General features: G+C 40.4%; 48 protein-coding genes and 1 pseudogene (1 of these 49 running past the window's edge). 28 read left to right on the forward strand and 21 right to left on the reverse strand.

The window, feature by feature from the left end; genetic code table 11:
- From ACTHN6_RS18610 to ACTHN6_RS18670, 13 genes and pseudogenes are all read left to right on the forward strand, one after another.
- A pseudogene (locus ACTHN6_RS18610) lies at positions 1-275 on the forward strand (hypothetical protein); the annotation flags it as partial.
- Between the two features lie 96 nt (positions 276-371).
- On the forward strand, positions 372-1,526 hold the full coding sequence (locus ACTHN6_RS18615) for a 1-deoxy-D-xylulose-5-phosphate reductoisomerase (protein ID WP_440437280.1): 1,155 nt from the start codon (positions 372-374) through the stop codon (positions 1,524-1,526).
- Between the two features lie 343 nt (positions 1,527-1,869).
- On the forward strand, positions 1,870-3,222 hold the full coding sequence (gene rseP, locus ACTHN6_RS18620) for an RIP metalloprotease RseP (protein ID WP_440437281.1): 1,353 nt from the start codon (positions 1,870-1,872) through the stop codon (positions 3,220-3,222).
- Positions 3,223-3,299: 77 nt separating this feature from the next.
- On the forward strand, positions 3,300-5,027 hold the full coding sequence (locus tag ACTHN6_RS18625; RefSeq protein WP_440437282.1) for a phospho-sugar mutase: 1,728 nt from the start codon (positions 3,300-3,302) through the stop codon (positions 5,025-5,027).
- 60 nt (positions 5,028-5,087) lie between these two features.
- Entirely contained in the window at positions 5,088-5,627 is a 540-nt protein-coding gene (locus ACTHN6_RS18630) for an RNA methyltransferase (protein WP_440437283.1), read from the forward strand.
- A gap of 27 nt (positions 5,628-5,654) precedes the next feature.
- Positions 5,655-6,740, forward strand: a complete 1,086-nt coding sequence (locus ACTHN6_RS18635) for an acyltransferase family protein (RefSeq protein ID WP_440437284.1) — start codon at positions 5,655-5,657, stop codon at positions 6,738-6,740.
- Between the two features lie 303 nt (positions 6,741-7,043).
- Positions 7,044-7,592: a Uma2 family endonuclease gene (locus ACTHN6_RS18640; RefSeq protein WP_440437285.1), complete on the forward strand. Its 549-nt coding sequence runs from the start codon at positions 7,044-7,046 to the stop codon at positions 7,590-7,592.
- A gap of 49 nt (positions 7,593-7,641) precedes the next feature.
- A complete protein-coding gene (locus ACTHN6_RS18645; protein ID WP_440437286.1) occupies positions 7,642-8,565 on the forward strand; it encodes a UbiA-like polyprenyltransferase in 924 nt (307 codons plus the stop codon).
- Between the two features lie 8 nt (positions 8,566-8,573).
- Positions 8,574-8,987 (forward strand): Holliday junction resolvase RuvX, encoded by a 414-nt coding sequence (gene ruvX / locus ACTHN6_RS18650; RefSeq protein WP_440437287.1) that lies wholly within the window; start codon positions 8,574-8,576, stop codon positions 8,985-8,987.
- A gap of 104 nt (positions 8,988-9,091) precedes the next feature.
- Positions 9,092-9,670 carry a peptide deformylase gene (gene def / locus ACTHN6_RS18655; RefSeq protein WP_440437288.1) on the forward strand — a complete coding sequence of 193 codons (579 nt, stop codon included), beginning with the start codon at positions 9,092-9,094 and terminating at the stop codon, positions 9,668-9,670.
- A gap of 81 nt (positions 9,671-9,751) precedes the next feature.
- Entirely contained in the window at positions 9,752-10,720 is a 969-nt protein-coding gene (locus ACTHN6_RS18660; RefSeq protein ID WP_440437289.1) for a hypothetical protein, read from the forward strand.
- A gap of 61 nt (positions 10,721-10,781) precedes the next feature.
- The gene (trpA, locus tag ACTHN6_RS18665; RefSeq protein ID WP_440437290.1) at positions 10,782-11,552 is read left to right on the forward strand and encodes a tryptophan synthase subunit alpha; all 771 of its coding nucleotides are present in this window, start codon (positions 10,782-10,784) and stop codon (positions 11,550-11,552) included.
- A gap of 163 nt (positions 11,553-11,715) precedes the next feature.
- Positions 11,716-12,813, forward strand: coding sequence for a redoxin domain-containing protein (locus ACTHN6_RS18670; RefSeq protein WP_440437291.1), 1,098 nt, complete (start codon positions 11,716-11,718; stop codon positions 12,811-12,813).
- Between the two features lie 61 nt (positions 12,814-12,874).
- Here the strand turns inward: ACTHN6_RS18670 and ACTHN6_RS18675 are convergent, their stop codons facing one another.
- Together ACTHN6_RS18675 and ACTHN6_RS18680 are read right to left on the reverse strand one after the other, a co-directional pair.
- A complete protein-coding gene (locus tag ACTHN6_RS18675) occupies positions 12,875-13,312 on the reverse strand; it encodes an IPExxxVDY family protein (protein ID WP_440437292.1) in 438 nt (145 codons plus the stop codon).
- A gap of 323 nt (positions 13,313-13,635) precedes the next feature.
- On the reverse strand, positions 13,636-15,807 hold the full coding sequence (locus ACTHN6_RS18680; protein ID WP_440437293.1) for a DUF5916 domain-containing protein: 2,172 nt from the start codon (positions 15,805-15,807) through the stop codon (positions 13,636-13,638).
- Positions 15,808-16,072: 265 nt separating this feature from the next.
- Between ACTHN6_RS18680 and ACTHN6_RS18685 the strand changes: the two genes are divergently transcribed.
- The 3 genes from ACTHN6_RS18685 (at position 16,073) to rsmG (ending at position 18,633) form a co-directional block, all read left to right on the forward strand.
- Positions 16,073-16,666, forward strand: coding sequence for a dihydrofolate reductase family protein (locus ACTHN6_RS18685; protein WP_440437294.1), 594 nt, complete (start codon positions 16,073-16,075; stop codon positions 16,664-16,666).
- A 173-nt stretch (positions 16,667-16,839) separates the two neighbouring features.
- Entirely contained in the window at positions 16,840-17,958 is a 1,119-nt protein-coding gene (locus ACTHN6_RS18690; protein ID WP_440437295.1) for a glycosyltransferase, read from the forward strand.
- A gap of 51 nt (positions 17,959-18,009) precedes the next feature.
- Positions 18,010-18,633: a 16S rRNA (guanine(527)-N(7))-methyltransferase RsmG gene (gene rsmG / locus ACTHN6_RS18695; RefSeq protein WP_440437296.1), complete on the forward strand. Its 624-nt coding sequence runs from the start codon at positions 18,010-18,012 to the stop codon at positions 18,631-18,633.
- A gap of 81 nt (positions 18,634-18,714) precedes the next feature.
- Here the strand turns inward: rsmG and ACTHN6_RS18700 are convergent, their stop codons facing one another.
- Complete coding sequence (locus tag ACTHN6_RS18700; RefSeq protein WP_440437297.1) at positions 18,715-19,113, reverse strand: lysozyme inhibitor LprI family protein; 399 nt, start codon at positions 19,111-19,113, stop codon at positions 18,715-18,717.
- Positions 19,114-19,370: 257 nt separating this feature from the next.
- Between ACTHN6_RS18700 and ACTHN6_RS18705 the strand changes: the two genes are divergently transcribed.
- From ACTHN6_RS18705 to ACTHN6_RS18715, 3 genes are all read left to right on the forward strand, one after another.
- On the forward strand, positions 19,371-20,213 hold the full coding sequence (locus ACTHN6_RS18705) for a DUF1835 domain-containing protein (protein WP_440437299.1): 843 nt from the start codon (positions 19,371-19,373) through the stop codon (positions 20,211-20,213).
- A gap of 85 nt (positions 20,214-20,298) precedes the next feature.
- The gene (locus tag ACTHN6_RS18710; RefSeq protein ID WP_440437300.1) at positions 20,299-22,809 is read left to right on the forward strand and encodes a DNA gyrase/topoisomerase IV subunit A; all 2,511 of its coding nucleotides are present in this window, start codon (positions 20,299-20,301) and stop codon (positions 22,807-22,809) included.
- Between the two features lie 94 nt (positions 22,810-22,903).
- Positions 22,904-24,859 (forward strand): ATP-binding cassette domain-containing protein, encoded by a 1,956-nt coding sequence (locus ACTHN6_RS18715; protein ID WP_440437301.1) that lies wholly within the window; start codon positions 22,904-22,906, stop codon positions 24,857-24,859.
- Between the two features lie 14 nt (positions 24,860-24,873).
- Here the strand turns inward: ACTHN6_RS18715 and ctlX are convergent, their stop codons facing one another.
- Together ctlX and ACTHN6_RS18725 are read right to left on the reverse strand one after the other, a co-directional pair.
- Positions 24,874-25,770, reverse strand: coding sequence for a citrulline utilization hydrolase CtlX (ctlX, locus tag ACTHN6_RS18720; protein ID WP_440437302.1), 897 nt, complete (start codon positions 25,768-25,770; stop codon positions 24,874-24,876).
- Between the two features lie 147 nt (positions 25,771-25,917).
- On the reverse strand, positions 25,918-27,522 hold the full coding sequence (locus tag ACTHN6_RS18725; protein WP_440437303.1) for a Na+/H+ antiporter: 1,605 nt from the start codon (positions 27,520-27,522) through the stop codon (positions 25,918-25,920).
- A 181-nt stretch (positions 27,523-27,703) separates the two neighbouring features.
- Between ACTHN6_RS18725 and ACTHN6_RS18730 the strand changes: the two genes are divergently transcribed.
- Together ACTHN6_RS18730 and ACTHN6_RS18735 are read left to right on the forward strand one after the other, a co-directional pair.
- On the forward strand, positions 27,704-28,489 hold the full coding sequence (locus ACTHN6_RS18730) for a zinc-dependent peptidase (RefSeq protein ID WP_440437304.1): 786 nt from the start codon (positions 27,704-27,706) through the stop codon (positions 28,487-28,489).
- 80 nt (positions 28,490-28,569) lie between these two features.
- Entirely contained in the window at positions 28,570-29,523 is a 954-nt protein-coding gene (locus ACTHN6_RS18735) for a methylenetetrahydrofolate reductase (RefSeq protein WP_440437305.1), read from the forward strand.
- A gap of 50 nt (positions 29,524-29,573) precedes the next feature.
- Here the strand turns inward: ACTHN6_RS18735 and ACTHN6_RS18740 are convergent, their stop codons facing one another.
- The 3 genes from ACTHN6_RS18740 to ACTHN6_RS18750 all read right to left on the reverse strand — a co-directional run bounded on the left by ACTHN6_RS18740 (position 29,574) and on the right by ACTHN6_RS18750 (position 36,154).
- Positions 29,574-30,959: a RagB/SusD family nutrient uptake outer membrane protein gene (locus ACTHN6_RS18740; RefSeq protein WP_440437306.1), complete on the reverse strand. Its 1,386-nt coding sequence runs from the start codon at positions 30,957-30,959 to the stop codon at positions 29,574-29,576.
- An 18-nt stretch (positions 30,960-30,977) separates the two neighbouring features.
- Positions 30,978-34,031 (reverse strand): SusC/RagA family TonB-linked outer membrane protein, encoded by a 3,054-nt coding sequence (locus ACTHN6_RS18745; protein ID WP_440437307.1) that lies wholly within the window; start codon positions 34,029-34,031, stop codon positions 30,978-30,980.
- A 293-nt stretch (positions 34,032-34,324) separates the two neighbouring features.
- Positions 34,325-36,154: an ABC transporter ATP-binding protein gene (locus tag ACTHN6_RS18750; protein WP_440437308.1), complete on the reverse strand. Its 1,830-nt coding sequence runs from the start codon at positions 36,152-36,154 to the stop codon at positions 34,325-34,327.
- A 122-nt stretch (positions 36,155-36,276) separates the two neighbouring features.
- Here ACTHN6_RS18750 and rbfA point away from each other — a divergent pair, with 122 nt between their 5' ends.
- Both rbfA and ACTHN6_RS18760 read left to right on the forward strand, forming a co-directional pair.
- Positions 36,277-36,657, forward strand: a complete 381-nt coding sequence (rbfA, locus tag ACTHN6_RS18755) for a 30S ribosome-binding factor RbfA (protein WP_440437309.1) — start codon at positions 36,277-36,279, stop codon at positions 36,655-36,657.
- 54 nt (positions 36,658-36,711) lie between these two features.
- Entirely contained in the window at positions 36,712-37,932 is a 1,221-nt protein-coding gene (locus tag ACTHN6_RS18760) for an FtsX-like permease family protein (RefSeq protein ID WP_440437310.1), read from the forward strand.
- A gap of 192 nt (positions 37,933-38,124) precedes the next feature.
- Here ACTHN6_RS18760 and ACTHN6_RS18765 read toward each other — a convergent pair whose 3' ends face one another.
- From ACTHN6_RS18765 to ACTHN6_RS18775, 3 genes are all read right to left on the reverse strand, one after another.
- On the reverse strand, positions 38,125-39,279 hold the full coding sequence (locus ACTHN6_RS18765; protein WP_440437311.1) for an aminotransferase class V-fold PLP-dependent enzyme: 1,155 nt from the start codon (positions 39,277-39,279) through the stop codon (positions 38,125-38,127).
- A 215-nt stretch (positions 39,280-39,494) separates the two neighbouring features.
- Positions 39,495-40,778 carry a glucose-1-phosphate adenylyltransferase gene (locus ACTHN6_RS18770; RefSeq protein WP_440437312.1) on the reverse strand — a complete coding sequence of 428 codons (1,284 nt, stop codon included), beginning with the start codon at positions 40,776-40,778 and terminating at the stop codon, positions 39,495-39,497.
- A 57-nt stretch (positions 40,779-40,835) separates the two neighbouring features.
- Positions 40,836-42,257: a glycogen synthase gene (locus ACTHN6_RS18775; protein ID WP_440437313.1), complete on the reverse strand. Its 1,422-nt coding sequence runs from the start codon at positions 42,255-42,257 to the stop codon at positions 40,836-40,838.
- Between the two features lie 174 nt (positions 42,258-42,431).
- Between ACTHN6_RS18775 and ACTHN6_RS18780 the strand changes: the two genes are divergently transcribed.
- Positions 42,432-43,883, forward strand: a complete 1,452-nt coding sequence (locus tag ACTHN6_RS18780; RefSeq protein ID WP_440437314.1) for an MFS transporter — start codon at positions 42,432-42,434, stop codon at positions 43,881-43,883.
- A 96-nt stretch (positions 43,884-43,979) separates the two neighbouring features.
- Entirely contained in the window at positions 43,980-44,957 is a 978-nt protein-coding gene (locus ACTHN6_RS18785) for an ROK family protein (protein WP_440437315.1), read from the forward strand.
- 100 nt (positions 44,958-45,057) lie between these two features.
- Here the strand turns inward: ACTHN6_RS18785 and ACTHN6_RS18790 are convergent, their stop codons facing one another.
- The 3 genes from ACTHN6_RS18790 to msrA are packed head-to-tail and all read right to left on the reverse strand — an operon-like array spanning position 45,058 to position 46,531.
- Positions 45,058-45,471 (reverse strand): response regulator, encoded by a 414-nt coding sequence (locus ACTHN6_RS18790; protein WP_440437316.1) that lies wholly within the window; start codon positions 45,469-45,471, stop codon positions 45,058-45,060.
- 48 nt (positions 45,472-45,519) lie between these two features.
- Complete coding sequence (locus tag ACTHN6_RS18795) at positions 45,520-45,801, reverse strand: DUF721 domain-containing protein (RefSeq protein WP_440437317.1); 282 nt, start codon at positions 45,799-45,801, stop codon at positions 45,520-45,522.
- A 28-nt stretch (positions 45,802-45,829) separates the two neighbouring features.
- On the reverse strand, positions 45,830-46,531 hold the full coding sequence (gene msrA, locus ACTHN6_RS18800; RefSeq protein WP_440437318.1) for a peptide-methionine (S)-S-oxide reductase MsrA: 702 nt from the start codon (positions 46,529-46,531) through the stop codon (positions 45,830-45,832).
- 170 nt (positions 46,532-46,701) lie between these two features.
- Between msrA and ACTHN6_RS18805 the strand changes: the two genes are divergently transcribed.
- Positions 46,702-48,366, forward strand: a complete 1,665-nt coding sequence (locus tag ACTHN6_RS18805; protein WP_440437319.1) for a glutamine--tRNA ligase/YqeY domain fusion protein — start codon at positions 46,702-46,704, stop codon at positions 48,364-48,366.
- A gap of 72 nt (positions 48,367-48,438) precedes the next feature.
- Here the strand turns inward: ACTHN6_RS18805 and ACTHN6_RS18810 are convergent, their stop codons facing one another.
- The 3 genes from ACTHN6_RS18810 to ACTHN6_RS18820 all read right to left on the reverse strand — a co-directional run bounded on the left by ACTHN6_RS18810 (position 48,439) and on the right by ACTHN6_RS18820 (position 50,728).
- Positions 48,439-49,944, reverse strand: a complete 1,506-nt coding sequence (locus ACTHN6_RS18810; protein ID WP_440437320.1) for a S26 family signal peptidase — start codon at positions 49,942-49,944, stop codon at positions 48,439-48,441.
- A 162-nt stretch (positions 49,945-50,106) separates the two neighbouring features.
- Positions 50,107-50,301: a DNA-directed RNA polymerase subunit alpha C-terminal domain-containing protein gene (locus ACTHN6_RS18815; RefSeq protein WP_440437321.1), complete on the reverse strand. Its 195-nt coding sequence runs from the start codon at positions 50,299-50,301 to the stop codon at positions 50,107-50,109.
- Entirely contained in the window at positions 50,288-50,728 is a 441-nt protein-coding gene (locus ACTHN6_RS18820; protein WP_440437322.1) for an iron chaperone, read from the reverse strand. Before ACTHN6_RS18820 ends, ACTHN6_RS18815 begins: the two co-directional genes overlap by 14 nt.
- Before the next feature lie 182 nt (positions 50,729-50,910).
- Between ACTHN6_RS18820 and ACTHN6_RS18825 the strand changes: the two genes are divergently transcribed.
- Entirely contained in the window at positions 50,911-51,252 is a 342-nt protein-coding gene (locus ACTHN6_RS18825; protein ID WP_440437323.1) for a hypothetical protein, read from the forward strand.
- 171 nt (positions 51,253-51,423) lie between these two features.
- Here the strand turns inward: ACTHN6_RS18825 and ACTHN6_RS18830 are convergent, their stop codons facing one another.
- From ACTHN6_RS18830 to ACTHN6_RS18845, 4 genes are all read right to left on the reverse strand, one after another.
- Positions 51,424-51,618, reverse strand: coding sequence for a hypothetical protein (locus ACTHN6_RS18830; RefSeq protein ID WP_440437324.1), 195 nt, complete (start codon positions 51,616-51,618; stop codon positions 51,424-51,426).
- Between the two features lie 84 nt (positions 51,619-51,702).
- Positions 51,703-52,644: a hypothetical protein gene (locus tag ACTHN6_RS18835; protein ID WP_440437325.1), complete on the reverse strand. Its 942-nt coding sequence runs from the start codon at positions 52,642-52,644 to the stop codon at positions 51,703-51,705.
- A 561-nt stretch (positions 52,645-53,205) separates the two neighbouring features.
- On the reverse strand, positions 53,206-55,566 hold the full coding sequence (locus ACTHN6_RS18840) for a TonB-dependent receptor (RefSeq protein WP_440437326.1): 2,361 nt from the start codon (positions 55,564-55,566) through the stop codon (positions 53,206-53,208).
- A complete protein-coding gene (locus ACTHN6_RS18845; RefSeq protein WP_440437327.1) occupies positions 55,567-56,169 on the reverse strand; it encodes a DUF3347 domain-containing protein in 603 nt (200 codons plus the stop codon).
- A gap of 691 nt (positions 56,170-56,860) precedes the next feature.
- On the opposite strand from ACTHN6_RS18845, the gene ACTHN6_RS18850 reads away from it, so the two are divergent.
- Positions 56,861-57,671, forward strand: the 5' portion of a protein-coding gene (locus tag ACTHN6_RS18850) for an aminotransferase class I/II-fold pyridoxal phosphate-dependent enzyme (RefSeq protein ID WP_440437328.1). It continues 449 nt past the right edge of the window; only the first 811 of its 1,260 coding nucleotides appear in the window; the start codon lies at positions 56,861-56,863; its stop codon lies off the right edge, out of view.

Here is a 57,671-nt window from a genome sequence, read left to right on the forward strand (position 1 = left end):
GTTACCATGAATGGTTTATCGAATTTGAAGATATACCTGAAAATATTACGGCGCTTGCTGAAGAAATTGATAATACGCTGCGGGAAAAAAATATTTACTACGACGATCTGATAAGTGGCAATATTCTTGAACCTTTAAAAATAGTACCCATAAGAAAAAACGGTTTTATAGATTATATGAAATCAATTGGCAAACTCGGCGGCCAGAATAAACTTCCACGCTTAAGTAACGAAAGGATAATTGCAAACGCCCTATATAATTACAAAGCCAGCTAACGTTGTTGTTCAGCTAATGCATTTTATTTTCAGGTATTGTATTTGCTGAACGGCGTATCTTAATTCTTTTATCTTTACAAAATTCAAGCAGCAGCTATGGTTAAACGTATTGCAATTTTTGGTTCAACAGGTTCAATAGGCACACAGGCTCTGGAAGTGATAGAGGCGAACGCTGATAAATTCTCCGTAGAAATTCTTACCGCTTATACCAACGACAAATTATTGATTGAACAGGCAATAAAGTTTAACCCCAATATTGTTGTAATTGCAGATGAAAAAAAATACGAAATAGTAAAAGATGCTTTATCCAATACGCCGATTAAGGTGTTTGCCGGCGAAAAGGCATTGAATGAAGTGGCTTTGATGGATTCATACGATTTAATGCTCGCGGCTATAGTGGGCTACGCCGGTTTTCAGCCAACCTTTAATGCTATTGAAGCAGGCAAGCCTGTGGCATTGGCCAACAAAGAAACGCTGGTAGTGGCAGGCGATATTGTAATGCAGAAAGCTTTTGAAAAAAGGGTTCCTGTTATTCCTGTTGACAGCGAACACTCAGCTATTTTTCAATGTTTGGTTGGTGAAGGCAGGAATAAAATTGAAAAGATAATTCTCACGGCAAGCGGTGGCCCGTTTCTTGGTAAAAAGCCGAACTTTTTAGTGAATGTAAAACGCGATCATGCATTGCAGCATCCCAACTGGGCGATGGGCGCCAAAATAACCATTGACTCTGCCACCCTTATGAACAAAGGGCTGGAAATGATAGAAGCGAAATGGTTGTTTAGTTTGCACCCCGACCAGATACAGGTGATGATCCATCCGCAAAGCATTATACATAGTATGGTTCAATTTGAAGATGGCAGCATAAAAGCACAAATGGGTTTGCCTGATATGAAGCTGCCCATTCAATATGCGTTGGCATTTCCGCAAAGATTACCTAATCAGTTCCCACGATACGATTTTAAGAAACCTTCTACCTTAAATTTTGAAGAACCCGACTTACGCACCTTCCGCAACCTTGTGCTTGCAACAGAGGCTTTATATAAAGGCGGTAATATGCCCTGTATTTTAAATGCGGCCAATGAAATTGCCGTATATGCTTTTTTACGTAATAAAATAGGCTTCCTCGATATTACGGCCGTTATTGAAAAAACCATGGAGAAAATTACGTTTATAGAAAAGCCTGTTCTTACTGATTATTTTGAAAGTGATGCAGAAGCCCGTCAATACGCCGCATCATTAATACAGTTATAGAAAACCGCATGCCCTGCCCTAGGGAATAATTCATAGTTGCGCCTTTTATCCGGCTTATATTATTTGATTAACAAATGAATTGCTATCATTGCAAAATTTTTAAAGTTGTTTGAATGCATTCAGTATTATAAGCTCTAATACTGAAGCTGAATGATGAATCAACAGTTGAAGTCTGCCCGGCTGGCGCTGGTAAGACGGGATGCGGCGCAACAGGCGATACCATGAAAACAAAAGCTGGTATCATAAAATAAATGCGCGGCAATCTTAAAACAGCGGTTCAAAAAAAGTAATCGGGCTTAACATTTACAAACTTAAAAAGTCCGCCGTGGCGGATTAGGCTATTATGACATTATTAGCAATTGACTGGACGAGTGTTGGCGTTAAAATACTTCAGTTTATTTTATCCTTTTCTATATTGGTTACCCTGCACGAATTGGGCCATTATGCCACTGCAAAATGGTTTAAATGCCGTGTTGAAAAATTCTATTTGTTTTTTGATCCCTGGTTCAGCATCTGGAAAAAGAAGATAGGCGAAACCATCTATGGAATTGGCTGGGTGCCTTTTGGCGGCTACGTGAAAATTTCGGGCATGGTGGATGAAAGCATGGATAAAGAGCAAATGAAACAACCTCCCAAACCTTATGAGTTCAGGAGCAAACCCGCATGGCAACGTTTAATAATAATGGTGGCCGGTGTATTTATGAATGTGGTGCTGGCGATTGTAATTTTTATAACAATCACATGGGTTTGGGGCGATCGTTATATTCCTGTTGAAAATTTAAAATATGGCGTATATGCCGACAGCCTTGGTACAAAAATAGGTTTGAAAGATGGTGATAACATTGTGCTTGTAGATACAACACGAATTGAAAAAGTGGGCACAGTTGGTTCTACCATTATAATTAATGAAGCTAAATCTATTACGATTGACAGAAACGGCGAGTTAATTAAACTGCCGCTGCCGGCGGGTTTTATCAGCCAGTTAAACAAAAACAGGCTGGGTGGTTTTTCGTATGTGCGTTTACCGCTTATTGTTGACTCCGTTTTGGAAAAAGCAAAAATTAAATCAGGCAATTTGCAAAAAGGTGATTCTGTTATTGCCTTTAATAATTCGCCTGTGCATTATAATGCCGATTATGTAAGGCTTGCAAAAGAATATAAAAACAAAGACGGTGTTATAACTGTTTTGCGCAATGGCAGAGACACCGTTAATGCAACTGTTACTTTCGATGATAACGGTAATAGTTATATTGGCTTTAGAGGCGCTGATAAAATTTTAGGCATCAAACAAATTAATTATACTTTTCCTGAGGCCATTCCTGCAGGCATGAGCAAATGCTGGGAAACACTTGATAAATATATACGCAACTTAAAATTGCTTTTCACTTCATCTGAAGTTAAAGTAAGCGATTCCCTTGGCAGCGTAATCAGTATCGGTGATGCCTTCTCCGGCGTGTGGGACTGGCAAAGTTTCTGGACGCTAACTGCTATCTTTTCTATTCTTCTTGCATTCATGAACATATTGCCTATACCGGCATTGGACGGCGGCCATGCATTATTCTGCATTTATGAAATTATCACGGGCCGCAAGCCAACGGATAAGTTTATGGAATACGCGCAAATGTTTGGTATGATATTGCTGCTTGGCTTAATGGCATATGCATTGGGGCTGGATATTTTCAGGTTGTTTAGGTAAAGCATCATCACCTCTTAAAATAAGTTTTCTATAAAATCCATAGTTTATTACTTTGCGTTCACACAAAATATTAAACTATGGATGCTGCCTTAAAACAAAAAATAGACACCTGGCTCAATGGCAATTATGATGAAGAAACCAAGAATGAAATAAAAAAGCTGCAAAGCACCAACGAAGCAGAACTTATAGAATCTTTTTATCAAAATCTTGAATTTGGGACCGGCGGTTTGCGTGGTTTAATGGGCGTTGGCACCAACCGCATGAATAAATATACAATTGGCATGGCTACACAGGGTTTTGCCAATTATTTGAAGAAAACATTAGGCGATGTTGAAATAAAAGTGGCCATTGCACACGACAGCCGCAACAACAGCCGCTTTTTTGCCGAAACAACTGCCAACGTTTTTGCAGCTAATGGCATAAAGGTTTTTTTGTTTGAAGCCTTGCGCCCCACACCTGAATTAAGTTTCACTATCCGTTATTTAAAACTGAACGGCGGCGTTGTAATTACAGCATCTCACAATCCCAAAGAATATAACGGCTACAAAGCTTACTGGAACGATGGCGGGCAACTAGTGCCGCCGCATGATAAGAATGTAATTAAAGAAGTGGAAGCCATTAAAAGTGTTGACGATGTTAAGTTCAGCGGTGGTGAATCAAACATTACTATCATCGGCAAAGACATAGATGAAGCTTATATTAAAATGGTGAAAAGCCTCAGCGTTTATCCCGATGTTATTGCCAAACAACACGATCTTAAAATTGTTTACACACCTATACACGGCACTGGTATTACACTCGTGCCAAAAGTTTTAAAGGAATTTGGTTTTGACAATGTAACCATTGTTGAAGAACAGGAAATGCCGGATGGCAATTTTCCAACTGTGGTTTATCCCAATCCCGAAGAAAGTGAAACCATGAGCATCGGGTTAAAAAAAGCGGCCGAACTTAATGCTGATATTTTATTGGGTACCGATCCTGATGCAGACCGTGTTGGCATCGGTATAAAAAACCATAAAGGTGAATGGGTATTGATGAATGGCAATCAAACAGCAGTACTTGCTATTTCCTATATGCTTGAAGCCCGCAGGGCAAAAGGCGTTGCACAGCCAAACGACATGGTTATAAAAACCATTGTAACCTCTTATATGATTGACGCCATTGCAGAAAAAAATAATGTTGCGTGTTATAATGTGCTTACCGGTTTTAAATGGATAGCCGAATTAATAAAAGAAAAAGAAGGCAAAGAAAATTATATTATTGGTGGTGAAGAAAGTTTTGGTTTGATGGTGGGCGATAAACTGCGCGATAAAGACGCGGTTTCTGCTGTGGCATTCTTATGCGAAATGGCGGCTTATGAAAAGAATAAAGGCGTAAGCTTATATGATAAGCTTATTGACCTCTATATCCAATACGGGTTTTTTTATGAAGAACTGATCAGCATTACCAAAAAAGGCATGCGCGGGCAGGAAGAAATTGCAGAAATGATGAAAACTTATCGGGATAATCCGCCAACAGTTATCAGTAACTCCCCCGTAATTGAATTACTCGATTATCAAACACAGGAAGGAAAAAATTTAAAAACCGGCGAAACCTGGAAGATCAATTTACCAAAAAGCAATGTATTGCAGTTTAAGCTGGAAGACCGATCAAAAATTTCTGCAAGGCCAAGTGGCACAGAACCCAAAATTAAATTCTACTTTAGCGTGCACACAAACCTGGAAAATAAAGAAGGTTTTGATGACGCCTTAGCTTCGCAAAAACAAAAGATACAGGATATTATTGTTGATATGAAGCTGAAATAAATTTAAGCCAATTGCTATGCTTGCTGCCCCGCAATACGCGGGGCAGTTTATTTTTGCGCCATGCGTAAACTAAGCATGGATGAACTGAACCGTAAAACGGTTGAAGAATTTAAGCAGGCGGAAAAACATAAAATAATTGTGGTGCTCGATAATATCCGCAGCGCTTATAATGTGGGCAGTATATTCAGAACCTCGGACGCATTTTTAATTGAATGCATTTTTGTTTGTGGTTATACGCCGCCGCCAACGCACAGGCAGGTTGATAAAACAGCGCTTGGCGCATCTGAAACCGTTGACTGGATGCAGTTTGATAATATTATGGACGCCATCCTTCAGCTTCAACAAAACGATTATAAAATTTATGCCATTGAACAGGCTGAACAAAGTATTTCACTTGAAAATTTTTCTATCCCGCCAAACCAAAAAACAGCCGTTGTTTTTGGCAACGAAGTTACCGGCGTGCAGGACCTGGTAATGCAGCAATGCGATGGCTGCATCGAAATTCCGCAACAGGGTATGAAACATTCTTTGAATGTAAGTGTTGCTGCCGGTGTTGTGTTATGGCAATTAGTAAAAAGTATATCACACCCTGGTCTTTGAAACTAAAATAAACTTCTCTTCTACAGCATGGCAATTAAAAGCACGGGGGCTTCCGTTTTAAAAACAAAACCACATTTTAATATCCTTGATGGCTTAAGAGGCATAGCAGCGTTGGCTGTAGTTATATTTCATTTTATGGAATGGGTTTTCCCGGATTACAACCAAAACTTTATCGGTCATGGTTTTCTGGCGGTCGATTTTTTCTTCTGTCTTTCCGGTTTTGTTATGGGTTATGCTTACGATAACCGCATGCAGCAAATGGGCTTAAAGAACTTCTTCACTTTGCGTTTAATACGGTTGCACCCGCTCGTTGTATTGGGCAGCGTGCTTGGCCTTGCAGGTTTTCTGCTCGACCCATTTTCTAACGCTTATACCAATTACAATGCAGGCAGTATTTTATTGCTCTTTATTAGTTCAATCATGCTTATTCCAATGCCCGCAATGGAAGAACGCGCTTTTAATTTATTTGGCCTGAATGCGCCATCCTGGTCGCTGTTCTGGGAATATATTGCCAACATTATGTATGCATTTATTTTATGCAGGATAAAGCGAAGCGTTCTTGTTATAATAACAATATTAGCGGCAATGCTTTTATGTTATGTAAGTTATCGTTCCGGTAATTTATTAGGCGGCTGGTCAGGAGAAACTTTCTGGGATGGCGGCGCAAGATTGGCCTATTCATTTGCTGCAGGCTTACTAATCTACCGCAGCAACTGGATCATTAAAAACGACCTCGGTTTTATGAGCCTTACCGTGTTGTTAAGTTTAGCCTTTATTATGCCGGGCACCAGTTTTAACTGGTTAACAGAATTGCTTGTGGTGCTGTTTTATTTTCCTTTAATCGTCTCGCTTGGGGCAGGCTCAACACTTAGCCCGAAAACGAAAAACATTTACATGTTTTCGGGCAACATTTCTTATCCGTTGTATATGACGCATTATGCCGCAATATGGATATTCGGCAATTATTACACCTCTTCCAAACCAACGATGGATCAACTTCCTTTCATAATCGTTCCCGGCGTGATCTTGTTGGTTGTGTTTGCCTGGCTGGTAATGAAATTTTATGATATACCGGTTAGAAAATATTTTAAGAAGAAGTTTGCGAGTTCGTGATAAAGTTTACTTTGGCTTGCAGCCAAAATTTGAAGCATATTTGGGTTACCGGCTAAGATATCGCATGGCAGCTTCGTTGCGTCGCAACACTTCGGCTGAAGCGCAGGTAGCATCGCAGGCTCCTGTTCATGCAGCTTTATAAATAATAATGCGCTCAAGTTTAAGCGCTATTGAGTGACTGGTATGACGTTGCCCTGCATCTTCAAAAAAAACATCAAGTAACCGAAGAACTTTTCTAAATACTGCAATAGATATAAGGATGGTTTACTCAAAACTGTAATGAAAAAAAAGTAACTTTAAGCTATGGAAACACAAGCTATTCCAAGAACTATAAAGCAGGTGTTTGATATGTTGCCGCAGGGCACATTGGCTCAACTCATAAACAATAACATTATTATGTCACCCGCACCCACCGAAGCGCACCAGCGCATGTCAATGTTTTTATCTATTGAAATAGGCAGCTATATTAAAAAAAATAAACTAGGCAGGTTATATGCTTCTCCTATCGATGTTGAAATCAATAATCATAATGTATATCAACCCGACTTATTATTTATCAGCAACGAAAATGCCGGCATCATTCATCAAAAACGTATTTACGGCATCCCTGATTTGATAATAGAAATTTTATCAGCAGGAACCGATGAATATGATTTAGGAAAAAAGCTGGAGGAGTATGAAAAATCCGGCTTGCGGGAATACATAGTTATCGATCTTATGCAGAAAAAGCCAACAGCAAGAGCTTTTCTTTCAGATATATCTGGAATCCGGTTTAACCTTGAGTATGAAAATTCACCAGTTTTAACAATCCGCACTTTAAATAACCTGCAAATAAACCTGGAAGAGTATTAACCCTCTTTTCTTAAAGAAGCGTATAAAAACTTCAACCTATTTTTGCAGAATGACCACGGTTAAGAATTATTTGTCACTTGTAAAGTTTTCGCATACCATTTTTGCATTACCCTTTGCTTTGATTGGCTTTTTTTTAGGAATCTTTAATTTCCCTTTCAATACACTAAATCAATGGAATATAAATAAGAGTGTTGGTTGGAATAATCATTTTAATGATTGGAGTTTCTTTATTATAAAATTCCTCCTCGTGCTCATTTGCATGGTCTCCGCCCGCAGTGCCGCCATGGCTTTCAACCGGTATCTCGACAGGAGCTTTGATGCTAAAAACCCGCGTACGGCTATCCGCGAAATTCCCAAAGGCATTATATCACCGCAAAGTGCATTGCGTTTTGTAATATTGAATTGCATCATCTTTATAACAGCCACATTTTTTATCAATAAAATTTGTTTCTTCCTCTCTCCCATTGCATTGTTCGTGGTATTGTTTTACAGTTATACCAAACGCTTTACGCCGCTTTGCCATTTGGTATTAGGATTGGGATTATCGCTGGCGCCCATTGGCGCTTACCTTGCCGTAACAGGAAGATTTGACGTTCTGCCTATATTATTTTCCTTCGCTGTAATATTCTGGGTGAGCGGGTTTGATATCATTTATGCCTTGCAGGATGTGGAGTTCGATCAATCCCAAAACCTTTATTCAATCCCGGCTGTTATAGGCAAATCCAAAGCGCTGCATGTTTCGGAATCTTTACACCTGCTGAGTGCAACCTGCGTAATCGCTGCCGGTTTTTACGGCCATTTTCATTTTGTTTACTGGATAGGCATTGCCGTGTTTTGTGGCATGTTATTATACCAGCATTCTATTGTTAAACCAAATGATTTAAAAAGAGTAAACCTCGCTTTCATGACAGCTAACGGCATTGCCAGCGTTGTATTTGGCATGCTCGTAATAGCCGACCTCTTCATTCATTAATTTTCACTATGCCCCGCATTCTTTGTATAGATTATGGCAAAAAACGCACCGGCCTGGCCGTAACCGATCCTTTAAAAATTATTGCTTCCGCACTAACAACCGTTGAAACCAAAAACCTGTTTCCTTTTCTTAAAAACTATTTTCAGCAGGAAGAGGTAGAACTGGTTTTAATAGGCGAGCCGAAAAACTGGGATGAAAGCGATACGCATGCCACGCCATTGGTGCACCAGTTTATACAAAAATTTAAGAAAGATTTTCCACTGATGAAGATAGAAACGGTGGATGAACGCTACACTTCCAAACTGGCTTCGCGGGCAATGGTTGAAATGGGCATGAAGAAAAAAGATCGTCAAAAAAAAGAAAATGTTGACCAGATAGCTGCCGCTATTATGCTGCAGGAATACCTGAAAACGCTGGTATAAAAGCCTTTCAGGACTTTTATTCTCTGTTTAACATCCTAAATTTTATCTTCGCAGCCATTATTTTCGTCACTTAATAGTTATTCCTTAGGGAAATTAGAGGATTTATGATTTTACCTATTGTCGCATACGGAACACCGGTTTTAAGAACCGTTGCAAAAAATATTACACCGGATTATCCCAATCTCGAAAAGCTGATCACGGATATGTGGGAAACCCTTTATGCCAGCAGCGGTGTAGGTTTGGCCGCACCCCAGGTAAATAAAGATATCCGCTTGTTTATTGTGGACAGCCAGCAGCTTTTTGCCAACCAGGAAGATGATGAAAAAGGTAAATATCCCGATGAACCCGGCTTTAAAAAAGTGTTTATTAATGCTAAGATTATTGAGACCGGCGGTTTGCCCTGGGATTATAATGAAGGTTGTTTAAGCATTCCCAAGATAAGGGAAGACATTTCAAGGCCGGAGACCGTAACCATTGAATATGATGATGAAAATTTTGACCATCACATTGATACCTTCAACGGCATTACAGCCCGCATTATTCAGCATGAATACGACCACATTGAAGGCAAACTTTTTATAGATTACCTTAAACCATTCAGGAAAAAATTATTACAGGGTAAATTAACCGACATTACAAAGGGTAAAATAAAAGTGGATTATAAAATGGCATTCCCTAAATAATCACCCATGTAAAAAAAATTTACACAAGAGAGTATTACACCAGGGCGTTTATGAGGCCATTGAAAATTCAAACTTGTACGAATGAAATTGATGTATGCAGTTGTTGTTTTAACCCTGTTGCCCGCTATAATCTTGGCCCAGCAAAGAGATTCTTTTATTGTTGAAGGAAAAGATACCACTATTATTATTGACAAGGGCACTTTCACGCTTAAACCTGTAATTGTTCAAAGCGGCATTGATTATAAAAGCCTCCTGCGCCGCATTCAAAACGATACTACTTTTTATAAAGCATTCCGCAACCTGCATATTGTTGAATTCACTTCTTACAACAACATAACCATGCTGAATAAAAACAACGGCGTGCAGGCAAGTTATTACAGCAAAACAAAGCAGCACCGCGACAAAGGTTGCCGCTATATGGAAACACTCGATCAAAAGACCTCGGGTGATTTTCTTAAACCTAATGGTGATTTCAATTATTTAACCGGCGAAATGTATGCTTCCATATTTCTTACCAAAGGCAAAACCTGCGGTGAAGATAATATTGTGGCCGGCCGCGAATTTTCTACCGCCGGCAAAAGCGGTACAGAAAAACATAAAGAACAATTAAAGATGCTGTTTTTTAACCCGGGCAGAAGAATTCCCGGCATACCGTTTATTGGCAACAAACTCGACCTGTATGACGAGGATGCGCATAAGCTTTATGATTATGCCCTGGACTACGATACTTACAAAGGCAATTCCGTTTATATTTTCAGCATAAAACCTAAAGCTGATCTCGGGTTCTTCAGCCGGAAAAATATTGTAGTAGATGAAATGACCACAAGGTTTGATGCTGCCACCATGGAAGTAGTAAGCCGCAGCTATTCATTAAGCTATAAAGCCGGGCTGTATGATTTTAATGTAACTATGCAAGTTGAAATGACACACGTGGGTAATTTGCTTGTGCCTGAAACCATGCGTTATAAAGGCAACTTCAGCGCCGTAACCAAAAAAAGAGAGCGTGGAGAATTTACAGCAACATTATTTGATTTTAAGCCTGAATTTTGACGGGTTACCAACCCGGGCGGCTTAAAGCTACCAGGGCCAATACTAAACATCTCAATTTCTCATGAACAGGTTAGAAGAATTATTTCAGCGTAAAAAAGAAAATGTTTTAAATGTCTATTGCACGGCTGGCTTTCCCGAATTAAACAGCACACTAACGGTGATGAAAGCCCTGCAGGACAATGGCGCCGACATCATCGAACTCGGCATGCCCTATAGCGACCCGCTGGCAGACGGCCCGGTTATCCAGGCAAGCGGCACAAAGGCCCTGCAAAACGGCATGACGATTGAAAAACTCTTTGCACAACTGCAGGATTGCCGCAAAGAAATTTATGTGCCGGTTATTTTAATGGGCTACATGAACCCCATATTGCAATACGGCTTTGAAAGGTTTTGCCAGCACGCTGCTGCTATTCCAATCGACGGTTTAATTCTTCCCGATTTACCGGAACATGAATTTGAAACAGAGTACGGCCCCATTATCCGTCGCTACGGCCTCGATTTTATTTTTTTGGTTACACCCGAAACATCGGAAGAAAGAATAAAAAGATTAGATGAATTAAGCACGGGCTTTTTATATGCCGTATCATCTTCATCAACAACCGGCAAGCAGCAGGATTTGAATGCGGTTGAAAAATATTTGCAGCGCCTGCAAAGCATGAACTTAAAAAACCCGGTGCTGGTGGGCTTTGGCATAAAAGACAAACAAAGTTTTGATGCTGCCTGCAAACATGCCAGCGGCGCTATTATAGGCACAGCATATATTAAAAGTATTGAGGCTGCGGAAAATATGGAGCAAGCTACAAAAGCATTTTTGCAACCGATTATTGGTTAGTAAACCCCGAGGGTTTTAAAAACCCTCGGGGTTTATTGCCGCCATTTATTATGCAGTACAAGGGAGTGACACAAGGAACGATGCCATGAAATACTGCAGCCGGCAACATAACACAATACAGTAAACCTTGCGAAGCAATGGTTTTAAATTTTGAACAGTAAATATGAATGCTATTATGATGCGGAAATGGATTTTTATTTTGTTGTTATTACCTGTAGTTGCAAACGCACAGGATAAAAAGGATTTTTTAATAACGGGCCACATTACCTCTGTTCCTGAAAATTCACAAGTTATTTTACTTGGCTTTAACGGCACCGACACACTTGCTTCCGCTACCGTGCAAAACGGCGTTTTTAAATTGAGCGGCACGGTAGATAATGTGGATGCACGCATTATTCTCTTCCCCTCTTTGCAGCGCAGGGTTGTAGTATTTATGGGAGGTGATACGGTAAACATTAATGGCAGTAGTGAAAATGATGTTGTAATCACCGGCTCGCCCAGCAATATTGAATATGAAGAGTTTTTATACGATATAAAACCCATTAATGATTATGTAAGTTATTTCCGCAACCAGCTAATGTCGGCCACATCGCAGGGCCTGCATGATTCTGCTTCCATTATGCTGAACACTGCGTATAACATTTATCAAAACGCTATTGACCGCTTTCTTCAGCGTAAAAAAAGCTCGCCCGTGGCAGCTTTATTGCTGGCCTACAGTTATGATACCGACCCTAACCGCGATGTATTATTGCTTGAAAAAAGATATGCGCAGCTTGATGGGCCCGCCTTAAAAAGCCAGTTTGCGGCAAACCTTTCAGAAATAATTAAACGCGATAAAATAGGCGCCGTGGGCACGCAGTCAATTGAATTTTCGCAGCCCGATACCTCTGGTAAAAAAGTTTCTTTATCGCAGTTTAAGGGCAAATATGTGTTGATTGATTTTTGGGCAAGCTGGTGCAAACCCTGCCGCCTGGAAAACCCAAATGTGGTGGCTGCTTATAACAAATACAAAGACAAAAACTTTACTATACTCGGCGTTTCGCTGGATGGAGATAAGGCAAGCTGGCTTAAAGCCATTCATGCCGATAACCTCACCTGGACGCATGTGAGCGATTTAAAACAATTTCAGAATGCCGTGGCAGAAATGTATCATATAGACATGATTCCGCAGAACATACTGATAGATCCTTCCGGTAAAATCATAGGCCGCAACCTGCGCGGCGATGCATTGGAACAAAGGCTGAAGGAAGTATTGAATTGATGTTATTAAAGTTGTGAGCTACAAGCTGCAGGCTTCAGGCTGCAAGCCATTAACCACCCACTTAAAAGATAAGATTGGTTTTGTTCTTTATTTTTTCAGGGGTAAGCTCGGTTACAAGCTGCACGCCGTTTATCTTTTTCAGGTTTTGCTGCAGCAGTAAAAAATCTTCATCATTCAGGTTGGCAGATTTGGCAAGCCATAAGAAATCGAAATGCTTAAACTCGGGTAAAAGGTGTTCTCCTTCAAACTGGTTGTGATAAATATAATGTTCAGTTTCGCAGCCCGGCTCGCAAAACTGATATACTTCAAAAAAATAACTCCTGCCCTTTTTGTTTAACTGGATTTCAGCATCGGCATTCAGCCTGAAATCTACATGCAAATGCGTATTCACCAACCAGCAAAAACGGAAATTCTTGGTTTGCGACATAATACCCAGCATTCTTGCGCCGGTAAAAAAATCATCTTCAATGCCATCAATATTTAAAACCAGTTTTGCCATAAAGAAAGCAAGTAACTAAACATTTTTGTTTCGGGAAAGAGGTTGGACTGTATTTTTCTAATGACTGATGCTTTTATTCCGCCCTATTTATTTGCTGCCATCCCGGTTAATGGCGCCAGCCGGCAGAAAACGCCTGTAATAGCGCAAGATGTGCAAATAGGATTTCAATTGTCGGATGGCATCCCAATTTTTCAGGATAGGGTTTTCCAATTGGAAAATGGTATCCAAATTTTTCAGGATAGGGTTCGCAATGTGTAAAATCACATTCCGGCGATAATTATCTATGTTTCTCTAACAGCATACGCGCAGGCAGCAAACCGTTCTTATAAATTCCACCAATAATTAAACTTTAAAACAAAAGCGCGGTTTCTTACAGAAAACGGCGCCGGGTAATAATTATCGGTATATACCAGGTAAAAATCAGATGCCGGGTTATAGCGCCATTGCAACCGTGTATTAAGGTTGATGTTTTTCAACTGCTCATTATATTGAATAAACGTGGTAAAGTAAAGCTTGTTGGTAAACGTAATATCAAGCCGCGGGCCCACCAGCCAAAACGTGGTATTGCCCCAGGGTTGAGGCAATTTTATATTATTATAACTTCCGGTTAAGGCAATACTTACATAAGGCTGAAAACGATATCCCAATTCTGTTGCAACGTTACGGTAAGCGCCATCTGCATAGTAACCACCGGCTCGGGCAGACAAAGTGTAGGTAAATAACTGCTGAGGCTGCGAAACAAAATCAAAACCTGCCGTATTCCAGTGGTGTTTTGTGCCGGCCAATAAAGAATCTTTACCAAGATTGGTGGGGTCGAAAGGTTGCAGCAACCGCACATAATCATGGCTGGCAAGACCGGTAAAAGTTGCCTTATTCCTGAAGGTTACCAGATAAGACAAAGTGTTTTGATTATCGGTTTGATGGAATTTATCATCAAAAAAATTAATGGAAGTTAACTGCGGCCCATGACTTAAAACAATACCTGATTTGGGAAAAAAATAGCGTGTCACCTGTGGGTTTAGCTTAATAAAATTTTTTCTGGGAACATACCCTGCTTCGGCCCTGTAATTATTGCCAACAAATTCGTGCCGCCATAACAACAACCAATATTTGCTGCTATACTGCAGGCTTGCCGCATGAACAAAATCTTTAGAATTCTTACCGGGGCTGAATGATTTTAAAAACAAAGCCTTGCCTGTCCATATATTATTGGAAGAAGCGAGGTTATATTCAAACCCGATATTCCTGTTATAAGCCTGGTATAAATATTTTACCGAATCCGGATTGGGATGATAATTCAAAGACTCCTTATCAATAAAAAGAAAACGAATATTGGAACGCGAAAACACCCTTCGCTGCAACGCCACAACGGAAAAACTCTGGTCAGGAAGATCAAGGTCGTTCACCTTTCCGGTGCGCATGTACATGGCGCCGATGCGCCAGTCTTTGTTTAGCTTTCCGCTTAACCTGGCACCATATTTTATCGGCACGCCCAAACCAATCCTGCGGGAGAAAAAAGGCCTGATATCGTCATAACCGAAGTTGGCAAAAAGATCGCCGTTCTCTAAAAAGAATTGCCTTCTTTCAGGGAAGAATAATTCATAACGGCTGAGATTGGTAACCTGCTTATCCACTTCCACCTGCGAAAAATCGGGGTGCACAGTAAGGTCTAAATTGAGTGAAGATGTAAGGCCAATTTTTACATCCGCGCCAATATCGCCGCGATAATCAGTTTTGTTGTGCGTGTTAAAATCTTTTTCAGAACCGGCAAGCGCATACGGAATAACGGAAACATTTAAACCCGCTTCAGGTGGTGGCTGGTCCCAAACCAACACACCGGTATAAGCCAATGAAGCCGTGGGAAATTGCCGCGGCACAGGCGTCCAGCTTGATTTCTCTGTTGTTTTAAGATCGTTGCGGCTGAAGTTAATCCCCCATTTGGTTATGCCTTTTTTATACCGAATGGTTTTAAAGGGAATAGCCGCTTCAAATATGTATTTATCAGGATAATTTTTTACGGCAGAATACCATTTGTTATCCCAGCTCAGGTCAACAGAACCGCCTTCATACATAATACCATCCCACTGGGCTCCGGCAGCATTGGCGCCAAAAGAAAAACCGTTTGTCTGGTCATCGAAAGGATCCATGAACAAAAGAAAATTATCGTTTTTACCAAAACTAAAATCGCGCCTTAATGACTCCACCATATACGGCCCCGGAAGCGCAGTATAACATATGGCAATGAGATAAATATTCTGATCATCGTAAGTCATTTTAACATCGGTACGCACCTTTGCTTTGCTGGTATCCATGGGCAATACCATAAAAAAATCTGTTGCCGTTTGTGCCTGCTGCCAGGCTCCCTCATTCATTATACCATCAATAACAACAGGCGATGTTGCCCTGTGAATATAGTATTGATAGGCTTCATTTTTCTTTTGAGCAAACGAATAAAAAAAGCAGGATAAAAAAAACAGCGTGAAAAAATTTTTCAAGTATTGGTTTTGTATTAAAGGCGTCAAAAATACTATTACTTGTTTTAAAACAGATTTTGAATCTTCATCAAGAGCAATCACTGAAAACATTTAAAACAGACAATCTTATGCAACCAGCAGTTTTAATGATACGCTATCAATGGCTTTCGCATTCTGCCATTAAGATTGCCGCATTTACACTGCAGCAACCTGATTGTTATGATTGACATTTGCTTATTGCCTTTCAATTCAGGCAGGCATAAAAAACAATAAAAAGGAGAATAATATGAGAAAGATAACCGTGTTATCAATGATCACATTAGACGGTGTGATGCAGGCGCCTGGCGGTCCTGGAGAAGATACATCAAATGGTTTTAAATATGGCGGATGGGTAGCGCCTTATAATGATGAAGTATCGGGCAAGATTATGCAAAAACTTATGAAACCTTCCGACCTGCTCTTAGGCAGAAAAACATTTGAAATTTGGGAGAATTACTGGCCCGCACATGCAACTGTATGGCCGGGAATTAATGATGTAACAAAATATGTACTATCCACTACCAGGAATAACTCAGATTGGAAAAACTGTGTTTTCCTAAACAGCCTGGCGGGTATTGAAAAACTTAAAGAATCAGATGGTGCCAATATCCAGGTTTGGGGCAGCAGTGAGCTGATTCAATTGCTGCTGAAGCATGACCTCGTGGACGAATTATGGCTCTTCATTCACCCATTAACCCTTGGCGAAGGAAAGAAGTTGTTTGTGCATGGCGCCATTCCCGCAGCATTTACCTTGGTAGAAAGCATTGCTACACCAACCGGTGTTATTATGGTCAACTATAAACGTGCCGGGGAGGTAAAGACGGGGACTGTTGGGGCTTAAGAAACAGCAGAAAAAATTAGTTGCATGCCGCTATTGTAATCAATAGCGGCTTTATCATATTAAAACAAATCCTGTTCAAAAAAGCCAGCTTCTTAACGAATCCCTTTCCCAACTTATCCACAATCGGCATAACTCTTTAATTACAATTACAGCCCGTAATTACTTTTGTTTAAATGGTATTTGATTACACATATATTTTTCCGTTCCTGCTGGCAATTGTGGCGCTTGTGCAAATTTGGTATTACCTGCATTTTTTTTATAAGTTGGTCAAATTTCAGCCAAAGGAAAAAGCGGCATCCCAGCAATATCCTGTTTCTGTTATTATTTGCGCAAAGAATGAAGCGGAAAACCTGGTAAATAATTTACCGGGCATACTGGTGCAGGATTACCGCACCACGCATGAAGTAATTGTAGTGAACGATAATTCAACCGACGAATCAAAATTTATACTGGAGGAATTTCAACGCGGTTTTAAAAACCTTACCATTATACCATTGAAGCAGGAAGCCAAAGGCATTCCCGGTAAAAAATTCCCATTGTCTGTTGGTATAAAATCAGCCAAACATGAAATTGTTTTGCTTACAGATGCAGATTGTATTCCTGCAAGCGAACACTGGCTTGAAAAAATGCAGGATGGTTATGCGCCCGGTATTGAAATAGTGCTGGGTTATGGCGCTTATAAAAAATATCCGGGCTTTTTAAATAAGCTCATTCGTTTTGAAACTTTTCACACAGCGCTGCAATATTTTTCTTATGCGCTGGCAGGTAAGCCTTACATGGGTGTGGGCAGAAACCTTTCTTACAGGAAAAATACTTTTCTTGCCAATAAAGGGTTTTCCACCATCAATCATATACCCAGCGGTGATGATGACCTGTTTATAAATATGGTTGCCACCAAAAACAATACAGCCATTGTTATTGACCAGGAAGCACACACGTTAAGCGAACCGCATAAAACATGGAATAGCTGGATGCAGCAAAAGAACCGTCATTACACCACAGCTAAATTTTATAAGCCCGGCCATAAGCGTTTGCTTTCTGTGTATGCCACCCTGCAAACCATTATTTATCCTTTAACCGTAGCCACCGCCATATTCTTTAACTGGTATATTGCTGTCGGCATATTTGTAATAAGGCTTGCTGTGCAAGCTGTAATATGGCGTAAAACCATGAAGCGCTTAAATGAAGCTGACCTGTTTGCTTACTTTTTTGTATTTGATGCATGGATGTTTATATATAACCTGTTCTTCTTTCCTTCGCTGTTCAGGAAACCTGCCCGCAAATGGGATTGATGGCATTAAACAAAACATTACAGCTTTCTTTGCGGCATTATAATAATTGGAATGGAATACATTACACAATATTTTTCAGATTTTACACCCATACAGCTTAAACAATTTGAGCAACTGCAAAGTTTGTACAGCGACTGGAATGAAAAGATAAATGTAATATCAAGAAAAGATATTGAACATTTATACCTTAAACATGTATTGCATTCATTAAGCATTGCTGCTGCTTTTAATTTTGCAGATGGCACTTCCATTATTGATATTGGCACCGGCGGCGGCTTTCCCGGCATACCATTAGCTATCTATTTTCCTGAAGTAAAATTTCATTTGGTTGACAGCATTGGCAAAAAATTAAAGGTGGTGGAAGCTGTTGCAGAAGCCACCGGGTTACAGAATGTAACAACACAACATGGCCGCGCCGAAGAAATAAAAAACCGAAAATTTGATTTTGCAGTTTCCCGTGCTGTAGCGCCTTTGAAAGAGCTCTGGAAATGGAGTAAACCCTTACTGCAAAAGAATAACAAAAATGATTTTGCCAATGGCCTTATTTGTTTAAAAGGCGGCGATCTTGCACAGGAAATTTCGGAAAGCGGTTTAAAGCCTAACCAAATTTCACTGGAAGAAATTTTTAAGGAAGATTATTTTAAAGAGAAATATATGCTGTATGTAAAGTTATAAATTTTCAGTTCAAATGTTTACACGTTCACTTGTTCACGGGCTTATTTTCCAAACCCCAAATTCCAAATTCCTACTTATCAACTAATCAACTTCCTTCATCCTCACCGAACCTGCGCACACATCTCCTTCTTCAATGCCGGTAATCCACACGTTAAGTTTTTTTGTTCTTTCTTTTGTAAGTTCCGTTAAATACAAATTCCAACACATGGGCACAGCGCTCCTGTAGTTTTTTGTATCAGGGTATTTCATGGCCACTTCTGCATCACGAAACTGCACCCAAAGCCTTTGGGCGTTTTTAAGTTTATCAATGAATACCGTGTCTTCCCTATATTCTTTTAATATGCGCTGGTACACGTCATTCAATTCCTGATCTGCTTTTTGATAAGCGGCTCCTGCATCCTGGTTCATCGTTGCCTGCGATTGCGCAGTACAGGCCATTGCCGTTAAACAAAAAACTATTGAATAAATAATCTTCAGCATAATTATTTTTTTGAACTGTTTAACTTTTATTATTTATTGCATTACCTGCAAACAAAAAAGGAGCCACAGATGTAAAGGTTTTTATCAACAAATGCACATTTACAGGTTTTCTTACCTGCTATGCCATTACTTTAGCACCCTGCGAAAAGCATATCAGCCATTCGGCGCTGTAAGTTTTTTTTAAACCCTCCGCCAGGCTAAAATTATAGCGGTAAAATAAATTATTACATAATAAAATTTCCTTAGGGAACAGGAGTATGATACATATCGTTTTTCAACATGCAGATATTGAAACATTGCAAAAAGCTATTGAACTGGATGCAACATTGCAAGGTGTAATTATTCATATAAAAGATGATTTTGCCGTTGGCCCAATTGCAGATATTTATGAAACAGAAGGCTACCAAACCAGGAGGGACTGGTGGAAAAAAGTATTGGAAAATTCACCTTATACCGAACAATTGGATATAGTTAATGATAAGCTCGCCGTGCACCAGTTGCAGGAAAAATTAAAAGATGAAACAGAACAGGCCTGGATATGGATGGCGCCCAATCAACATGATGTTTGCGGTTATTATTGGTTAATAAACCAGTTAAATGAATTTGAAGGCCGCATTCATATTCTTTCCTTAAACAACCTTCCATTCATAAATGATAAGGGAAGCATTTTCTATCCCATTAATTTATCTGAAATACCGCCAAAAGAATTTATTAAAGCAAAGAAACTGGCAAGGCCTGTTACCGTCAGTGAATTTGAATTAGACGGCGATGAATGGAAAAAATTATGCAGTGAAAATGGTATGGTGAGAACATTGGATGGCGGCAAAAAGATTCTCAGCAAAGAAGTTTTTTATTATGATGATAAGATTATAGCCGCATTAACCAAAGATGCACAGAAACTGAATAAAATATTCCAGACATTATTTACTAAAATGAAGGTGCATACAGGCGATGCGTTTTTAGCCTGGCGCATGAAAGAATTAATTAATGATGGGAAAATAGAATTGAGTGGTAATTGGAATAACGGATGGAAAGATGTTAGTTTGAAATTACCGGGCACTGCGGAAGAAATTAATAAAGAAGCGGATATAAATATGTAAACATATCAATTCTCGCAAAATTCAATATTGACTGCGAGGAAAATATTTATTTGAATTTTACGATTAGATATTAATAAGGGTACAAATGGCAGAACAAAAAAATGTAACTACAAACGAAACAGGCGTGCAGGGCCAATATAAAACATGGTTCCTGGATTATGCATCGTATGTAATTCTTGAACGTGCGGTGCCGGCGGTTGAAGACGGGCTGAAACCCGTGCAGCGCCGCATATTGCATGCAATGAAAGAGATGGATGACGGGCGCTTTAATAAAGTAGCAAATATTATTGGCCAAAGCATGCAATATCATCCGCATGGCGATGCCAGCATTGGCGATGCATTGGTAAACATGGGCCAGAAGGAATTGCTAATTGAAACGCAGGGAAACTGGGGCGATGTAAGAACTGGCGACGATGCGGCTGCACCCAGATATATTGAAGCACGTTTAAGCAAGTTTGCCTTAGAAGTTGCCTTCAATGCAAAAACCACTGAATGGCAATTGAGTTATGATGGAAGAAAGCAGGAACCGGTTACACTGCCTATGAAATTTCCATTGTTGCTGGCACAGGGTGCAGAGGGAATTGCCGTTGGTTTATCTACTAAAATATTGCCGCATAATTTTATTGAAATATGCGAATCTTCTATTAAGTATTTGCGTGGTAAAAAATTTGAATTACTGCCCGATTTTCAAACAGGCGGCATGATGGATGCCAGTAATTACAACGAGGGAAAACGCGGCGGTAAAATTCGTGTGCGTGCAGCCATTGAAGAACGCGATAAGAAAACGCTCATCATTAAGAGTATCCCTTATGGCATTACTACATCAACCCTGATGGATTCGATTGTAAAAGCAAACGACCAGGGGAAAATCAAAATAAAAAAAGTTACAGATGCTACGGCAAAGCATGTGGAAATACTGGTGGAGCTGGCATCAGGCATTTCACCTGATATAACTATTGATGCCTTATATGCTTTTACCGATTGTGAAATAAGCATTTCACCTAATGCTTGTGTAATTGTTGATCAGAAACCAAGGTTTGTTGGTGTTCACGACTTGCTTAAAATATCTGTTGACAGAACAAAGGATCTTTTAAAACGCGAACTGGAAATTAAGCTTGGTGAACTGGAAGATAAATGGCATTATACTTCGCTCGAAAAAATATTCTTTGAAGAAAAAATTTATAAAGAGCTTGAAAAGAAACATGAAACATGGGATAAAGTGATTGCGGCGATTGACAAGGCATTCGATCCGTTTAAAAAGAAATTAAAACGGGCTGTAACAAGAGAAGATATTTTAAAGCTTACCGAAAAACCTGTTCGTAGAATTTACCGCCTTGACATAGATGAATTGAACGAACAGATAAAAGGTATTGAAGCAGAAATTAAACAGGTAAAGCACGACCTGGCTAACCTGGTTGATTTTACAGTGGCTTACTTCGAAAACCTTTTAAAGAAATATGGCAAAGGCCGAGAACGCAAAACAGAAATAAAACCCTTCGATACTATACAGGCAAAACAGGTGGCTATTGCCAATACAAAACTATACATCAACCGCGAAGAGGGTTTTATTGGAACCGGTTTAAAGAAAGATGAATTTTTATGCGACTGTTCTGAGTTTGATGATATCATTGCTTTTACCAAACGCGGTATGATGAAGGTGATAAAAGTGGCCGATAAAACTTTCATTGGCAAAGACATTCTGCATGCTGCAGTTTTCTTAAAGAATGATGACCGTACCACTTATAACATGATTTATACGGATGGCAAAACCGGCACCAGTTATGCAAAGCGTTTTAATGTAACCGCTGTTACCCGCGATAAAGAATATGACCTTACTAAGGGCAGTGATAAAAGCAAGGTGCAGTATTTATCGGTAAACCCAAATGGAGAAGCCGAGGTGGTAAAAATAACGTTGAGCCCTAACTGCGCTGCACGCAATAAAGAATTTGATTTTTATTTTGAAACCCTTGATATAAAAGGGCGTGGCAGTATGGGCAACCAGGTTACAAAGTATCCTGTTCGCACTGTAAAGTTTAAAGAAAAAGGTACGGCCACCTTGGCGGGCAGAAAGCTTTGGTTTGATAATGTTTACGGCAGGTTAAATGGTGATGAAAAAGGCATTTTACTGGGTAGTTTTGAAGCAGAAGATAAGATCCTCATTCTTTATAAAGATGGCAGTTACGAACTCACCGATCTTGAATTAACGCAACGCTTTGATGCAGATAAAATAGCATTGATAGAAAAATTTGAGCCAGAAAAAATCATCACTGCAGTATATGCCGATCTTGATAAGAAACAATATTTTGTTAAGCGGTTTAAAATTGAAACATCAACACTGCATAACAAATTTTTCTTCATAAAAGAAGACAAGCATATTGAACTGGAAACGGTAACAACAATTGATGACCCCGTTTTATATTTTGAAAAAGGCCGCGGCGCACAAACACAAAAAATTAAATATAAGATTGGAAAGAATATAGAAGTTACCGGCTGGAAAGCTGTGGGAACGAGGTTTGAAGACTACAGCAAATCTGTAAAAATGCATTGGGTGGAACCGGCTGACGGAGCTAATGCGCAACAGAGTTTGTTTGAGTAAGCAACTTTAAACAGGCAGTTTTAACGCAATACTTTAATACACTTCTTGAAAAGCTTAGCTATTGCCGTTAGCTTTGCGCATTTAAAAATTAGCAATGCTCGCAGGTTTTAATAATGTAACATTTGAATTTGGTTCAAGGATTATTGTAGAAGATGCCACCTGGCATATACAGCCGGGAGAAAGAATTGGTTTGATAGGCTATAACGGCACCGGCAAATCAACTTTATTAAAATTGCTTGTAGGCGAATACCAGCCTTCCGCCGGAACGGTTGAGCGCAGCCGCAGCACTTCTGTTGGTTACCTGCACCAGGATCTTTTAAGTTTCGATACCAATGATTCTATCCTTGAGGTGGCATTGGGCGCTTTTGAAAAAATAAAGCAGCTTGAAAAGGAAATTGAAGATTTGGGTAACGAGCTTGAAAAAACTTCAGACGAAAAAACATTATTGATTTATTCGGATAAACTGCATGAGCTCGAAATACTTGGTGGTTACAATATTCATCATAAAACAGAAGAAGTTTTACAGGGTTTAGGTTTTTCAAACGACGATTTAAACCGGCCGTACAAAGAGTTCAGCGGTGGCTGGCGTATGCGTGTGCTGCTTGCAAAAATGATATTGCAGCAGCCTGACCTGTTATTACTGGATGAACCTACCAACCACCTGGATCTGCCCTCCATTGAATGGCTTGAAAAATATTTAATGCATTACAAAGGCAGCGTTGTAATAGTAAGCCACGATAAATATTTTCTAAACCGCATGGTTACGAAAATTGTTGAACTGTACCAGCAACAACTGCATATTTATTCAGGCAATTATGATTACTATGAAACAGAAAAAGAACAACGTATAGAAATTCAGCAGCGGGCTTATGAAAACCAGCAGGATTTTATACGCCAGAATGAAAGGCTGATAGAACGCTTCAGGGCCAAGGCCAGCAAGGCATCGATGGCGCAAAGCCTTATCAAAAAATTAGACAGGCTTGACCGTATAGAAAATGTGGAGATTGAAAGGCCGAATCTTAAAATTAATTTCAGGGTTGATAAGCAGCCCGGAAAAATACTGGCATCGCTTAAGCATGCAACCAAACAATTCGGTAATAATCTTATCATAGAAAATACGGGCGCAGAAATTGACCGCGGTGATAAAATTGCACTGATAGGCGCCAACGGAAAGGGTAAATCAACCATTTTAAGAATGATTGCCGGCACAGAGTCTTTTGAAGGTGAAAGAAGCTGGGGCCACAATGTTGATGAAAGTTTTTATGCGCAGCATCAACTGGAAGCCTTGAATTTAAACAATACGATTCTTGAAGAAATGATATTGTGCGGCAGCGGCAAAACAGAACTTGAATTAAGGACCTTGTTAGGCTGTTTTTTATTTAGCGGCGATGATGTAGAAAAAAAGATACGTGTGTTAAGCGGTGGTGAAAAAGCAAGGGTTGCACTGGCAAAAGTTATTGCGGGCAAAGCTAATTTTTTATTACTGGATGAACCCACCAACCACTTAGATATTCATAGCGTTGAATTATTAAGTGAAGCTTTAAATAAATATGAAGGCAGTTATATCCTGGTGAGCCACGATAGGTATTTTGTTTCTAAAACAGCCAATAAAATATGGGAAATTGTTGACCATGAAATAAAAGAGTTTAAAGGCAGTTACGAGGAATATGTGCAGTGGAAAGAAAGAATGAAACAGGCCGCCGTTAGTAATCAGCGGTCAACCGTTAACAGCCAGCAGTCAACAGAAAAGCCGGCAGGGAATAATGAAAAAGTTCTGGATAATAGACCTCCTGCATTAAATAATCAAAACCGCGAACAGCAAAAAGAATTGCAGAAGCTGCAAAAGCAGTTCAGCAAAGCAGAAGCGCATTTGAATGAATTAAATCAGCAAAAAACGAATATCGAAAGCGATTTGGCGAACCCTGAATATTATGCAGACAGAACCAGGTTTGTTGAGCTGGAAGAACGTTATCAATCTATTCAGCAAAAAATAGCCATTGCCAACAAAGAATATGAATTATTATTTGAAAAAATAATGCAGGCAGAATAAAACGGCTGATGGTATTAAAACACTTCCGCAATCATACACCGCGCACTGCCACCGCCATTCATTTCAATTGTATCAAGTTTTGAATAAATAATGCGGTTATATTTTTGAAGGATACTTAATTCCTCGTATGTGAGCGATTTATGCGCCTGCTCCGACATTACCAGTATCTTTTCTCCCTTTTTATTTTCCAGTTGCAGCATATTGCCCGCAAAGCGGTTCATCTGCTCATAAGAAATAGGTAATATGTCTTTGCCTGTTTTTTCTATAGTTGCCACAACATTGGCCCGCTCATCCGCATCTTTAATTGATTCAAGGCATATCACCACATAGTTATCTGCCACGCTCATCATAACATTGGTATGATAAATCGCAACACCACTCGCATCGGTTGCGATAAAGCTGCAGGGCGTGTAACCCATCCTTGCACAAAAATCTTCCAACGCAGCTTTATTCGTTCTTTCAGAAAGGCAGGCATAAGCAATTTTATTTTTACGGTCTAACACCATGCTGCCTGTTCCCTCAAGAAATACATTTTCCTTTTCGTAACCTGACAGGTCAATGGTTTCAGCTATAGGAAATTTATCGTGAATCATATTCAGTATGGCCTGCTTTCTTTCTGCTCTGCGGTTTTCCGCATACATTGGATATAACACAATAGTGCCATTATGGAATGATATCCAGTTGTTAGGAAAAATGGAATCGGGCGTATGCGGTTCGGGTGTATCATTTACCACAATAACTTCAATATCGTTTTCACGCAGCTTGTCAACAAAAGTATCAAACTCTTCCAAAGCTTTTACCTGGGCTGCTTCTGCATTGCCCGCTGCCTGGAATTTATTATTAACCGCCGTTTCTGCATTATAGGCAAATGCGACCGGGCGTATCATTAAAATTGTATTTGTGTTTTGCATACGTCAAATAATTTTTAGGTTCAACTTTTATCAATGATTAACTCAACACCCTCTATATCTATTGTGATAGCAATAAAGAAGCCGTTTTAAATGCTCTATATTAAAAGTCAAAAAACAGCGTTTATTGCAGAATATTAATATAGATAGTTATTCTGCATTTCCGTCGAGGCTTTCTTCCTCCAGGTCAAGCCTGTTTTCAATAAGCCTCAGGATATCGTCGTCAAAATCAGGATGCCTGCGAAAAGAATGCAGCACGGAGCGCTCCTTCTCTGAAATATTCAGCATAACCAATTTAAATTGTGCTATCATTTCTGCAGCCCGCTTCCGTGCACCATCACCTTCATTTGCTTTATGTAAGAGCTCCGCTTTATACTTTAAAAAATCGTACTTCTGTTTCAATAATATATTCTCCGTTACATATTCGTTATAGGTGGTTTGCATATTGGTTACAGCAGTTGTATTTAAGGCAATCTCCAATTCAAACACCTGCTCATCTTCCGTTTTATTTGCAGGGATGGTTTCCGGTTCAACCTTTCTTATTACCCATGGCAAAGCAAGGCCCTGCCCTACCAGTGTAACAATAATAACCGTGAATGTTATAAATAAGATTAAGTTACGGTTTGGAAAAGGCTGCCCGTCAATGGCAAACGGTATGGCAAGTGCAGATGCGAGTGAAACAACGCCCCGCATGCCTACCCAGCTTAAAATAAGCGGGTTTCTCCAGCCCGGTTTATCGTAAGCAACCGTTATGTACCGGCTGATAAACCTTGTAAACATTACAGAAAAAAAACCGGCAATAGTTCTCGCAAAAATTACCACAAGGCAAATGATTAAAGCAATGGATAACGCATTGAAAAACGACAGGCTTTGTATGCCTTCGGCTATATCCGGGAATTGCAGGCCAATAAGAAAGAAAACAATTGAATTCAATATAAATACAATGGCAGACCATAAAGCGCCCGATTTAAGCCTGCTTTTATGCGAAAAAACAAAATGGTTTTGATAAGCGATGTACAGCCCGCCGCTTACTACCGCCAGTACACCGGAAACATGAAATTCTTCAGCCGTAAGGTAGATAGCATACGGTATTACGAGTGTTAAGGCGGTATCTATATTGGGTGTTGTTGGCAGCCATTTATACACCATATAAAATAAAAAACCAAAGGCAAGCCCAATGGCAATACCTGCAACGGATACCCAAATAAAACTGCCTGCTGCTTCATACCACACAAAATGATTGGTGGATATGGCAACGAGTGCAAAACGAAAAAGTGTTAAGCTCGTTGCGTCGTTCAGGAGGCTTTCGCCTTCCAGTATATCTTTAGTGCTTTTAGGCAAGGGCGCAAATTTTAAAATAGCGGTGGCGGCCGCTGCATCGGGCGGGGAAATAATAGCGCCTAATAAAAAGCCCTGTGCTAATGTAAAGCCCGGGATAAGCCAGTAACTTATAAAGGCAACTGCGGTAGCGGTAAATAAAACAAACCCCAATGCCATGGCGGTAATAATGCGCCGCCATTTCCACAAACCTTTCAGCGACATATTTTGCGAAGCATCATATAAAATGGGCGGCAGTATAACAAGAAATACAACCTGTGGGTCAATGTGAACGATGGGCACACCCGGAATGAATCCAATCACAAGACCGGCCAGCACAAGAAAAATAGGATGGGCTATCTTTACTTTTTGAGCTATCAGCACTAAAAAACACACACTTACAATTAATCCGATGCAAAGAAGAATGATATTTTCCATTTATATTTTTAAGTATTAGCAATGGTAAGATATAATAATTTCATTTCTTATTGTACCGCCTGCTAAAAAATCAATACTTTATAAGCAATGCACAAAAAAAAGTTATTTTATATTGGGGCGTGGCATTGGCCCGGGCATGGTTTAACCATGGTTTTATAACCGCAATTTTTTGCAGGCAAATATGACAGGACTCATTATTTTTTTAATTGCAATGCCCATTCTTGGGGTACTTATATGGCGCTCCGGCAAGCGAAAACAAAACGGGTTTATACTGCCCAATGATTTTCGTGCATTGCTTAACGGGCACGTTGCATTTTACAAGCATCTCAATGATGATGACAAAATAAAATTTGAAAACCGCATAAAAGATTTCCTTTCATACACACGCATCACTGCCGTGAACACTGAAATAACTGATCTTGATAAACTGCTTGTTGCATCAAGCGCCATTATACCAACCTTTGGCTTTAACTGGCATTATTATAACCTCACAGATGTATTGTTATATGATGGAACTTTTAGTGAAGATGAATTTGCCGTGAATGCAAAAAGCAGCAATGTATTGGGCATGGTTGGCACCGGTGCCATGCAAAGAATGATGATATTATCAAAGCCTGCATTGCGGCAGGGTTTTGCCAATGAAATTTCGAGAAGCAATACGGGCATTCATGAATTTGTGCACTTACTTGACAAAGCTGATGGTGATACAGATGGCGTTCCCGAAGCGCTTATGAGCCGGCAATATGCTATTCCCTGGTTGAAATATATGAGTGAAGAAATAGAGAAGATGAAGGAAGGAAAATCTGATATTAATATTTATGGCGCTACCAATAAAGCAGAATTTTTTGCCGTGGCTTCAGAATATTTCTTTGGTTCACCGGAACGCTTCAACCAAAACCATCCTGAATTGTTTGAACTGATGACAAAAATTTTTCATCAAAAACCCGAAACAGAAAAACCATTGTAATCATCCTGAATGCCCGTTCGTTTACATACCGTTATTGGCGTTTGCCAATTCACGTGTATATTGCACCACTTTTTTTGAAGATGAAGATAACAGAGCACATAAGCAACGCAAAAGACACCCTTATTTCTTTTGAAATATTGCCGCCGTTAAAAGGCAAAAGCATTAATTCCATTTACGACCATCTTGATCCTTTGATGGAATTTAAGCCTTCATGGATAAACGTTACCTATCACCGCAGTGAAACAGCTTTTAAAAAGAAAGCTGATGGTAATTTTGAAAAAGTGGAAGTGCGTAAAAGGCCGGGCACCGTGGGTATTTGTGCCGCTATCATGAACTATTATAAAATTGATGCTGTGCCGCATATCATCTGCGGCGGTTTTTCCAAAAGGGAAACAGAAGATGCATTGATTGACCTTAACTTTTTAGGCATTGATAATGTGCTGGTGCTTCGCGGCGATGCTGATAAAAACTCTGCATCATTTGAACCGGAACCGGATGGCAACCGTTATGCTATAGACCTGCTGAAACAGGTGGTAAACCTCAACAGCGGCATTTATCTGGACGACGATATCCGCGATGGTGGCAAAACAAAATTCTGCATTGGCGTGGCAGGGTACCCGGAAAAACATTTTGAATCGCCTAACCCACAAATTGATATGCAGCGGCTGAAAGAAAAAGTTTGCAACGGCGCTGAATTCATTATGACGCAAATGTTTTTCGATAACCAGAAGTTTTTTGATTTTGTAAACAAATGCCGTGATAATGATATTAATATCCCGATAATCCCGGGCCTTAAACCCATCACTTCCCGCAAACAGTTATCGGTATTGCCGCGTATTTTTCATGTGGATATTCCTGCCGAATTATCAGAAGAAATTATGCGCTGCAAAACAGATGATGATACTGAAAAAGTTGGTGCTGAATGGTTGGTACAGCAAAGCAAGGAATTAAAAAAATTCGGCGTGCCGGTGCTGCATTATTACACGCTGGGCAAACCAAGGGTTATTCAAAATGTTGTAAAGCAATTGGTGTAAATAAAAAAGCGCCTCATTGCTGAAGCGCTTCTACAATTCAAAATCACCCGTTAATATCCTTCATTCTGCGTAAGGTTACTGTTGGCGTCAATCTCTCTCTGCGGAATGGGCAATACCAATTTCGGGTCATCATAACTATAATCGCCCACATCCAGTTTCAAACGCTTCAACGTCCAGAGCCTGTCGCCTTCAAAAGCCAGTTCGCGAAAACGTTCATCCACAAAATCCTGGCCGTTTACTCCTGCTAAGTCTTCAGCGCCGGCGCGTTCTCTTACCATATTAATATCTTTCAAAGGTGCCACGCCGCCAATAGGCGCTCCACCTTTTCTCAGGTTGGCTTCTCCCCTTGTTAAATACATTTCAGCTAATCTTATTACAGGAATAACACGGTAAAATGTAAGCCATTTTAAAGTGTAAATGCCACCATTGCCGGTAATGCTGTAACCTTCAGAAACAAAGCCGGCCCTGAAGTCGTTTGGATCATCAAAATGATCAAAATAGCTGGCATCCACCTGTGCTTCACCGCGGCCACCGGCGCCATTGCCATTGGCATCATACGCATACCGGTAAAATGTGCTAAGCCCATTGTTGGATGTACCTGCATTACTCTGCGCTGTATTTTGGATACCAAAAATATCTTCCGGTGAATTGCTTGGATTATTAAACGCCTGGTTAAAGGTAGAAGTAAGGTTGAAATATCCTGAACTGATTACATCATCTGCCATAGTTGCTGCTTTAGCATAATCAGCCATGTTTAAATATACCCTTGACAGGAAAGCTTCCGCTGCATATTTGGTGGCCCTGCCATTGTCAGCCGTTTCAGGCAAACCATCGGCTGCGTCTGTAAGATCTTTAATTACCTGCTGGTATACATCTTCCACTGAAGCGCGGGACGGCTTGTTCTTGGAAGCATCATAAATATACGTTGGTTCAAGCACGAGCGGCACACCGGCATTGGAACCTGTGCTGCCAGCAGCATAAGGTTGTGCGAAATAGTTTACCAATTCAAAATAGGCAACACCGCGCATAAACTTAGCTTCCGCTGCTACCGCATCGCGTTCATCTTCATTCACCAAATCCAGCTTATCCAATACCACATTCATATCTTCAATAAGCAGGTAGGAATTCGTCCATATACCGGTGGCAATGCTTGACTCCCTTGTTTGATTTTTGTTTAAAATATCCCTGTAGTTAGAGAATGAGCCCACATAATCCACCATATCTGTATTAGCCAGCAGGTCGGCAATAAAAATATAACGCTCGCCAAAACCTGAAGCGCCCTGCAAAGAAGAATAGCTGCCATATAATAAGGCTTTAACATCATCGCCATCTTCTATGCTTGTAACATTGTTCTGCGGCAACACATCTAATTTTTTATTGCAGGCAAAGCAGCTTATAAAAAATAATGCGGCCAATATATATCTGTAAGTTTTCATTTCGTTCATTTTAATTTTTTAGAATTTAGCATTGATACCGAATGTGAATGTTTTTGCCTGCGGAATGGTATAAAAATCCTGGCCGCCGCCAATATTGCCTGTAGTTTGTGTATTCACTTCCGGATCGCCGGGATATTTGGTGAAGGTTAACAGGTTGAATGCTGATGCATAAAACCTTAAAGAACTTAAATGCAAACGTGTAACAAATGATGAAGGCAAAGTATAACTGAGTGAAACATTCTTTAACCTGATATACGATCCATTATATAAAAAGCGGGAAGAATTATTATATCCAGTTGCATAAAAATATCCTATGCGGGGAACATTGGTTATGTCTCCTGGTTTTTGCCAGGCCTTCAGCATGTCTGTTGTTTCATTATCAAAACCATTATAAAAACCAGAGCTTTGATATGTGCCTCCGGCATTATACACCTTATTACCCTGTACGCCCATAAAGAAGAAGCTTAGGTCAATTCCTTTATACGATAATGTATTGGTTATACCTCCCGTCCAGTCAGGATTGGAATTTCCAAGCGTAACACGTGCAGCGCTGCCAAAATCTGTTGTGGGTTTGCCGTCTTCACCGAGGTATTGAGCATCGCCTGTTTCAGGGTCAACGCCTAAATACTTCTGGCCGTAGAATTCACCAATGGCTTCACCTTCTACAGCACGCTGCGTTAAGCTAAAACCGCTTTCAATTATCTGGCCATCAATGTCAAGTACCTTGTTTTTATTATAAGCCGCATTAACGGCAATATTCCACCTGAAATTTTTTGTGCTGAAAGCTGTTGCATTCAAACCAATTTCAATGCCTTTATTTTCCATATTACCCAGGTTTTTGGTAATAGTGGTATAACCGGTAGTTGCCGGTATATTTACATTCAGCAACAGGTCTGATGTCTTTTTATAATAAACATCCACTTCACCTGACAGGCGGTTATTGAAAAGGCCGAAATCAAGGCCTACATCCGATTGCGCAGTCTTTTCCCATTTCAAATCAGGATTGGGAATTTGCGAAGCAATATAGCCTGGCAACTCAGGATAGTTGCTGATATTATACAAAGAATAATAGGAATTATTACCAATTTCAGCATTACCGGTTAAACCCCAGCTTGCCCTTAATTTTAAGAAACTTAGCGTTTTGCTATCTGCCAGGAAATCTTCTTCGCTCAGCACCCAGCCTGCAGAAAAGGCAGGGAAAATACCGTACCTGTTATTAGGGCCAAACCTTGAGGAACCATCATCCCGCACGCTGGCGGTAAGCATATATTTATCATTGAAAACATAATTAGCCCTCAGGAAATAAGAGAGGAAATTATAACGGTCGTTAGTAGATGTTGCAAATGTGATAGAGGTGGCACCGCTAAGGTTTTGCACTTTGCCGGATGGCGCCTGCTCTGCATTAGTGAGTGATTGCTTTGTATCGTTTTGCAAATAACTCATGCCCAGCACGGCGCTGAGCTTATGCTTATCACCAAGCTTTGGTGTGAAAGTAAAATAGTTATTCGTATTGTAAGATGTAGATAAAGCTATAATATTATTGGCTTTACCAATGCCGGCGCCGTCTGTGGTGCGTTTATCCTGGAAAGCTTCCTGGTAGAGGTTTAATATATCTGCACCAAACTCTGAGCGGAAAGATAAAGATGGCAACAAATTATAGTTTGCATAAACATTGCCTACAGTGCGGTTGGAGACCTGCCTGTCGGAATTATATTTTGCATCAAACAAACTGTTTGGATACAAAGTATTGTTATTCAGCTCACCGGTTTCAGGATCGTATAAAGGCTGAATTGCCGGTAAAGCAACCAACTGTCCCGGCGTTGAAAAAGCATTGTCTGTTGTAACGCGATTAAGCTGGGAACGGTCGATTGCTATATTGATACCAAAAGATAACTTATCTGTCGGGTTATGTTCAAGGTTTATCCTGCCGCCATAGCGGTAAAATTTATTGTTGATAACGATGGCATCCTGCGTATTATAAAAGCCTGATGCAAAGAACCTCGTTTTAGCATCGCCGCCTGTTGCAGAAAGATTAATGGAATTAGAAGGTGCATTACGGTTATATAACAAACCCTGCCAATCTGTATTGATTTTATTATAATCTCCGCCGCCGGCCAGATCGCTTAACGAAATACCATACGTTGCATAGGCGTCTGTATAATCTGCAATAGCTGTTTCAAGGTCTGGGTAACCGGAAATATCATTATCAAGATCGTATTGAGCGTCGCTTTTTATGGCCATATTATAGAGGTCAACATACTGCTTTCCATTTAAAAAATGGCGTAAACGTGCAGGATTGCTGAAACCTGTATTGGCATCTAATTCAAACACTGTTTTCTGATTGTTGCGGCCTTTTTTGGTTGTTATCAATACAACGCCATTCGCTGCGCGTGCTCCATAAATAGCAGCGGCAGATGCATCTTTCAGCACTTCTACCGATTCTATGTCATTGGGATTAATATCAGCCAGCGGGTTGCTCGCATCGTTGGTGGGGTCAGATAAACTTGAAGTGGTTACCGGCAGCCCGTCAATTACATATAAAGGCTGGCTGTTGGCAGAAATGGAAGAAGTGCCGCGTATCCTTACTTTAATACCCTGCCCTAATTTACCACTACCAGATTCCACCACCACACCTGCGGCTTTACCCTGTAAGGCAGATTCAAAACTGGGTGCAGGAAAATCGCGGATGTCTTTTGAGCCCACCTTGACAATGGAACCTGTAATTTCTTTTTTAATGGCCTGGCCATAACCAACCACTACCACTTCATTTAAACTTTTATCAGCAGTGGTTAACTGCACGTTCATTACGTCTTTTACTGAAACCTCCGCATCGGCATAACCCACATACGAAAAGATCAGGGTTTGCGTGGCTTCCGGAATGGTAATGGAAAAACTTCCATCCGTGCCGGATTGTGTTAGTGTATTGGAGTTGCCGGCCTTAATAGTTACGCCCGGTAAGGGGTTATTATTTGCTGCATCTGTAACCGTTCCTTTAACTGTTCTTGTTTGTTGTGCATTAAGCTGTGCTGCAGCCAGCAGCAATAATGCCATCAGTGTAAGCTTAAACTTCATAGATCGAATCATTGATAATTAAAAATTAATTGGCGGCTGAATAAATTATTTCCGCCCGCAGCAAAAAACGTGATCAGGTTGCTTGTTGTTAATCACAATAAAAACCGATTGAATTTTTTGTCCATCTACAAAAGACAAAAAAATGGGTTGTATGCGCATGTTAAAACAGGCAAAAAATTTCTTAAGCTGGAAATTTTACTACTGAAGCAGGATAGGGAAAGGATGAAACGGATAATAAATAAAGATGAATCGTTATTTGTGCTTAATTACAAATCTGATTTGTGTATTTACAATTAACTATTCACCGCAATCAACTGGTTCATTTGTACCAATCTGAAATAAATGCCTTCTGCATTCATCAGCGATTCATGTGTGCCGCGTTCTGCTATTTCGCCTTTCTGCAACACAATAATTTCATCTGCATGACGAATGGTAGATAAACGATGTGCAATAACAACAGAAGTGCGGTTTTGCATCATATTATTAATGGCATCCTGCACCAGTTTTTCGCTTTCTGTATCAAGCGAGGAAGTGGCTTCATCTAAAATTAATATAGGCGGGTTTTTCAGGATGGCCCTTGCAATGGTTAACCGTTGCCTTTCACCACCACTTAATTTGCTTCCGCGATCACCTATGTTCGTATTAAATTTTTCTTCTTTCTGCTGAATAAAATGATAGGCGTTTGCAATTTTAGCAGCGCTTTCAATAGCTTCAGCAGATGCATCATATTCGCCCAAAGCAATGTTGCTCGTAATGGTATCATTAAACAAAATAGGCTCCTGCGTTACAATGCTTATTTGTTCGCGCAGGCTGTGCAGTGAATATTCTTTTATGTTGATGCCATCTACCAGGATTTCGCCATCACTCACATCATGAAAACGCGGAATAAGATCGGCCAGCGTACTTTTGCCTGCGCCCGAAGCACCAACAAGCGCAATGGTTTTTCCTTTTTCAATTTTAAGATTGATGTTCTTTAAAATAGTGATATCATCATACCTGAAGCTAACATTCCTGAATTCTATTCCGTGTTTAAACGCCTCGAGTTTTTTACCATTAGGATTGTCATCCACTGTTACAGTTGCCCTTAAAACTTCTTCAATGCGTGTGATGGCCGCACTGCCTTTTTGCATATTACTGAATGAAGTGGATAAAGATTTTGCAGGCGTAATAATATTATAAAACAAACCCAGATAACCCAGCAGCACCGAAGCTTCCAGCGGAATTCTTCCGCTTAAAATGCCACTGCCGCCATACCATAAAATAATAGCAAACATCATTACACCGAGCAATTCACTAACGGGCGATGCAAGGTCTCTTCTATAACCGATATGATTTTTTGCGTGCAGCAGTTCATCATTCACCTTGTAAAACCTGGAACGCAAAATGCCTTCGGCATTAAATGCTTTTATTACACGCAGGCCACTTAATGTCTCATCTAAAATGGAAACCGATTCACCCAGTTTTTCCGCAGCCAGGTTTGATTTTCGTTTTAAAGAGCGGCTTATTCTTCCAATCACAAAACCCATTACCGGTATTAATACAATTAAGAAAAGCGTTAACTGCGGACTTATAAAAAACAGGAAACTAACATTCAGAATAATGGTGAGCGGATCGCGTATCCATCCTTCCAAAGTACCTACAACTGAATTTTCAACTTCATTTACATCGTTTGTAATACGGCTTATAACATCGCCCTTTCTTTTCTCTGTAAAATACCCAATAGGTAATTGCAATACTTTATCATACAGCTCAATTCTTAAACGGTTTACAATTTTATTTTTTAAAGGATTGAGTATATACGATGCCAGGTATAAAAACAGGTTCTTTAAAAGTATAGAAAACACTATGAAGATGCAGATGAATAAAAGCGTGTTGAGTTTGCCGTAATTGTCTATGGAATTGGTAAGAATATCTCTTATAAAATTTACAACCGGGTTATTTGATTGCTTGGTGAGCTCGCCCAGCGAAGATGAACCGCTATTGAATATTAATTCCAGAAAAGGGATCAGCATGCCAATAGATACAATAGAAAAAATGATAGCCAAAACGGAGCATATGAAATAAAGAGCTATTTGCGGTATATAATTTTTGAGATAAGCAAAAACCCTTGAATATTTTTTCATTCGTACAAATTATTTAAACCGATGGGCGAAACTATGATTGCAAAGGCATTTGTTTTGTTATAAATTAATAGCACAAAGCCCAATAATTTATTTAGCGCTAATTTTACAACAAAGGTAATAGTATGGAAGAAGGTAAAAGACAAAAACAGGTGGCAGCGGTTATTGCAGAAGATATGAATGATATTTTCAGGCGGCTAAACCTGAATATGATAAATGGCGGCATGGTTTCCATTTCTTCAGTTAAAGTAACGCCAGACCTGCTGGAAGCAAGAATATATGTAAGCATGTACCAGGTGCAGGATGAAAATGCTGCTTTAAAAAAAATTGAGAACCAGGCATGGGAAATTAAGAAAGAGCTTGCCAGCCGTGTAAAACATCAATTGCGGCGCATACCGGTTTTAAAATTTTACCTTGATGATACGCTTGACCATGTTTTTAAGATGGAAGAATTGTTTAAGCAGATAAATGAGGAAAAGAAGCCGCCTGCCCCTGAAGGGGAATGAGACAATGATTAATAACATTCACACAATAAAATTTTCCCTTTAGGAAACCGGGGTATGAACTTCCTCTTTGCCTGGCGCTACTTTAAATCAAAAAAGTCCACCAATGCCATCAACATTATTGCGTGGATAAGCATGATTGCTATCATGGTAAGTACTGCTGCGCTGATAATTGTATTAAGTGTGTTTAACGGCTTTGAAGACCTTGTAAAAAACCTGTATGGCGATTTCTATGCCGACATAAAAGTCACACCAAAACAAGGCAAATTTTTTACAGCCGATACCGCTTTTATACAAAAAGTAAAATCTGTAAACGGGGTTGATAAATTAAGCTTTACCGTTGAAGAAAAGGCAGTGCTGGTAAATGGCAGCGATTACCAGACCATTGTTTTTTTAAAGGGCGTTGATAATAATTATAATACGGTAAATAAATTATCACATTACATAACCGACGGTAAATATGAACTTGGAACACCGGATTCGCCGGACATTGTTTCCGGTTCAGGCATTGCGAATGCCGTAGGCGCTTTTCCCGGTTTAACGCAGCAGCCGCTTGTTATTTATTTACCTAACCGCAAAGCAAATAATTTCAATAGCCTTAATGCCATGCATTCGTTTGAAGTAAAACCTGCAGGCATTTTTTCGGTGCAGCAGGAGTTTGATGATAAGTATGCTTTTACCAATCTTGCCTTTGTACAGTACATGCTCGATCTTACTGCAAATGAATACAGCAGCATTGAACTATCTGCTAAAAATGCTGATAAAACAAATGACATTAAAAAGCAACTGCAAAAATTATTGGGCGAACAATACCTTGTTAAAACGAGCTATGAACAAAACCAGAGTTTGTTTACCGTAATGCAAATTGAGAAATGGGTTATCTATGGTATCCTTTCATTAATACTTGTTGTGGCGGCATTTAATATGATTGGTGCCTTAACCATGCTGGTGCTGGAAAAAGAAAAAGATATAGCTGTATTAAAAGCAATGGGCGCATCGGAAAAACGCATTCAGAATATTTTTTTAAGTGAAGGGTTTGTGCTGGCCGGCGCCGGTGGTTTTTTAGGCATGCTGATAGCTTTTATTATTTGCTTCATACAAATAAAGTTTCAGCTTATTAAACTGGAAGGCGGCACTTTTATTATTAATTATTACCCGGTAAAAATGACTGCCCCGGATTTTATATTGGTTACACTTACCATAATGATCATTGCCGTGCTGGCTTCATGGATTCCCGCAAAAAAAGCTGCAGAACAGTTTTATTCTTTAAAAAGCTGATGATTGATGCCTGTAGTTTTCTTAAAGTTTAATTTAGGAATATTCAATAATCAATGCTCAATATCCAATACTCATTCTTATACTTCTACAATTGAACATTGAATATTGTGTTTGTTGAATATTGAATATTTTATAAAATCAACAGCACTATAGCAGATTAGGAATGCTTACTGCGCAAACGTTTTAATGTATTTACACCAATCCCAAATCTGGTTGCTGCAACGTTTCCTTTAAATATTCAAGCTCTTCTGGTGCATTATAAACCTGGTAAGAAATACGCAGATAGGTTTCGCTGCCACGTTGCATAACGGGTATCTCAATTTTGTATTTATTATATAGTATTTCTTTTAACTGAAAAGGATTTTTTGTTTGTATGGGTATGCTGCACATCTGCCCTGAAAATTCACCCGATAATTTACATAAAGGTTTTGTTTTAAGCAGCTCGCAAAACATAGGATATTGTTCCAGTATCATTTGCCTGCAGGCTGCAAGCCTTTCTTTCATATTATACTCATCAAAAAATTTCATGATGGCAGGTATGGTTAAATAAGAGGTGGCATCTCTTGTTCCCTGCATTTCATTCTCTTCCAGAAATTTTGATTTGGTTGGCATAGCCGTTTCATAACCCCAGCTTATAATCAGCGGTTCAATGCTGTTTTGATAATCTTTATCAACATATAAAAAAGTGCAGCCTTTGGGGCTTAACAACCATTTATGTACAGTGCCTGTATAAAAATCTGCTTTTAAATCTTTTATGTCTAATGGCACGTGGCCCGGCACATGGGCGCCATCAACAATGGTTATCAAACCTAATTCCCTGGCACGATCACAAATTTCTTTTACCGGAAAAACAAGCGCTGTGGTGCTGGTGCAATGGCTAATGAATATGGCCCTCGTTCTTTCGTTATAACCTTTCCAGAATTCTTCAATAAACTGCTCCTTTGATAATAATGGCAATGAAATATTTTGCCTGCGGTTTACAAAGCCATATTTCTTTGAATAGAAATCAAAGGTTTTATCCATTGCGCCATATTCATGATTAGTGGTTAATACCTCATCACCCTGCTTTAAGCCCAGGCTTTTTACAACCTGGTTAATGGCTGTTGTTGGATTTTGCAGAAAGAAAAAATCCTGTGCTTCACAGTTAATATAGGCCGCCAGCATTTGTTTTGAAACCGCTAACGCATCATAATACTTTTTGGTGAGAAATTGTATGGGCTCAGCTTCCAGATCGCGCTGCCACTGCTGGTAATTTTCAAATACTGGTTTAGGGCAGGCGCCAAAAGAGCCATGATTAAGAAATGTTATTGCAGGATTAAGCAGGAATTGTTCCCTTATATTATGCATGTTGAGTTAAAATTTTAAGCGTTCAAATATCTGCCAATAAAAATTAAATTATTAAAAGCTGTTTGAGTTAACCATAAAAAATGAGTAAGAATTGCATAATTTATACCCACAATGCACGAATAAAGAATTGTGTATTTCGGCCAATACTGTTTCTAAACTTACCTTAAACAAAAAAACCGCTTTAAAAGCGGCTTCTTTGTTTTAAAAAAATCCATTTATATTATAAAGCCATCCGGTAAAACCGCATTCTTTTTTACTACCACAATACCATCTTTTACGGTGTATAAAGTATGGTCAACATTTTCAAGATGAGGGCCGCCGTTAATACGCACATCGTTTCCAATTCGTACATTCTTATCAATAATGGCATTCTTTATATAACACCTGTCGCCAATGCCAATGCGGGGAACCCCTTCTTTCTGGTTGTCTTCCATTTGCTCAAGCGTTTCATAAAAATCATTACCCATTATATAGGAATTTACAATAGTGCTTCCAATGCCAACACGTGAACGTATGCCCATTAATGTATTTTCAATACGGCTTGCCAGCACGATACAGCCTTCTGCAATTACTGTTTTCTCGAGCGTAGTGCCGCTTATTTTAGCCGGCGGCAGCATACGCGGCCTGGTATAAATAGGATGTGAACTATCGAATAAATTAAATTCAGGAACGTCTGATGTTAATTCAATATTGGCTTCAAAAAAAGAATAAATATTTCCTATATCTGTCCAGTATCCATTGTACTGATAACTTACTACTTTATGGGAAGAAATAGAAGAAGGTATAATTTCTTTGCCAAAGTCGGTTGCATCGGGAAATTTATTCAGCAATAATTCATTCATCAGTTTCCTTGTAAAAATATAAATACCCATTGAGGCAAGATAAACCCTGCCTTTCTGCTGCATTTCACCGCCCGTATCGCTTATCCATTCACCCAAAACATCTGCCTTTGGTTTTTCTATAAAAGAGGTGATATTATTTTCTGTATCCGTTTTCATAATGCCAAATTCTGTGGCTTCACGCGCTGCTACCGGGATAGTAGCAATAGAAAGATCAGCCCCTGAAGCAACATGGTTATCAAGCATTTCTACAAAATCCATTTGATACAACTGGTCGCCGCTAAGCACCAGCACATATTCAAAATCGTTATTGCGTATATGCCTTAGCGACTGGCGCACTGCATCTGCAGTGCCCTGGTACCATCCTGCATTGTCAGGTGTTTGTTCTGCGGCAAGAATATCCACAAAACCTGAACTGAAATGACTGAACAGGTAAGTGTTTTTAATATGCTTATTTAAAGATGCCGAGTTGAACTGTGTTAATACAAATATTCTGTTGATATTGGAATTGATACAATTGCTGATAGGAATATCAACAAGGCGATATTTACCCGCAATAGGAACGGCCGGTTTTGAACGGGCTGCTGTTAAAGGATATAATCTTGTACCTGCGCCTCCTCCGAGAATTACTGCTATAACTGACTGTGCATAGGATGTCATATATGGGTAGTTTTGTATAAATGTATAAAAGTATTATTGAACAAAGTTTAAACCAATTTAAAACCTGATGCTCTGGTAAATGTTAAGGTATTGCTGCACGGACTTTTCCCAACTGTTATCAATCTGCATCATGTGTTTGCGCATACGGCCAAGGCTTTTTTTATCGTCATAATATAAACCAACAGCACGGCTTACTGCATGCACAATATCTCCAACAGATGCCTGGTTGAAACGAATGCCCCACCCCTGCCAGTCGCCCATGTCTGTAACCGTATCAATTAAACCGCCGGTACTTCTTACCATGGGCACAGTGCCATATCGCATTGAATACATCTGGTTAAGGCCGCAAGGTTCAACACGGCTTGGCATTAATAAAAAATCTGCACCGGCATACATGCGATGACTGAGCGCTTCGTTATAACCAATCATAACATTGTAACTGCCAGGAAAAGTATCAAGCAATTGTTTTAACTGCCATTCCACACCTGGCTCTCCACTGCCGAGCACCAGAAAATTCACATAACCCTGCATGCCATATAAAGAAGATGCAATGGCATCAGGCAAAAGGTCTGCGGCCTTCTCGCCTACCAGTCTTCCAATAAAAACAATTAATGGTTTTTGAGGATCAAGGTTAAATTCCTTGCATAAAGCTTCTTTATTTTTTTGCTTCAGTTTATCAACATCAGCAACAGTATAGTTATATTCTATAAGCTCATCCGTTGCAGGGTCCCATATTTCTGCATCAATGCCATTCAGCACGCCAGAACATTTGCCACGCTCATATTCAAACAAAGCCTCAAGCCCGTTTGAATTCCAGCGCAGTTCTTCCATATAACTCCAGCTTACGGTATTTACCCGCCATGCATTTTTTACGGCTGAAGCCAGCGGGTTTATTACGCCGCCCCACTCAAGCAGGCCGCCTTTCCAGGTATCCCATGCAGGAATATAACGGCTTTGGTCCCAGCCCATCCATCCCTGGTATTGCGCATTGTGAATAGTAAATACGGTGGGTATGGAAGCAAGCCTGTTATATTGATAACAGTATTTCATCATGAAGGGCACAAGCCCCACATGATAATCGTGGCAATGAACAATATCGGGCTTATGCTGCCATTGGTCAAGCCAGTTAATAACCGCAATTTGAAAAGCTAAGTAGCGCTGCGTATCATCATCATAGCCATATATTTTTTCACGGTCGAGCAGGCCGTTTATATCTACGAGATAAAGATCAAACCCAAGTGTATTATGCCGCTCTTTTATAATGGTATAATCAAACCACCAGTTATCAAGATTGGTTCTTCCTTTAAAATCTACATCCCAATCGTTGGTGTATAAAAATTTAGTGCGGTGCATTGGCATTATAACTTTTGCATAATGTCCGGCCTTAACCTGGTATTTGGGTAAAGCGCCAACCACATCGCCTAAACCGCCGGCTTTTGCAACCGGGTAACATTCAAAACTGAGGTGAACTATTTCCATGCAGCAATTATTTCTACGTTAGGTTTCTTCTTACGCTACCAAATTAACAACTATATTGAAAGAGCAAAATAATTTTTATGAAACCGGCAGCGGGCAAAATAATTTTAATTGGTACGGCATAATTTAAAATGTACTAATATTACGCCTCTTTTATAACGTATCAATGATTGTTAAATGAGCCAGCAAACCAAATGGTCACAATTCAGTGTTTTAATTACTGTATTCTTTTTCTGGGGTTTTGTAGCAGCGTCTAACGATATTCTCATACCCGTTTTTAAAGATAAGCTGCATCTTTCCCAACTTCAATCCCAAATGGTTTCGTTTGCATTTTATGTAGCTTATACAGTGGGTTCAGTCATATATTTTATTATTTCAAGAGTAACCGGCGGTGATATCTTAAACCGTATTGGTTTTAGAAATGGTATTTCATTAGGTCTTGTCATTTCTGCGTTGGGTACATTGCTTTTTTACCCGGCTGCACAAACCGCTTCATTCACCATAATGATAACCGGCCTGTTTATAGTGGGTCTTGGTTTTTCGCTGCAGCAAACAGCGGCAAATCCGTTGGCAATTGTTATGGGCGATCCTAAAACAGGTGCACAGCGTTTAAGCCTTGCGGGAGGTATTAATAATTTTGGAACAACCATCGGGCCTCTGCTCGTAAGCTTTGCCATCTTTGGCAGCGTTACCGCCAATACCGAAGCTGTAGCCAGCATAGAAAGTGTGAAAACACCCTATCTTATTTTAGGTGCAGTATTTATATTGGTAGCAATCATTTTCAGGTTCTCCTCTGTTCCCAATAAAATTGATCTTGATAAAATTGCATCAGAAGAAGCTGATGATACCAATAAGGTTGAGCATAAAAGAAGTGTATTCAGTTACCCGCAACTTATTATGGGCATGATAGGCATTTTTGTGTATGTGGGTGTTGAAGTGGCAACGGCTTCTAACCTGCCCGCTTTTTTACAGAAAGACCTCGCTATTTCCACCGATAAGGTTGCACCGTTTATTTCGTTATACTGGGCGAGCCTTATGATTGGACGATGGACGCAATCGGTTGGCGCATTTGATTTGAGCAAAGGCGCAAAGCAGGTATTGCGCTTCTTTATGCCTTATATAGCATTCGCTGTTTTTATATTGGTGAATGTAATTGCCAATCACGATGTAACGCCTTTTTATTATTATCCGTTTGTTATTATTGCCATGATTGCCGGCGACATATTAAGCAAGGGTAACCCGGCAAGATTGCTTTTAATATATTCAGGCTTTGGCATAATTGCCTTATTTATAGGAATGCTTACCAAAGGAATGGTTAGCGCTTATGCATTCATGAGCGTAGGCTTATTTTGCTCCACTTTATGGCCATGTATTTTTACACTTGCCATTGCAGGGCTTGGCAGGCATACCAACGAAGGCGCCAGCTTTCTTATTATGATGATTATGGGTGGCGGCATTGTAAGCCTGCTGCAGGGTTTTTTGGCTGACAATGTTTTAGGCATTCAATGGAGTTACCTTGTAGGCGTATGCTGCTTTCTTTACCTTGCTTTTTACGCAATAAAGGTTAAATCTGTTCTTAAAGCACAGGGCATAGATTATGACCACCTTGAAAGCAGCGGCGGGCATTAAAGCAGGTTATTATAATATTGCATTGTATTTTATAATGAATAAGCTCTTAAAAATTTAAAGAGAGATCGACAAAATCATAAATCAGAAATTTTAATTATGGCTTCTTCTAAGGCGGCAGTAGAACCGTTGGCAGTAGGAATTGACATTGGCGGTACAGGAACCAAATTTGGAATAGTTGATCATGTGGGCAATGTGTTATTTTCAGGTTCAATGTCAACTAAAAAACATGCGAAGGTTGAAACATTTATTGATGAACTGCACAGGAAGGTAACAGAACTGATAGAGAAAGCCGGTGGCGCCGGCAGAATGAAAGGCATTGGCGTTGGTGCACCTAACGGAAACTTTTATACAGGCACCGTAGAATATGCCCCAAATCTTCCCTGGAAAGGCATTATCCCCCTTGCCAAATTGCTGAATGATAAATTTAAACTCCCGGTTATTTTAACCAATGATGCTAATGCTGCCGCTGAAGGCGAAATGATATACGGCGCAGCCAAAGGCATGAAAGATTTTATAATGATAACGCTGGGAACGGGTGTAGGCAGTGGCATTGTGGCCAATGGAAAATTAATTTATGGCCATGATGGTTTTGCAGGCGAACTTGGACATACAATTGTTATTCCTGACGGACGCTTACATCCCGGCACAGGCAAAAAAGGTTCACTGGAGAGTTATGCGTCAGCCACAGGTGTTCGCGCCACAACGCTTGAAATGCTTAAGAACACCAACACGCCAAGCTCTTTAAGAAATATACCCATAGAAGAAATAGATTCTAAAAAAGTATATGAAGCTGCTATTGCAGGCGATGAGCTTGCACAGAAAGTATATGAATTCACGGGCAGGATACTTGGGCTTGCGCTGGCCAATGCCGTAATGTTTTCAAGCCCCGAGGCAATTATATTATTTGGCGGGTTAACAAAAGCCGGTGAACTTATTTTAAAGCCAACCCGCGAAAGCATGGAGGCAAACCTTATAAAAATATTTGAGAATAAAATAAAAATATTAGTAAGCCATTTAAAGGAATCTGATGCCGCTATTCTCGGCGCCAGCGCGCTTGCCTGGGAGGTTAACTAAAATGAGTTGTTAGCAGTGAAAAGTGAGTAAGCCCTCAGTATATGCAATATCCACTTACAACTAATAACGCACCTTCATTTGCTACGCTATTGCCGTAATTTTAATTGCTTTCTTCTTCTTGACACAGGCTGTTGAAGTATTTTGCTTTTTCAATGCAACCGTTATAGGAGCTTGGTTTAATTACATAAGAATGCGCCCCTAATTTCAGGCTTTGCTCCTTTTCAATAATATTTACAGAAGTTGAATAAATAATTACGGTAATATCCTTAAGTTTTTCATTTTGCTTTAATATTTTAAGCACCTGGGTACCATTTAGCCTGGGCATATTTAAATCAAGCAGGATAACTGATGGCAACTCATCATCCGGTAAATCTTCCAGGTAATTCAATGCCGTTTCGCCGCTATCGGCATAGCAGGCAACATCAGGCGCACCTATTTCGGTAAACATATCCTGCATCAGCATCCTGTCTTCCGCATCATCGTCAACCATTAATATTTTCTTTACTTCAGGCATTGCTTTATCAATATTAAACTGAACTGAAATTAGTTGTAATAATAAAAATTATTTTATAATAACATCAGTAATAGCTTTTTCCCGCAAAGCCTCGTTTACCCGTTCAATTATTTTTGGTTTTTGATAAACAAGTTCCTGCTTTAATGCGGCCACCGCAGTATAAACAAAAAGCGTGTTGTTAATTATCTGTATTTTATCGGTATATCTTGCAACGGTTTTTCCCATCACTTCTTCCCAGATACTTTCAATTTGCACAGCCCTTAAACCGCTTTTAAGATTGCTCTTGTTTAAGAAATCTTTTAACGCGTCTCCTAATTGCAATTGAGCCATGGTGCAAAATTAAATTATTTAACCGCCATTACTGGTTATTCGCCATCTCACTGTTTTTCACAGTGCTTTTCAATTTGTTCTTGAAAACCTTTTCAAATTTCTCAACTTTCGGCGCTATCACGAGGCGACAATACATCTGGCCCGGATTATAATCGTAATACTGCTGATGATAATTTTCTGCGATATAAAAATTCTTATAAGGTTCAATGGCAGTAACTATAGGCTTATTGAATACATTACTGTCGTTTAATGCAGTTTTATAGTGTTCGGCTTTTTCTTTTTGTTCTTCTGAATGATAGAATATCACACTCCTGTACTGCGGTCCTACATCATTGCCCTGCCTGTTTAATGTGGTAGGATCATGCGTTTTCCAGAAAACTTCCAGCAATTCATCATAACTTATTACAGATGGATCGTATACCACCTGGCAACATTCTGCATGACCGGTGGTGCCGGTGCAAACTTCTTCATACGTTGGATCGGGAACAGAACCGCCGCTATAACCACTTGTAACTCTTATAACGCCATTCAATCTTTGAAAAATGGCTTCGGTGCACCAGAAACAGCCTGTTCCAAAACTGGCTGTATCAGTGGCTGCTGTTGTTGTAATTTTTTGTTCATTCATACTTGTGGCAGATTGAGAATTGTGCCCGGCACAGGACGAGAGAGAAAACACACCTGCGAAGCCAAGCGCAGATAAACCAAAAAGATGGGTGATGTTCAGAAGCATGTTGCAAATAACGTTTAAGTTGCCAGTAAAACAAGTTAATTAACAAATGCCCAATAGGGTCATTATAAAAGCAGTAATATAGGCAGTTTAACTTTTCTTTTAAAATTTCGTTCAGCTAACATTTCCATCTAAATTCTTACAGCAACATTAAGCAATTATCTTTGCTTGTTATGGCAGAAGAAAAATCTTTAAATTTTTTAGAAGAAATAATAGAGCATGATTTGAATGCCGGTAAGCATGTTTCCATCGTTACACGCTTTCCGCCTGAGCCTAATGGCTACCTGCACCTGGGCCATGCCGCAAGCATTTGCCTGAATTTTGGCCTTTCAAAAAAATACGGCGGCTATACTAATCTGCGGTTTGATGATACCAATCCCACAACAGAAGAAACAGAATACGTTGAGAATATAAAGAATGATGTGCGCTGGTTAGGCTTTGAATGGGAGCATGAATTATATGCTTCAGATTATTTTGAACAGCTTTATCTTTTTGCAATAAAGCTTATAAGGGAAGGCTATGCATATGTGGATGACAATAACAGTGAAACCATTGCCGCAGAAAAAGGTACGCCCACTACGCCAGGCATAAACAGCAAATACCGAAACAGGAGTGTTGAAGAAAACCTGCAGTTGTTTGAAGAAATGAAGGCTGGAAAATATAAAGATGGCGAACGTGTATTGCGCGCAAAAATTGATATGGCGCATACTAATATGCTCATGCGTGATCCTGTTATTTACCGGATTAAACATGCACACCATCACCGCACAGGCGATAACTGGTGCATTTACCCATTATATGATTTTGCACATGGACAAAGTGATTCCATAGAACATGTAACACATAGTATCTGCACACTCGAATTTGTGCCGCACCGCGAATTATACAACTGGTTTATCGAAAAACTTAATATTTATCCATCACACCAGTATGAATTTGCAAGACGCAATATCAGTTACACTATAATGAGCAAGCGCAAGCTGCTGCAATTGGTAAATGAAAAATATGTTGACGGCTGGGATGATCCGCGTATGCCCACTATCAGCGGCTTGAGAAGAAGAGGTTATACAGCCGCATCTATAAGGGATTTCTGTGACCGCGCCGGCATTGCCAAAAGAGAAAATGTTACAGAGCTTAGCCTGCTTGAGTTTTGCGTGCGTGAAGATTTAAACAAAATTGCATTGCGCAGGATGGTGGTCTTCGATCCCATAAAAGTTGTGCTAACCAATTACAATGAAGAGAACGAATTTGTAAGTGTTGAAGATAACCCGGAAGATGCAAATGGCGGTTTTCGCGATGTGCCGTTCAGCAAAGAACTATATATAGAAAAAGACGACTTTATGGAAAACCCGCCAAAGAAATTCTTCCGTTTATATCCCGGCGGCATGGTGCGTTTAAAAGGCGCTTATATTATTAAATGCGATGAAGTGGTAAAAGACGACGCGGGCAATATCATTCAGCTTAACTGTTCTTACATTCCTGAAAGTAAAAGCGGCAACGACACATCAAACATAAAAGTAAAAGGCACGTTGCATTGGGTAAGCGTAGCGCATGCAATAACGGCCGAAGTAAGATTGTATGACCGTTTATTTAAAGTGGAAGACCCTTCAAGTGAAGCAGGCGATTTTAAAGATTACATCAATGAAAATTCACTGGAAATAATTCCTGCAGTATATGCAGAACCTGCATTAAAAAATGCGCTGCAGGATGAACGATACCAATTCTTACGCAAAGGATATTTTGCTTTGGATAAATATTCCAACGAAGAAAAGCTCATCTTCAACAGAACGGTTACTTTAAAAGATACATGGGCCAAAGAACAACAAAAAAATAGTTGAGTTAATAGAATCTAAAGTAAAAAGGAGCAATATTTTATTTGCTCCTTTTTACTTTACTAATCATTTATAATTTTAATGAATGGATTTAAACAACCGGTTCCATCGAGGCCCCTTATCCCAGCTAAACCATATTAAAGAAGCCTTACCTACAATATGTGTTTCCGGTACAAAGCCCCAGAAACGGCTGTCCTGGCTGCGATGGCGGTTATCCCCCATCATCCAGTAATAGTTATATTTAAACGTATAGTTATTAGTAGGTTTGCCATTAATGACATAACTGCCATTGGCATACTCCAGCTTATTATGTTCATACGTGGTAATAAGCCTTTCATACAAAGCTATATTCTGCGGGGTTAATGTAACGGTTGCCCCGGCTTTGGGAATTGTTAAAGGGCCATAATTATCAAGCGACCATTTAAAATCAGCCGTATCAAATGGAAATGTATGTGTCGTTACATCGGTTAATGCATAGATTGAAATGCGCTTAACATTCGGTTGTCTTTTTACAATGGCGGCCTTATCCGGCGTAAGGTTCATGTAATATATTTTCTGGCTGCCATCCACCTGCACCTGGTCGTTGTTCTCAATATCCATATCCAGAGAATCCTGCAGAAACTGCGGGCTGAAAATAGTGCCATTCGTTTCAACCATATAATCAATCTGCGAAGCAGGCCCCACAAAGGCCGGCTGGTTATTTACATACAATACACCCTCTTTATTCTGTATCACATCGCCCGGTAAGCCTACGCATCTTTTTATATAATTATCGGTTTTATCAAAAGGATGAACAATAACCGGGTAGGTTGCATTTAAAGCATCGCGGTTGCCATTAAACTGGTCCCGCAATACATCATAATATAAAACCTTACTGCCATACCCTTCCAGGTTAATGATGGTATCGCCGGCGGGCACATTAAACACCACCACATCATTTCTTTTTATAGATGTGTAACCCGGCAACCGTTTATAAGGCAATTCTATCCACTTTAAATAAGATGGCGTTGTGGGCATGCCGGGCATGGTATTATGCACAAAGGGAAAACTTAAAGGCGTTGCCGGCAGCCTTGCACCATAACTCCATTTGCTCACAAACAGGAAATCGTTTATAAGCAATGTTTTCTCCATACTTTCAGAAGGTATGGTATAAGCCTCAAAAATAAAAGTGCGTATAAGCGTTGCAGCCACCACGGCAAAAACGGCAGCATCAATCCATTCCCTGGAAGCAGATTTTTTATAACGTTTCATCACTTCCTTACCACCCCATCTTACATCTTTCGAAAAACCGATATAAGGCAAATAAATAAAAGGCAGAAACACCAGCGCCGCATGCTGCAAAAGTGTAAACTGCCCGAAATGCATTACAAAAATGATGGTTATCCATATGGTGACAAACTGCCCTAAGATTGGAACAAACTGCAGCCAGAACCAAACTTTTTTTATACCCGTTGCTTCTACCATGCACCAGGTATTGTAAAATGGCACAAAGGCTTTCCAGGAAGCAATACCCGCTTTTTTAAACAACCCATACACACCTATATGCCAGCCAATGGTTCCAACTATAAATAAGATCCAACCCATAATTTTATTTTAAAGGCAACAAAAATAATGTTCTAATTACGCAACTGCAATTAAGCAAAGTAAAGTTTTCTTAAATATGTTTTAGCGTTTATAATATAATGCAGCCGGTTATTGCAAGGTAAATCCAGGAAGCAAGATGATGAATAGCAAACAAATCTTCGATTATTTTTTGAATGATAATCCTTCAGCCTGCAACGCTTCTTTAAGTTTTGGTATAGAAGATGGCCCCATGCCATGAAAAGATAATACCGCCTTTTCCGTAAGCTGCGAAAGCTCCTTTAAACTATTGATACCATTGTTTTCCAAAGCCCGCCTGGCGGGTGCAGGCAGCGTTGACAACAAATTATTCTGAAGCAAAGCCTTTGTTTTTTTTTGATTTACCGGTTTCCGCAGCAGCAGTTTTTTTAGTTGATTGCCTGCCCGCTTTCCTTAAAGCCTTCTCCATATTTTCTGCAACCCTGAACGCCACAATCTTTGTTATAAGTTCAAGCGGCAATGGTTTATCCAGCGGAAACTGAACAGAACCTTTTGCCCCGGCATATACACTCAGCTCTTTCTTAAACGCTTCAATACCGGATGGAGCCGGGTAAAATCCTATATGATTTTTATAACCTGCAAAATGCACAAGGTTACCGTTTAAAGTAAATGTGGGAATGCCATAACTAATAGTTTCCGCTGCCTGTGGCGCAGCCTTTTTAATAGTGCTGCGCATTTGCTTTAAAAGCTTTTGCACATTGTTGGGAAATGCTGAAATATATTCATCAGTGTTATTGGCAACCGTCATTATACATGGTTATTTAAAAAGTAAGCTACATAAAATTTCAAATTATTACTCATACAAACGCTGCGCTGCTAAAGCATTGCCGCCCACCCTCCACATGATGCAACGTTAAAACTTTCTGAATGTAAAAACATTTTTTAAACCGGCATTTGAGGCTTTCGTCAAGGCAACAAATTTTTTTATTTATGAAAAAGAATCTTTTATTAATTGCATGTGCAATGTTCTCCCTTTCCGTATTTGCACAAACACCCTCCACTGCACCCAAAACCCATAAACACGCCGCCCAAACCACAGCGGTAAAAACTGATGAAGCCACCACAGCCACTTCCAAAGCCACTTTAGCAAGTGATAAGGCTAAAAAGAAAGAAGATGCTGCTAAGAAAGCTTCAGCTACTGTAAAGAAGCAAGACAAGAAGCAGGTAAAGGCCGACAAGAAGGCCGTTAAGTCCAGCACGAAGATGGAAAAGAAAGATAAAAAAGCAGCAAAGAAATCCGCTACATCTGCAAGCCCGGCCTCTAAACAGTAATTAAACACACAACAGTCACAATGAAAAGGACCGTTTCAAGTTTTTGTTTGAAATGGCCTTTTTATTTACAGAGGTTTCGGTTGGTGTCACCAACCGATAGGGAAACAGTAATTAAACACACAACAGTTCAACAACAAAGGCCGTTTCAAGTTTTTGTTTGAAACGGCCTTTTTATTTAGAGATGTTTCGGTTGGTGAGACACCAACCGATAGGGAAAAATATTAAATAAATAGCGCCGAAAAGCTGTGATCGTTTATACAGAGCAGGAAAAAAATCTTCCATTTGTTCATTAATTTTTCCCATAGTATCGCTTCTTTTTTCCATCACAGGCAATAATTTTTCCATTGCTGTCATCCTTTTTTCCATTTATGCGCTTGCTTTTTCAATTTATGCCATTATTTTTTCCATTTTATTGAAATTTCCTTCCATTTCGGACGCTATTTTTTCCATTTAATGCGTGGCGGGTGCAGTAAACCTCGCTTCTATCAGGGTAGATGGGTTTACAACGGTTATTGTACTAAACCCTTTCACAATGCCAAACTGCTCCGTAGCATGAATAATGTTGGGCGTGCCTGTTGTGCTTTTGCCTTTATACAAATGAATTTCACCTTCCCCTGTATTGGTTAGCGTTCCGCCTATCTGCAAGGCAGTATAGTTGGCCGTTTCCCCCGGTTTCAATTTACTGGTGCGTAGTTTGGCCTTCTGCGTGTTTTCATCCACCACAAAACCCCAGTTACCCAGTGCTTTTTGGTTATTGCTGTAGAGTTTCATTAAAAAATTACCGATGGTTTTGATGTGCGCCAGCACCGGCAGCCAAACCTGGTTGCGCAATTCCGTTTCATTCTCGCTTTGCTGCGCTGCTGCGGTAAAGCTGGTGTTATTCGTGGTGGCCTGTTCCACCACGGCGCTGTCGGCATCCAGGTTTATGTTTTGCTGCGTAAGAAAAGGCTGCAAAGGGCTGTCGCCATCGGGGTAACTATTATGTTTGGCGGCAAAAGCAATGAATACCGCCCTGCGTTGGGCGAAGGCGGCGGGGTAATTCACCTTGCCGCTGTCGGTAATGGTAATGCCCCAGTTGCCCAGTTCTTTGGTATTGCCTTTATAAAAGGTTTTCAGAAACTGAACGCTGCCGGTAAGGTGCGCCCAGGGCGCCGTAAAATAATTATTGCGCAACTGCCGGTAGTTTTCACTCTGCTTTTTAAGCAGGGCGCGGCTGGCATCGTGCGTTTGCGCCGCGGTGGCCGCCGCTTCATCGTTAGTGAGCACAATATTTTGCTGTGCCAGGAACGCGGTGAGCGGGCTGGCAGCGCCAAGCGCCGTGTTTTGAGCAATAATGTTGTGCAGCAGGGTAACCTGGCTGGTAAAATCCTCGGGAATAGTTAGTCGTGCCATAATAATGGATTGTTGGTTTAGTGATGTAATAGGTTTACAGGTATATAGTTGGCCTGGGTTATTTAAATCGTTAGTTGATAACCAAATTTAGGATATTTCTGAATATTTAAAATGATTTTTTTCAATGCTATTTCTCTTTCCTTCCGGTGTTTGGCAGCGGTTTACGGGCTATTGCAGCTCTTCTAATACATATCGCTGCTTTTAAAGGCAGGTGCAGATTCCCGCTTTCACGGAAATTACCGGCGGATGGTTGCATGTATTCCATATCATGGCATAGCCCTTATGCAAAATGATAAAGCCGCTGCGCAGGCAGGCTAAAGCAATCTCTATCCACAACACAACAATTTCATTCGTTATGCCCGGCCTGACCGGAGATCTGCTTTTACAATATAAAATGGCCAATGCAATCTGTATTTACCCCAAATCTTTCAAGCTTATACAGCAGGTTCCCGCTTTCGCGGGAATGACGTGCCGGTGCGTGTATCTTTTCTTGCTCCCAATAATAACACAGTCGTTTTTCAGGGAAACAATTATCCGTAGTCTCTTGCAATTATCCCTTCATCAGAAACGAACATTCCATGTAACGGCGGGAATAATGGGGAACAGCGACACCTGTTTGGCCGTAACCTTTAAACTGCCGTCGGCAAGGGCGCCATCCTGGTCAAAATAATAGAAATATGGATTTTGCCGGCTGTAAGCATTGTAAATGCTGAACACCCAACTGCCTTTATACCTGCGCGGTTTCTTTTGTTTGGGCGTATATGTCACTGCCATGTCGAGGCGGTGGTAAGGTTTCATTCGATAAGCATTAATGCTGCTGAATTCCTGCGTAAGCGTGCCATCCACAAAGTAAAAACGCTCCGGCAGCGAGGTGGCATTACCCGTGCCAAACACAAAAGTGGACGAAAGCTTCCACTTGGGCGAAAGTTCATAAATGCCCACAATGGAAAGATCGTGGCGGCGGTCGTATTTACTGGGATATTTACGGCCTTCATTCAACGCCGGGAAGCGCCGCCAGGTCCAGGAGAGCGTATAACCCACCCAGCCGGTAAGCCTGCCCTTTACTTTATTGATAAACAGCTCGCTGCCATAGCTCCAGCCCTTTCCAAATACAAAACTTTCCTCGGGATCGGCCAAACCGGGCGTATATCCCTCCTTATATTCTATCTGGTGCTGCATGGTTTTGTAATAAACCTCTAAAGAAGTCTCAAACATGTTGTTGGCAAAGTTTCTAAAGTAGCCCGCAGCGTATAAAATGCCATCCTGCGGCTGCACCCGGTAAGTAGAAGGCACCCAAATATCGGTGGGCAGCGTGGTTCCGGAGTTACTTACAAGATGTATGTACTGAAGATTGCGTGTTACGGAAGCTTTGATGGAACTATTGTTATCAAACCCGTAACGCAGGGTAATTCTCGGCTCAAAACCGCTGTAAGTTTTTACGTTTTGGCCGCCTTTATACACCGTGCTGTCCAGTTTATTGCCATTAGCGTCAGTAGTGAAGGAAGTATACGGCCCAACTTGTTGAAAAGCGCTGAAACGCACGCCGTAATTGATCTTAATATGGTTGGATACATCCCAATCATCCTGGATATACAGGCCAAATTCGTTGGCAAACTTGCGTTGCGTGTTAGCCGGGGCAAAAACAATGGAATCCTGGCTGCCGCTGGCCACGCTGGGAAAGAAAGTATGATAGATATACTGCCCGCCGAACTTTATTTTGTGCGATGTAGAGGCAAAATAGTCCACATCGGCCTTGGCGCTCCAGTCTTTAATGCCGGAAGAGAGGCCAATTTTGAAATCATCTTGCTTACCGAGGAAATCAAACTTATAATCATTATAAATAAGGGAAACATTAGAAAACAATTTCTTGCTGAAACTGTGGTTCCAGCGAAAAGTGGCTGTGCTGTTGCCCCAGGGAATGGTGGTGCTGAACGAACGGCGGGCATTGTTGAACTTAAATTTGTCCCTTCCAAAATAACCACTCAGGTACAGATGGTCATTATTGGAGATTTGATAGTTAACCTTGGCATTCAGGTCATAAAAATAATAGCCCGAGCCATAAAAGCTGCTGCTCTTCTTAATAAAGGGCTGCATCAGCACATCAATATAGGTTCTGCGGGCCGAAATAATGTAGGAAGCCTTGTTTTTAATGATGGGCCCCTGTATAGAAAGGCGCGATGCAATTAAACCAATGCCTGCATCCACCTGTGTTTTGTTTACATTGCCGTCTTTCATGGCAATATCAATAACAGAAGAGAGGCGGCCGCCATATTGTGCGGGCATTCCGCCCTTAATCAGGCTTAAGTTCTTCACCGCATCGGAATTAAACACCGAAAAAAAGCCAAAAAGGTGGCCGGTGTTGTACACCACGGCTTCATCCAGCAAAATAAGGTTCTGATCGGGGCCGCCGCCGCGTACATAAAAGCCGCTGTTGCCCTCACCGGCGTTGCGCACGCCCGGTAATAGCTGTAACGTTTTAAGAATATCGGTTTCGCCCATAAAAGCAGGCAGGGATTTAACCGTATTAATGCTTAAATCCACCTGCCCCATCTGTGCGCTCTTTACATTGTTCAGTCTTTTCTGCGCGGCAGTGGTTACCACCACATCCTGCATGGTGGCGGCGGTGGGCACCAGCATAATATCCTGCGAAATATCTTTACTAAAATCCGCATCAATTTCCTTTGGGGTGTAACCCACGAAGGAAAAGATGAGTTTATAATTCCCGGCGGGCAAAGTGACGGAAAAATAGCCGTATTGATTGGTGGCCACCCCACGATTTTCGTTGCTTACCAGCACGCTGGCGTTAATTAAGGTTTCGCCGGTGAGGGAATCCTTCACATAACCCTTCCAGGTAAACTTTTGCTGCGCAAAAAGCTGCGAAGCCGTAAGCAATAAGGTAAGAATTAAGGCGGTGCGCATCATTTACTGTTGCCTATTATTGATGGAATCTTCAATAATACCACATTCGAGCATGGCATTCTTATATTTTGGATGAAATTTGCCCAAATAAGGGTTATCAATCTCCCTTTCGGTGGATATCCACCAGCCTTCGCGCTCATCATCAAACGCCATCGGGCATTTTTTGTGGTAAATAACGGCTTTATCGTAGCCGGTAGTTTTTATAAGATGATAAATGCCTTCGGAGGCGGTGTAAAAAAAGCGGCGTTTGTTATTAATAGAGTCAATAGCAATTAAAGTTTGGAGCGCATCGGCAGCATTTTGGGCAATGCCGGTGGCTTTGGAGGCCGCAGCCTCATCAGGCATTTGTTCATAGGGCACACTTATTAAAGATAGCTGCAGGGCGGTGGCATATTTATCGGCGGCAACGGTGTCCCAGTTAATAAACGCCGTGAGCAGGCTGTCGTAATTGATAATTACGCTGTTAAAAGCCAGGTTAAAGGAGTCGGTGTTTTTGCTTACGGACGCTTTTACGTCGGGCGTATTATTGGCTGCCGGTCTATTATTGCAGGCCATTATGATAAACATGAAAAACAAAGCGGTAACGGCGTATTTCAATTGCATCATCAACAGGTTTTTGGCAAAGGTAAAGGCAAACTTGTTGAAGACGGGCGTTTAAACATCAGCGGTAGGTTTGCTATTGTTTTTTAAATATCTTAATTTATCGGCGGCCGTCATTTCGAAGGAGCATAGTAGCATGTTTTTATTTTAACGCATCATGCATGCGACTGAGAAATCTCTGGAGTTTAACGTTGCTCAAAATAAACATCTCAAACCCTCTAAATTCCCAGAGATTTCTCCTGTCTCGAAATGACGTGCGAAGGGGTTTGTGTTTGGCGGTCAGCTTTAATGTTGGTAATGCAGATTATCCAGCGGCCCGTCATTTCGAAGGAGCATTGCTGCATGATTGTCTTTTAAATAAATCATTCATGCGACTGAGAAATCTCTGGAGTTTAACGTTGTTCAAAATAAACATCTTAAACCCTCTAAATTTTAAGAGATTTCTCCTGTCGTCGAAATGACGTGCGAAGGGTCAGACGCTTTTTAAGTGGTAATAATAGATTAAACAGTTCCATAAGCGCCTGACCGATATGCCTAATCAATTTTAATTAGATAACTCCGCACTGCTAATAAGCACATTTTTCGCACTTTATGCACGTGTTGTGCAACAGTTTAAAAGCATATAAATTTCAATCCATTAAATTTGCACGGTTTTTTTCCACTCTTGCTATCATCACAAAATTGAAAACAGTTTATAATGGCAGATATATTTGAAAGGCTTATTAAGAATTACGGCCCTATCGGCGAGCATCGCCAACGTTCCCACGGATATTATACTTTTCCTAAACTTGAAGGCGACATTGGCAACCGCATGCAGTTTCGCGGTAAAGAAGTGGTGGTTTGGAGCTTAAACAATTATTTGGGACTGGCTAATCATCCAGAAATACGCAAAGCAGATACCGAAGCTACGGCAAATTTTGGCCTCGCCTACCCTATGGGCGCCCGTATGATGAGCGGCAACAGCATTTACCATGAACAGCTTGAAAGAGAACTGGCTGCATTTGAACATAAAGAAGACGCTATTCTGTTAAACTACGGCTACCAGGGCATTATGAGCGCCATTGATACGCTTTGCGGCCGGCATGATGTGGTGGTGTACGATGCGGAATCGCATGCCTGTATTATTGATGGCCTGCGCCTGCACCCGGGGCACCGTTATGTGTATCGCCATAACGATGTGGAAGATTGCGAAAAGCAATTACAGCGCGCCGTGGCCCTGGTAGAAAAACAAAAGCAGGGCGGCATTTTAGTGATTACCGAAGGCGTGTTTGGCATGGCCGGCGACCAGGGAAAACTGAAAGAAATTGTGGCTTTGAAAGATAAATACCAGTTCAGGTTACTGGTGGATGATGCGCATGGCTTTGGTACGCTGGGCAAAACCGGCGCTGGCGCGGGTGAAGAACAGGGCTGTCAGGATGGTATTGACCTTTACTTCTCCACTTTTGCCAAATCAATGGCTTCCATTGGCGCCTTTATGGCCGGGCCTGCAGAAATTATAGATTATATAC

Source organism: Parafilimonas sp. (assembly GCF_051953455.1).
Classification (GTDB): domain Bacteria; phylum Bacteroidota; class Bacteroidia; order Chitinophagales; family Chitinophagaceae; genus Parafilimonas.

Excerpts from the sequence above, each read along its gene's own strand:
- ACTHN6_RS18615 (WP_440437280.1), top strand. The coding sequence starts at position 372 with ATGGTTAAACGTATTGCAATTTTTGGTTCAACAGGTTCAATAGGCACA.
- rseP (WP_440437281.1), top strand. The coding sequence starts at position 1,870 with ATGACATTATTAGCAATTGACTGGACGAGTGTTGGCGTTAAAATACTT.
- ACTHN6_RS18625 (WP_440437282.1), top strand. The coding sequence starts at position 3,300 with ATGGATGCTGCCTTAAAACAAAAAATAGACACCTGGCTCAATGGCAAT.
- ACTHN6_RS18630 (WP_440437283.1), top strand. The coding sequence starts at position 5,088 with ATGCGTAAACTAAGCATGGATGAACTGAACCGTAAAACGGTTGAAGAA.
- ACTHN6_RS18635 (WP_440437284.1), top strand. The coding sequence starts at position 5,655 with ATGGCAATTAAAAGCACGGGGGCTTCCGTTTTAAAAACAAAACCACAT.
- ACTHN6_RS18640 (WP_440437285.1), top strand. The coding sequence starts at position 7,044 with ATGGAAACACAAGCTATTCCAAGAACTATAAAGCAGGTGTTTGATATG.
- ACTHN6_RS18645 (WP_440437286.1), top strand. The coding sequence starts at position 7,642 with ATGACCACGGTTAAGAATTATTTGTCACTTGTAAAGTTTTCGCATACC.
- ruvX (WP_440437287.1), top strand. The coding sequence starts at position 8,574 with ATGCCCCGCATTCTTTGTATAGATTATGGCAAAAAACGCACCGGCCTG.
- def (WP_440437288.1), top strand. The coding sequence starts at position 9,092 with ATGATTTTACCTATTGTCGCATACGGAACACCGGTTTTAAGAACCGTT.
- ACTHN6_RS18660 (WP_440437289.1), top strand. The coding sequence starts at position 9,752 with ATGAAATTGATGTATGCAGTTGTTGTTTTAACCCTGTTGCCCGCTATA.
- trpA (WP_440437290.1), top strand. The coding sequence starts at position 10,782 with ATGAACAGGTTAGAAGAATTATTTCAGCGTAAAAAAGAAAATGTTTTA.
- ACTHN6_RS18670 (WP_440437291.1), top strand. The coding sequence starts at position 11,716 with ATGAATGCTATTATGATGCGGAAATGGATTTTTATTTTGTTGTTATTA.
- ACTHN6_RS18675 (WP_440437292.1), bottom strand. The coding sequence starts at position 13,312 with ATGGCAAAACTGGTTTTAAATATTGATGGCATTGAAGATGATTTTTTT.
- ACTHN6_RS18685 (WP_440437294.1), top strand. The coding sequence starts at position 16,073 with ATGAGAAAGATAACCGTGTTATCAATGATCACATTAGACGGTGTGATG.
- ACTHN6_RS18690 (WP_440437295.1), top strand. The coding sequence starts at position 16,840 with ATGGTATTTGATTACACATATATTTTTCCGTTCCTGCTGGCAATTGTG.
- rsmG (WP_440437296.1), top strand. The coding sequence starts at position 18,010 with ATGGAATACATTACACAATATTTTTCAGATTTTACACCCATACAGCTT.
- ACTHN6_RS18700 (WP_440437297.1), bottom strand. The coding sequence starts at position 19,113 with ATGCTGAAGATTATTTATTCAATAGTTTTTTGTTTAACGGCAATGGCC.
- ACTHN6_RS18705 (WP_440437299.1), top strand. The coding sequence starts at position 19,371 with ATGATACATATCGTTTTTCAACATGCAGATATTGAAACATTGCAAAAA.
- ACTHN6_RS18710 (WP_440437300.1), top strand. The coding sequence starts at position 20,299 with ATGGCAGAACAAAAAAATGTAACTACAAACGAAACAGGCGTGCAGGGC.
- ACTHN6_RS18715 (WP_440437301.1), top strand. The coding sequence starts at position 22,904 with ATGCTCGCAGGTTTTAATAATGTAACATTTGAATTTGGTTCAAGGATT.
- ctlX (WP_440437302.1), bottom strand. The coding sequence starts at position 25,770 with ATGCAAAACACAAATACAATTTTAATGATACGCCCGGTCGCATTTGCC.
- ACTHN6_RS18725 (WP_440437303.1), bottom strand. The coding sequence starts at position 27,522 with ATGGAAAATATCATTCTTCTTTGCATCGGATTAATTGTAAGTGTGTGT.
- ACTHN6_RS18730 (WP_440437304.1), top strand. The coding sequence starts at position 27,704 with ATGACAGGACTCATTATTTTTTTAATTGCAATGCCCATTCTTGGGGTA.
- ACTHN6_RS18735 (WP_440437305.1), top strand. The coding sequence starts at position 28,570 with ATGAAGATAACAGAGCACATAAGCAACGCAAAAGACACCCTTATTTCT.
- ACTHN6_RS18740 (WP_440437306.1), bottom strand. The coding sequence starts at position 30,959 with ATGAAAACTTACAGATATATATTGGCCGCATTATTTTTTATAAGCTGC.
- ACTHN6_RS18745 (WP_440437307.1), bottom strand. The coding sequence starts at position 34,031 with ATGAAGTTTAAGCTTACACTGATGGCATTATTGCTGCTGGCTGCAGCA.
- ACTHN6_RS18750 (WP_440437308.1), bottom strand. The coding sequence starts at position 36,154 with ATGAAAAAATATTCAAGGGTTTTTGCTTATCTCAAAAATTATATACCG.
- rbfA (WP_440437309.1), top strand. The coding sequence starts at position 36,277 with ATGGAAGAAGGTAAAAGACAAAAACAGGTGGCAGCGGTTATTGCAGAA.
- ACTHN6_RS18760 (WP_440437310.1), top strand. The coding sequence starts at position 36,712 with ATGAACTTCCTCTTTGCCTGGCGCTACTTTAAATCAAAAAAGTCCACC.
- ACTHN6_RS18765 (WP_440437311.1), bottom strand. The coding sequence starts at position 39,279 with ATGCATAATATAAGGGAACAATTCCTGCTTAATCCTGCAATAACATTT.
- ACTHN6_RS18770 (WP_440437312.1), bottom strand. The coding sequence starts at position 40,778 with ATGACATCCTATGCACAGTCAGTTATAGCAGTAATTCTCGGAGGAGGC.
- ACTHN6_RS18775 (WP_440437313.1), bottom strand. The coding sequence starts at position 42,257 with ATGGAAATAGTTCACCTCAGTTTTGAATGTTACCCGGTTGCAAAAGCC.
- ACTHN6_RS18780 (WP_440437314.1), top strand. The coding sequence starts at position 42,432 with ATGAGCCAGCAAACCAAATGGTCACAATTCAGTGTTTTAATTACTGTA.
- ACTHN6_RS18785 (WP_440437315.1), top strand. The coding sequence starts at position 43,980 with ATGGCTTCTTCTAAGGCGGCAGTAGAACCGTTGGCAGTAGGAATTGAC.
- ACTHN6_RS18790 (WP_440437316.1), bottom strand. The coding sequence starts at position 45,471 with ATGCCTGAAGTAAAGAAAATATTAATGGTTGACGATGATGCGGAAGAC.
- ACTHN6_RS18795 (WP_440437317.1), bottom strand. The coding sequence starts at position 45,801 with ATGGCTCAATTGCAATTAGGAGACGCGTTAAAAGATTTCTTAAACAAG.
- msrA (WP_440437318.1), bottom strand. The coding sequence starts at position 46,531 with ATGCTTCTGAACATCACCCATCTTTTTGGTTTATCTGCGCTTGGCTTC.
- ACTHN6_RS18805 (WP_440437319.1), top strand. The coding sequence starts at position 46,702 with ATGGCAGAAGAAAAATCTTTAAATTTTTTAGAAGAAATAATAGAGCAT.
- ACTHN6_RS18810 (WP_440437320.1), bottom strand. The coding sequence starts at position 49,944 with ATGGGTTGGATCTTATTTATAGTTGGAACCATTGGCTGGCATATAGGT.
- ACTHN6_RS18820 (WP_440437322.1), bottom strand. The coding sequence starts at position 50,728 with ATGACGGTTGCCAATAACACTGATGAATATATTTCAGCATTTCCCAAC.
- ACTHN6_RS18825 (WP_440437323.1), top strand. The coding sequence starts at position 50,911 with ATGAAAAAGAATCTTTTATTAATTGCATGTGCAATGTTCTCCCTTTCC.
- ACTHN6_RS18830 (WP_440437324.1), bottom strand. The coding sequence starts at position 51,618 with ATGGAAAAAAGGATGACAGCAATGGAAAAATTATTGCCTGTGATGGAA.
- ACTHN6_RS18835 (WP_440437325.1), bottom strand. The coding sequence starts at position 52,644 with ATGGCACGACTAACTATTCCCGAGGATTTTACCAGCCAGGTTACCCTG.
- ACTHN6_RS18840 (WP_440437326.1), bottom strand. The coding sequence starts at position 55,566 with ATGATGCGCACCGCCTTAATTCTTACCTTATTGCTTACGGCTTCGCAG.
- ACTHN6_RS18845 (WP_440437327.1), bottom strand. The coding sequence starts at position 56,169 with ATGATGCAATTGAAATACGCCGTTACCGCTTTGTTTTTCATGTTTATC.